This is a genomic window from Stenotrophomonas sp. SPM (assembly GCF_003105135.1).
Lineage (GTDB): Bacteria > Pseudomonadota > Gammaproteobacteria > Xanthomonadales > Xanthomonadaceae > Stenotrophomonas.
This window is the reverse complement of sequence record NZ_QETL01000015.1, coordinates 1-52970: the sequence shown is the minus strand read 5'-3', so window position 1 is coordinate 52970 and position 52970 is coordinate 1. Positions and strand designations below refer to the sequence as shown.

At 65.5% G+C, this 52970-nt stretch carries 58 protein-coding genes and 4 tRNA genes; 44 read left to right on the top strand and 18 right to left on the bottom strand.

Annotation, left to right across the window (positions count from 1 at the left end; translation table 11 throughout):
* Positions 1-258: 258 nt before the first annotated feature.
* From tpiA to DCO49_RS05890, 28 genes are all read left to right on the top strand, one after another.
* A complete protein-coding gene (gene tpiA / locus DCO49_RS06025; RefSeq protein ID WP_116863231.1) occupies positions 259-1014 on the top strand; it encodes a triose-phosphate isomerase in 756 nt (251 codons plus the stop codon).
* A gap of 33 nt (positions 1015-1047) precedes the next feature.
* Complete coding sequence (gene secG / locus DCO49_RS06020; RefSeq protein ID WP_108769459.1) at positions 1048-1485, top strand: preprotein translocase subunit SecG; 438 nt, start codon at positions 1048-1050, stop codon at positions 1483-1485.
* A gap of 51 nt (positions 1486-1536) precedes the next feature.
* A tRNA-Leu gene (locus DCO49_RS06015) sits at positions 1537-1621 on the top strand.
* A 110-nt stretch (positions 1622-1731) separates the two neighbouring features.
* On the top strand, positions 1732-2088 hold the full coding sequence (locus DCO49_RS06010; protein ID WP_079222613.1) for an NADH-quinone oxidoreductase subunit A: 357 nt from the start codon (positions 1732-1734) through the stop codon (positions 2086-2088).
* The gene (locus tag DCO49_RS06005; protein ID WP_079222612.1) at positions 2079-2633 is read left to right on the top strand and encodes an NADH-quinone oxidoreductase subunit B; all 555 of its coding nucleotides are present in this window, start codon (positions 2079-2081) and stop codon (positions 2631-2633) included. Before DCO49_RS06010 ends, DCO49_RS06005 begins: the two co-directional genes overlap by 10 nt.
* A 33-nt stretch (positions 2634-2666) precedes the next feature.
* Positions 2667-3416 carry an NADH-quinone oxidoreductase subunit C gene (locus DCO49_RS06000; protein ID WP_116863230.1) on the top strand — a complete coding sequence of 250 codons (750 nt, stop codon included), beginning with the start codon at positions 2667-2669 and terminating at the stop codon, positions 3414-3416.
* Positions 3413-4720, top strand: a complete 1308-nt coding sequence (locus tag DCO49_RS05995) for an NADH-quinone oxidoreductase subunit D (protein WP_116863229.1) — start codon at positions 3413-3415, stop codon at positions 4718-4720. Before DCO49_RS06000 ends, DCO49_RS05995 begins: the two co-directional genes overlap by 4 nt.
* A gap of 97 nt (positions 4721-4817) precedes the next feature.
* Positions 4818-5345, top strand: coding sequence for an NADH-quinone oxidoreductase subunit NuoE (gene nuoE / locus DCO49_RS05990; protein ID WP_108769456.1), 528 nt, complete (start codon positions 4818-4820; stop codon positions 5343-5345).
* Between the two features lie 4 nt (positions 5346-5349).
* Positions 5350-6690 carry an NADH-quinone oxidoreductase subunit NuoF gene (nuoF, locus tag DCO49_RS05985; protein ID WP_108750220.1) on the top strand — a complete coding sequence of 447 codons (1341 nt, stop codon included), beginning with the start codon at positions 5350-5352 and terminating at the stop codon, positions 6688-6690.
* Complete coding sequence (nuoG, locus tag DCO49_RS05980; protein WP_116863228.1) at positions 6687-8921, top strand: NADH-quinone oxidoreductase subunit NuoG; 2235 nt, start codon at positions 6687-6689, stop codon at positions 8919-8921. Before nuoF ends, nuoG begins: the two co-directional genes overlap by 4 nt.
* On the top strand, positions 8918-10012 hold the full coding sequence (gene nuoH / locus DCO49_RS05975; RefSeq protein ID WP_116863227.1) for an NADH-quinone oxidoreductase subunit NuoH: 1095 nt from the start codon (positions 8918-8920) through the stop codon (positions 10010-10012). The genes nuoG and nuoH overlap by 4 nt, the downstream gene beginning before the upstream one ends.
* 3 nt (positions 10013-10015) lie before the next feature.
* Positions 10016-10504, top strand: coding sequence for an NADH-quinone oxidoreductase subunit NuoI (gene nuoI, locus DCO49_RS05970; protein ID WP_005410456.1), 489 nt, complete (start codon positions 10016-10018; stop codon positions 10502-10504).
* A gap of 9 nt (positions 10505-10513) precedes the next feature.
* Positions 10514-11173, top strand: coding sequence for an NADH-quinone oxidoreductase subunit J (locus tag DCO49_RS05965; protein ID WP_116863226.1), 660 nt, complete (start codon positions 10514-10516; stop codon positions 11171-11173).
* Complete coding sequence (gene nuoK / locus DCO49_RS05960; RefSeq protein WP_053519917.1) at positions 11170-11475, top strand: NADH-quinone oxidoreductase subunit NuoK; 306 nt, start codon at positions 11170-11172, stop codon at positions 11473-11475. Before DCO49_RS05965 ends, nuoK begins: the two co-directional genes overlap by 4 nt.
* A gap of 7 nt (positions 11476-11482) precedes the next feature.
* Positions 11483-13654, top strand: coding sequence for an NADH-quinone oxidoreductase subunit L (nuoL, locus tag DCO49_RS05955; protein ID WP_116863225.1), 2172 nt, complete (start codon positions 11483-11485; stop codon positions 13652-13654).
* 23 nt (positions 13655-13677) lie between these two features.
* Positions 13678-15186: an NADH-quinone oxidoreductase subunit M gene (locus tag DCO49_RS05950; protein ID WP_108769450.1), complete on the top strand. Its 1509-nt coding sequence runs from the start codon at positions 13678-13680 to the stop codon at positions 15184-15186.
* 15 nt (positions 15187-15201) lie between these two features.
* On the top strand, positions 15202-16662 hold the full coding sequence (nuoN, locus tag DCO49_RS05945) for an NADH-quinone oxidoreductase subunit NuoN (protein ID WP_079222602.1): 1461 nt from the start codon (positions 15202-15204) through the stop codon (positions 16660-16662).
* A 127-nt stretch (positions 16663-16789) separates the two neighbouring features.
* A tRNA-Met gene (locus DCO49_RS05940) sits at positions 16790-16866 on the top strand.
* An 82-nt stretch (positions 16867-16948) separates the two neighbouring features.
* Positions 16949-17025, top strand: a tRNA-Met gene (locus DCO49_RS05935).
* A gap of 358 nt (positions 17026-17383) precedes the next feature.
* Positions 17384-17974, top strand: coding sequence for a ribosome maturation factor RimP (gene rimP / locus DCO49_RS05930; protein WP_108769449.1), 591 nt, complete (start codon positions 17384-17386; stop codon positions 17972-17974).
* A gap of 4 nt (positions 17975-17978) precedes the next feature.
* Positions 17979-19490 carry a transcription termination factor NusA gene (nusA, locus tag DCO49_RS05925; RefSeq protein WP_108769448.1) on the top strand — a complete coding sequence of 504 codons (1512 nt, stop codon included), beginning with the start codon at positions 17979-17981 and terminating at the stop codon, positions 19488-19490.
* Between the two features lie 92 nt (positions 19491-19582).
* A complete protein-coding gene (gene infB / locus DCO49_RS05920) occupies positions 19583-22231 on the top strand; it encodes a translation initiation factor IF-2 (RefSeq protein ID WP_108769447.1) in 2649 nt (882 codons plus the stop codon).
* A gap of 132 nt (positions 22232-22363) precedes the next feature.
* On the top strand, positions 22364-22747 hold the full coding sequence (gene rbfA / locus DCO49_RS05915; RefSeq protein WP_005410447.1) for a 30S ribosome-binding factor RbfA: 384 nt from the start codon (positions 22364-22366) through the stop codon (positions 22745-22747).
* A gap of 104 nt (positions 22748-22851) precedes the next feature.
* Positions 22852-23760 carry a tRNA pseudouridine(55) synthase TruB gene (truB, locus tag DCO49_RS05910; RefSeq protein WP_116863224.1) on the top strand — a complete coding sequence of 303 codons (909 nt, stop codon included), beginning with the start codon at positions 22852-22854 and terminating at the stop codon, positions 23758-23760.
* Between the two features lie 174 nt (positions 23761-23934).
* A complete protein-coding gene (gene rpsO / locus DCO49_RS05905) occupies positions 23935-24195 on the top strand; it encodes a 30S ribosomal protein S15 (protein ID WP_005410445.1) in 261 nt (86 codons plus the stop codon).
* Between the two features lie 150 nt (positions 24196-24345).
* Positions 24346-26454: a polyribonucleotide nucleotidyltransferase gene (pnp, locus tag DCO49_RS05900; protein ID WP_116863223.1), complete on the top strand. Its 2109-nt coding sequence runs from the start codon at positions 24346-24348 to the stop codon at positions 26452-26454.
* A 223-nt stretch (positions 26455-26677) separates the two neighbouring features.
* Complete coding sequence (locus tag DCO49_RS05895; protein ID WP_116863222.1) at positions 26678-27862, top strand: glycoside hydrolase family 18 protein; 1185 nt, start codon at positions 26678-26680, stop codon at positions 27860-27862.
* 86 nt (positions 27863-27948) lie between these two features.
* Positions 27949-28332, top strand: a complete 384-nt coding sequence (locus DCO49_RS05890; protein WP_207776465.1) for a VOC family protein — start codon at positions 27949-27951, stop codon at positions 28330-28332.
* 33 nt (positions 28333-28365) lie between these two features.
* On the opposite strand, the gene DCO49_RS05885 is transcribed toward DCO49_RS05890, so the two are convergent.
* From DCO49_RS05885 to DCO49_RS05875, 3 genes are read right to left on the bottom strand one after another with little or no spacing between them, the layout of a single operon-like run.
* A complete protein-coding gene (locus DCO49_RS05885) occupies positions 28366-29925 on the bottom strand; it encodes a PepSY-associated TM helix domain-containing protein (RefSeq protein ID WP_116863220.1) in 1560 nt (519 codons plus the stop codon).
* Between the two features lie 10 nt (positions 29926-29935).
* On the bottom strand, positions 29936-30199 hold the full coding sequence (locus DCO49_RS05880) for a hypothetical protein (protein ID WP_116863219.1): 264 nt from the start codon (positions 30197-30199) through the stop codon (positions 29936-29938).
* Complete coding sequence (locus DCO49_RS05875) at positions 30199-30510, bottom strand: hypothetical protein (protein WP_116863218.1); 312 nt, start codon at positions 30508-30510, stop codon at positions 30199-30201. Before DCO49_RS05875 ends, DCO49_RS05880 begins: the two co-directional genes overlap by 1 nt.
* A 432-nt stretch (positions 30511-30942) precedes the next feature.
* On the opposite strand from DCO49_RS05875, the gene thrS reads away from it, so the two are divergent.
* From thrS to DCO49_RS05825, 10 genes are all read left to right on the top strand, one after another.
* Positions 30943-32844, top strand: a complete 1902-nt coding sequence (thrS, locus tag DCO49_RS05870) for a threonine--tRNA ligase (RefSeq protein ID WP_116863217.1) — start codon at positions 30943-30945, stop codon at positions 32842-32844.
* Between the two features lie 63 nt (positions 32845-32907).
* Positions 32908-33435: a translation initiation factor IF-3 gene (gene infC, locus DCO49_RS05865; RefSeq protein WP_075076340.1), complete on the top strand. Its 528-nt coding sequence runs from the start codon at positions 32908-32910 to the stop codon at positions 33433-33435.
* A 253-nt stretch (positions 33436-33688) separates the two neighbouring features.
* On the top strand, positions 33689-33886 hold the full coding sequence (gene rpmI / locus DCO49_RS05860) for a 50S ribosomal protein L35 (RefSeq protein ID WP_005410436.1): 198 nt from the start codon (positions 33689-33691) through the stop codon (positions 33884-33886).
* A gap of 11 nt (positions 33887-33897) precedes the next feature.
* Positions 33898-34257, top strand: coding sequence for a 50S ribosomal protein L20 (gene rplT / locus DCO49_RS05855; RefSeq protein ID WP_005410435.1), 360 nt, complete (start codon positions 33898-33900; stop codon positions 34255-34257).
* A 197-nt stretch (positions 34258-34454) separates the two neighbouring features.
* Positions 34455-35450, top strand: a complete 996-nt coding sequence (gene pheS, locus DCO49_RS05850) for a phenylalanine--tRNA ligase subunit alpha (protein WP_116863216.1) — start codon at positions 34455-34457, stop codon at positions 35448-35450.
* 83 nt (positions 35451-35533) lie between these two features.
* Complete coding sequence (gene pheT, locus DCO49_RS05845) at positions 35534-37930, top strand: phenylalanine--tRNA ligase subunit beta (RefSeq protein ID WP_116863235.1); 2397 nt, start codon at positions 35534-35536, stop codon at positions 37928-37930.
* A gap of 27 nt (positions 37931-37957) precedes the next feature.
* Complete coding sequence (locus DCO49_RS05840; protein WP_005410432.1) at positions 37958-38257, top strand: integration host factor subunit alpha; 300 nt, start codon at positions 37958-37960, stop codon at positions 38255-38257.
* Entirely contained in the window at positions 38238-38594 is a 357-nt protein-coding gene (locus tag DCO49_RS05835) for a MerR family transcriptional regulator (RefSeq protein WP_005410431.1), read from the top strand. Before DCO49_RS05840 ends, DCO49_RS05835 begins: the two co-directional genes overlap by 20 nt.
* A 68-nt stretch (positions 38595-38662) precedes the next feature.
* Positions 38663-38739, top strand: a tRNA-Pro gene (locus DCO49_RS05830).
* A 224-nt stretch (positions 38740-38963) separates the two neighbouring features.
* Positions 38964-39356 (top strand): hypothetical protein, encoded by a 393-nt coding sequence (locus DCO49_RS05825; protein ID WP_116863215.1) that lies wholly within the window; start codon positions 38964-38966, stop codon positions 39354-39356.
* Positions 39357-39422: 66 nt separating this feature from the next.
* On the opposite strand, the gene DCO49_RS05820 is transcribed toward DCO49_RS05825, so the two are convergent.
* Positions 39423-40124 carry an aspartate/glutamate racemase family protein gene (locus DCO49_RS05820; protein WP_116863214.1) on the bottom strand — a complete coding sequence of 234 codons (702 nt, stop codon included), beginning with the start codon at positions 40122-40124 and terminating at the stop codon, positions 39423-39425.
* Between the two features lie 150 nt (positions 40125-40274).
* On the opposite strand from DCO49_RS05820, the gene DCO49_RS05815 reads away from it, so the two are divergent.
* Positions 40275-40913: a LysE family translocator gene (locus DCO49_RS05815; protein ID WP_116863213.1), complete on the top strand. Its 639-nt coding sequence runs from the start codon at positions 40275-40277 to the stop codon at positions 40911-40913.
* Between the two features lie 96 nt (positions 40914-41009).
* On the top strand, positions 41010-41183 hold the full coding sequence (locus DCO49_RS05810; RefSeq protein WP_116863212.1) for a DUF1328 domain-containing protein: 174 nt from the start codon (positions 41010-41012) through the stop codon (positions 41181-41183).
* A 32-nt stretch (positions 41184-41215) separates the two neighbouring features.
* Here DCO49_RS05810 and DCO49_RS05805 read toward each other — a convergent pair whose 3' ends face one another.
* From DCO49_RS05805 to DCO49_RS05785, 5 genes are all read right to left on the bottom strand, one after another.
* Positions 41216-41548 (bottom strand): SMR family transporter, encoded by a 333-nt coding sequence (locus DCO49_RS05805; RefSeq protein WP_116863211.1) that lies wholly within the window; start codon positions 41546-41548, stop codon positions 41216-41218.
* A gap of 13 nt (positions 41549-41561) precedes the next feature.
* Complete coding sequence (locus tag DCO49_RS05800; RefSeq protein WP_116863210.1) at positions 41562-42134, bottom strand: TetR/AcrR family transcriptional regulator; 573 nt, start codon at positions 42132-42134, stop codon at positions 41562-41564.
* A 51-nt stretch (positions 42135-42185) separates the two neighbouring features.
* Positions 42186-42953, bottom strand: coding sequence for a transporter (locus DCO49_RS05795; protein WP_116863209.1), 768 nt, complete (start codon positions 42951-42953; stop codon positions 42186-42188).
* A gap of 72 nt (positions 42954-43025) precedes the next feature.
* A complete protein-coding gene (locus DCO49_RS05790) occupies positions 43026-43259 on the bottom strand; it encodes a DUF1653 domain-containing protein (RefSeq protein WP_079222578.1) in 234 nt (77 codons plus the stop codon).
* Positions 43260-43268: 9 nt separating this feature from the next.
* A complete protein-coding gene (locus DCO49_RS05785; protein WP_116863234.1) occupies positions 43269-43556 on the bottom strand; it encodes a hypothetical protein in 288 nt (95 codons plus the stop codon).
* A 399-nt stretch (positions 43557-43955) separates the two neighbouring features.
* Between DCO49_RS05785 and DCO49_RS05780 the strand changes: the two genes are divergently transcribed.
* Positions 43956-44162: a hypothetical protein gene (locus DCO49_RS05780; RefSeq protein WP_116863208.1), complete on the top strand. Its 207-nt coding sequence runs from the start codon at positions 43956-43958 to the stop codon at positions 44160-44162.
* A gap of 27 nt (positions 44163-44189) precedes the next feature.
* Here the strand turns inward: DCO49_RS05780 and DCO49_RS20290 are convergent, their stop codons facing one another.
* From DCO49_RS20290 to DCO49_RS05745, 7 genes are all read right to left on the bottom strand, one after another.
* Positions 44190-44456: a hypothetical protein gene (locus DCO49_RS20290; RefSeq protein WP_165835682.1), complete on the bottom strand. Its 267-nt coding sequence runs from the start codon at positions 44454-44456 to the stop codon at positions 44190-44192.
* A gap of 238 nt (positions 44457-44694) precedes the next feature.
* Positions 44695-45153 carry a prepilin-type N-terminal cleavage/methylation domain-containing protein gene (locus DCO49_RS20640; RefSeq protein WP_279325639.1) on the bottom strand — a complete coding sequence of 153 codons (459 nt, stop codon included), beginning with the start codon at positions 45151-45153 and terminating at the stop codon, positions 44695-44697.
* 75 nt (positions 45154-45228) lie between these two features.
* Positions 45229-45687: a pilin gene (locus DCO49_RS20635; protein WP_116863233.1), complete on the bottom strand. Its 459-nt coding sequence runs from the start codon at positions 45685-45687 to the stop codon at positions 45229-45231.
* Between the two features lie 511 nt (positions 45688-46198).
* Positions 46199-46525, bottom strand: coding sequence for a hypothetical protein (locus DCO49_RS05760; protein WP_207776464.1), 327 nt, complete (start codon positions 46523-46525; stop codon positions 46199-46201).
* A gap of 96 nt (positions 46526-46621) precedes the next feature.
* On the bottom strand, positions 46622-46999 hold the full coding sequence (locus DCO49_RS05755; protein WP_116863204.1) for a roadblock/LC7 domain-containing protein: 378 nt from the start codon (positions 46997-46999) through the stop codon (positions 46622-46624).
* Positions 47000-47129: 130 nt separating this feature from the next.
* A complete protein-coding gene (locus DCO49_RS05750; protein WP_243402672.1) occupies positions 47130-47543 on the bottom strand; it encodes an ADP-ribosylation factor-like protein in 414 nt (137 codons plus the stop codon).
* Entirely contained in the window at positions 47540-48139 is a 600-nt protein-coding gene (locus tag DCO49_RS05745; RefSeq protein WP_243402671.1) for a hypothetical protein, read from the bottom strand. The genes DCO49_RS05750 and DCO49_RS05745 overlap by 4 nt, the downstream gene beginning before the upstream one ends.
* A 372-nt stretch (positions 48140-48511) precedes the next feature.
* On the opposite strand from DCO49_RS05745, the gene DCO49_RS05740 reads away from it, so the two are divergent.
* From DCO49_RS05740 to DCO49_RS05730, 3 genes are all read left to right on the top strand, one after another.
* On the top strand, positions 48512-49171 hold the full coding sequence (locus tag DCO49_RS05740) for a response regulator transcription factor (protein ID WP_116863203.1): 660 nt from the start codon (positions 48512-48514) through the stop codon (positions 49169-49171).
* A 131-nt stretch (positions 49172-49302) separates the two neighbouring features.
* Positions 49303-49830: a DUF3011 domain-containing protein gene (locus DCO49_RS05735; RefSeq protein WP_116863202.1), complete on the top strand. Its 528-nt coding sequence runs from the start codon at positions 49303-49305 to the stop codon at positions 49828-49830.
* 147 nt (positions 49831-49977) lie between these two features.
* Positions 49978-50181 (top strand): hypothetical protein, encoded by a 204-nt coding sequence (locus tag DCO49_RS05730; RefSeq protein ID WP_116863201.1) that lies wholly within the window; start codon positions 49978-49980, stop codon positions 50179-50181.
* 75 nt (positions 50182-50256) lie between these two features.
* Here DCO49_RS05730 and dxs read toward each other — a convergent pair whose 3' ends face one another.
* Both dxs and DCO49_RS05720 read right to left on the bottom strand, forming a co-directional pair.
* Positions 50257-52164 carry a 1-deoxy-D-xylulose-5-phosphate synthase gene (gene dxs, locus DCO49_RS05725; protein WP_116863200.1) on the bottom strand — a complete coding sequence of 636 codons (1908 nt, stop codon included), beginning with the start codon at positions 52162-52164 and terminating at the stop codon, positions 50257-50259.
* Between the two features lie 105 nt (positions 52165-52269).
* Positions 52270-52935, bottom strand: coding sequence for an HNH endonuclease (locus tag DCO49_RS05720; RefSeq protein ID WP_079222565.1), 666 nt, complete (start codon positions 52933-52935; stop codon positions 52270-52272).
* Between the last annotated feature and the right edge of the window lie 35 nt (positions 52936-52970).

Here is a 52970-nt window from a genome sequence, read left to right as displayed (position 1 = left end):
AGGGGCGTGAGCCGCATGGAAGCGGCGACCGAGCTTACAGGGACGTACTTGCAGCGTCCCCTGCGCAGCCCACCCGCCCGGCCAAGCCAACGAATCCAGCCGGGCCGTTCGCGACCAACCCAACCCCACCCAACCCAACCGACCCGCCACGAGGGGCCGCGCCGTTCGCTGAAAATCCATGTAACCGCTTACAAGCAAACGGGTTTTTGCCGTAACGGGTATCATGGGCGGCTGACTTCATACAGGAGCCACCCGCTCATGCGCCGCAAGATCGTCGCCGGAAACTGGAAGCTGCACGGCAGCCGTCAATTCGCCACTGACCTGCTGGGCCAGGTGGCTGCGGGGCTGCCCAAGGCCGGGGTCGAGGTGGTGATCCTGCCGCCGCTGCCCTACCTGGGGGAGCTGGTCGAGGACTTCGGCGAGACCGGCCTGATGTTCGGTGCCCAGGACGTCAGCAGCAACGAGAAGGGCGCCTACACCGGTGAGGTCTGCGCCGCCATGCTGCATGAGGTCGGTGCCCGCTACGGCCTGGTCGGTCACTCCGAGCGCCGCCAGTACCACAATGAAAGCAGCGAGCTGGTCGCGCGCAAGTTCGCCGCCGCCCTGCATGCCGGCCTGGTGCCGGTGCTTTGCGTCGGCGAGACCCTGGAACAACGCGAGGCCGGGCGGACCGAGGCCGTCATCGCCGGACAGCTGGCCCCGGTGCTGGCCCTGGTCGGGGGCGAGGGCTTCGCCACTGCCGTGGTCGCCTACGAGCCGGTCTGGGCCATCGGTACCGGCAAGACCGCCAGCAAGGAACAGGCGCAGCAGGTCCACGCGTTCATCCGTGGCGAAGTGGCGCGCATCGATGCTAGAATCGCTGATTCACTGCCCATTCTTTACGGCGGCAGCGTGAAGCCCGACAATGCCGGGGAACTGTTCGCGCAGCCGGATGTCGATGGTGGGCTGGTCGGCGGCGCCTCCCTGGTGGCCGCGGACTTCCTGGCCATCGCGGAGGCGGCGGTCGCGAACTAATCCTAGTAAGTATTGTCCGAGGGCGGATTCCCAATGCTGATGTTGATCCTCAATGTCGTCTACGTGCTCGTGGCCGTGGCCATGATCGCGCTCATCCTGATGCAGCGTGGTTCGGGTGCGGCGGCTGGTTCGGGCTTCGGCGCAGGCGCCTCGGGCACCGTGTTCGGCGCGCGTGGCGCGTCCAACTTCCTGTCCAAGTCGACCAAGTGGCTGGCCGTCGTGTTCTTCGGCATCAGCCTCTTCATGGCCTGGTATGCCGGCCACGGCAGCCGTCCGGCGGCCGACCAGGATCTGGGCCTGATGTCCGCTCCGGCGGCCAGCGCTCCGGCCGCTCCGGCAGGTGAACTCCCGGCCGTTCCGAAGGCCGATGCGGTCCCGGTCGCCCCGGTTCCGGCTGCGAATGTGCCGGCTCAGGCGGAATCTTCGGTTTCTGGTGAAGAAAAGCCTTCGGAAGGCTCCCAGAAAGACTGAAGACGGTTACAATATGCGGCGCATCGGGTTATCTGACTGATGTGATCGTTTGCCCAGGTGGCGGAATTGGTAGACGCACTACCTTGAGGTGGTAGCGACTTAGGTCGTAGGGGTTCGAGTCCCCTCTTGGGCACCATTTGTAAGTAAAGCGGGTTCTCCTGGCGCGCAATGCGCCAGCCGTTTCCCGTCCACTCCCCCATGCCAAAGCGCCTGCAGGCGCGGCGGCAGAGGCAAGAGAGAATCGCTGTGCTGGCCGAATATTTGCCGTCTCTGCTGTTTCTGATCGTCGCGACCGGTATCGGCATCACGCTGATGCTGATCGGTCGATTCCTCGGTCCCCGCCGCCCCGATCTGGAAAAGCTCTCGCCGTACGAGTGCGGCTTCGAGGCCTTCGAAGACGCGCGCATGAAGTTCGACGTGCGCTACTACCTGATCGCGATCCAGTTCATCGTCTTCGACCTGGAAATCATCTTCATCGTGCCGTGGACCCAGGTCTTCATGGAGCTGGGCGCCCGTTCGCTCGTCACCATGGGCCTGTTCGTCGGCATGCTGTTCCTCGGTTTCATTTACGTCTGGAAGAAGGGAGCGCTGGAATGGGAGTGATTCAGACTCTCGATGGCCTCATGAACAATCCGGTCCCGGAAGGGCGGGTTGATGACATCCTGCGGCCGGAGGGCGACAACCCGCTGCTGGAAAAGGGCTTCGTCACCACCAGCGTCGACGCACTGCTGAACTGGGCGCGCACCGGCTCGATGTGGCCGATGACCTTCGGTCTGGCCTGCTGCGCGGTCGAGATGATGCACGCCGGCGCCGCGCGCCTGGACCTTGACCGCTACGGCGTGGTGTTCCGCCCGTCGCCGCGTCAGTCCGACGTGATGATCGTGGCCGGTACCCTAGTCAACAAGATGGCCCCGGCACTGCGCAAGGTCTACGACCAGATGCCGGACCCGAAGTGGGTCATCTCGATGGGCAGCTGCGCCAACGGCGGCGGCTACTACCATTACTCCTATTCTGTCGTGCGCGGCTGTGATCGCGTGGTGCCGGTGGACGTCTACGTCCCGGGCTGCCCGCCGACCGCCGAGGCGCTGGTGTACGGGATCCTGCAGCTGCAGAAGAAGATCTGGCGTACACAGACCATCGCCCGCTGACCCTTCCACACTACAAGAGCGCGCCAAGCCCCCATGGCAGAGCAAGCATCCTTCATCGACCGACTCTCCGCACGTTTCGCTGGTGCGAAGGTCATCGTGGTCGAACCCCGCGGCGAAGTGACGCTGGAGGTGCCTGCCGCCGAGTGGCATGCCACCGCGCTGGCGCTGCGTGACGAGTTTGGTTTCGAGCAGGCCGTGGATCTCTGCGGCGTCGATTACCTCGGTTATGGCTCCGACGAATGGGACACCGTTGACGTGTCCTCGCAGGGCTTCAGCCGTGGCGTCGAAGGCAAGGCCCAGGGCCGTTTCGCGTGGGGCGAGTTCCCCACCGAGGAAAACGGTGCCTACGGCGCGAGCCCGCAGCACATGCCGACCCAGCGTTTCGCCGTAGTCGCCCAGCTGCGCTCCTACCAGCACAACCTGATGCTGCACCTGCGCTGCTTCGCCCCTGACGAAGCACTGCCGGTGGTGTCCTCGCTGACCGGCATCTGGCCGGGCCTGAACTGGTTCGAGCGCGAAGCGTTCGACCTGTACGGCGTGATCTTCGAAGGTCACCCGGACCTGCGCCGGATCCTGACCGACTACGGTTTCGTCGGCCATCCGTTCCGCAAGGACTTCCCGCTGATCGGCAACGTCGAAGTCCGCTACGACGAAGAAAAGAAGCGCGTGATCTACGAACCGGTCACCTCGGTGGAGCCGCGCGTCGGCGTGCCGCGCGTGATCCGCGACGACGCCCGTCTGCAGACCGCAGAAGGTGAGCGCGCGCAGGAGGCAGTGAAGTGAGCCACGTACACCAGGCCGGCGAAGCCTTCGCCAGCAACGCCGCCGAAAGCCGGCAGGAAATCCGCAACTACACCATGAACTTCGGCCCGCAGCATCCGGCCGCTCACGGTGTACTGCGCCTGATCCTGGAAATGGACGGCGAAACCATCATGCGCGCCGACCCGCACGTCGGCCTGCTGCACCGTGGTACCGAAAAGCTGGCCGAGTCCAAGCCTTTCAACCAGTCGATCGGCTACATGGATCGCCTGGACTACGTGTCGATGATGTGCAACGAGCACGCCTACGTGCGCTCGATCGAAACCCTGATGGGCATCGAGGCGCCGGAACGCGCGCAGTACATCCGCACGATGTACGACGAAATCACCCGCATCCTGAACCACCTGATGTGGCTGGGTTCCAACGCGCTCGATCTGGGTGCGATGGCGGTCATGCTGTATGCCTTCCGTGAGCGCGAAGAGCTGATGGACTGCTACGAAGCAGTCTCCGGCGCGCGCATGCACGCGGCCTACTACCGTCCGGGCGGCGTCTACCGCGACCTGCCGGACCACATGCCGAAGTACAAGGAATCGCGCTGGCACAAGGGCAAGGCGCTGAAGCAGCTCAATGCTTCGCGTGAAGGCTCGCTGCTGGACTTCCTGGAGAACTTCACCAACGAGTTCCCGGGTCGCGTCGACGAATACGAAACCCTGCTGACCGACAACCGTATCTGGAAGCAGCGTACGGTCGGCATCGGCGTGGTCAGCCCGGAACTGGCCCACCAGTGGGGCATGACCGGCGTGATGCTGCGCGGCTCGGGCGTTGCCTGGGACCTGCGCAAGAAGCGTCCGTACGCCAAGTACGATGCCGTCGATTTCGACATCCCGCTGGGCAAGGAAGGCGACTGCTACGATCGCTACCTGTGCCGCGTGGCGGAAATGCGTGAGTCCAACCGCATCATCAAGCAGTGCGTGGCGTGGCTGAAGGCCAACCCGGGCCCGGTGATGGTGAAGAACTTCAAGGTCGCGCCGCCCAGCCGCGAGGACATGAAGGACGACATGGAAGCGCTGATCCATCACTTCAAGCTGTTCAGCGAAGGCTACTGCGTGCCGGCCGGCGAAACCTATTCGGCGGTGGAAGCCCCGAAGGGTGAGTTCGGCTGCTACCTGGTCTCCGATGGCGCCAACAAGCCTTTCCGCGTGCACCTGCGCGCGCCGGGCTTCGCCCACCTGTCCTCGATCGATTCGATCGTGCGCGGCCACATGCTGGCCGACGTGGTGGCGATGATCGGCACCTACGATCTGGTGTTCGGCGAGGTTGACCGGTAATGACGTCTGCCAAGCCAACGCCTGCTGCAGGCAGCCGGCGCAAGCCGGCGCCGCAGTTTCTGCAATTTCACGTTATGCATTTCGCTGAGGTCGGCCGATGAAGGCGACAGGTAATTTCGAGACGGCGCGCGACGTCGACCCGATGGTGGTGTTGAGCGACAAGACGCGCGCTCACATCGATCACTGGCTGTCCAAGTTCCCGCCGGACCGCAAGCGCTCTGCCGTGCTGCAGGGCCTGCATGCGGCCCAGGAGCAGAACCAGGGCTGGCTGACCGACGAGCTGATCGCCGGCGTGGCCAAGTACCTGGATCTGCCGCCGGTGTGGGCCTATGAGGTCGCCAGCTTCTACTCGATGTTCGAGACCGAGAAGGTGGGCCGCAACAACGTGGCCATCTGCACCAACATCAGCTGCTGGCTCAATGGCGCCGAGGACATCGTGCGCCATTGCGAGAAGAAGCTGGGCATCAAGCACGGCCAGTCCACCCCGGACGGCCGCGTCTACCTCAAGCGCGAGGAGGAGTGCCTGGCAGGCTGCGGTGGTGCACCGATGATGGTCATCAACGGTCATTACCATGAGCGTCTGACCCTTGAAAAGGTCGACGAGCTGCTGGATGGGCTGGAGTAAGGGCATGGCACATCACCACGAATCCAAGGGTCCGGTCGGCCCCGCGCCGCTGCCGCACCAGGTGGTCTATACCACCCTGCATTACGACACCCCGTGGTCGTACGAAAGCTACCTGAAGACCGGTGGCTACGCCGCCCTGCGCAAGATCCTCGAAGAGAAGATCCCGCCGGAGCAGGTCATCGAGATGGTCAAGGCCTCGGGCCTGCGCGGCCGCGGTGGCGCTGGCTTCCCGACCGGCCTGAAGTGGTCCTTCATGCCCAAGGGCAACATGCAGAAGTACATCCTCTGCAACTCGGATGAATCCGAGCCGGGCACCTGCAAGGACCGCGACATCCTGCGCTACAACCCGCATTCGGTCGTGGAAGGCATGGCAATTGCCTGCTACGCCACCGGCTCGACCGTGGGCTACAACTACCTGCGCGGTGAGTTCCACCACGAGCCGTTCGAGCACTTCGAACAGGCCCTGGCCGATGCCTATGCAAATGGCTGGCTGGGCAAGAACGTGATGGGCTCGGGCGTGGACATCGACATCTACGGTGCCCTGGGCGCCGGCGCCTACATCTGCGGCGAAGAAACCGCGCTGATGGAATCGCTGGAAGGCAAGAAGGGCCAGCCGCGCTACAAGCCGCCGTTCCCGGCGAACTTCGGCCTGTACGGCAAGCCGTCGACGATCAACAACACCGAAACCTACGGTTCGGTGCCGGCGATCATCCGCAACGGTCCGGAGTGGTTCAAGGGCCTGAGCCTGACCGGCAACGGTGGCCCGAAGTGCTTCTCGGTCTCCGGCTGCGTGCAGAACGGCGGCAACTTCGAAGTGCCGCTGGGCACCACCTTCGACGACCTGCTGGAAATGGCCGGTGGCCTGCGTCCGGGCCGCACCCTGAAGGGCGCGATCCCGGGCGGCGTGTCGATGCCGGTGCTGACCGCGGCCGAGCTGAAGGGCCTGCCGATGGACTACGACACCATCCGTGCGCTGGGCTCCGGCCTGGGTTCGGGCGCCGTCGTGGTGCTGGATGACAGCGTCTGCTGCGTCAAGTTCGCCTGCCGCATCAGTCAGTTCTTCCACAAGGAATCCTGCGGTCAGTGCACCCCGTGCCGTGAAGGCACCGGCTGGATGCACCGCGTGCTGGAGCGCATCGTCGCCGGCAAGGCCACGATGGAAGACCTGCACCAGCTGAAGGCGGTGGCCGGCCAGATCGAAGGCCACACCATCTGTGCGTTCGGCGAAGCGGCTGCATGGCCCATCCAGGGCTTCCTGCGCCAGTTCTGGGACGAGTTCGAGTACTACATCGTCAACGGTCATTCGATGGTTGACGGCAAGAAGGTGGAGGCAGCCGCTGCATGAGCGCGCAACCCGTAAATCCGAGTGTCCCACCCGATCACGTCACCATCGAGATCGATGGCAAGTCGCTGGTCGTGCCCAAGGGCTCGATGATCATCCAGGCCGCCGACAAGGCCGGCATCTCCATTCCGCGCTTCTGCTACCACGAGAAGCTGCCGATCGCCGCCAACTGCCGCATGTGCCTGGTGGACGTGGAGAAGTCGCCGAAGCCGGCGCCGGCCTGCGCCACCCCGGTGATGGACGGCATGAAGGTCGCCACCCGCAGTGAGAAGGCGCTCAAGTTCCAGCGTTCGGTGATGGAGTTCCTGCTCATCAACCACCCGCTGGATTGCCCGATCTGCGACCAGGGCGGTGAGTGCGAGCTGCAGGACGTCTCGCTGGGCTATGGCCGTTCGGTCAGCCGCTTCAACGAGCGCAAGCGCGTGGTGCCGGACGAGGACATGGGTCCGCTGGTCGCCACCGAGATGACCCGCTGCATCCAGTGCACCCGCTGTGTGCGCTTCACCGCCGACGTGGCAGGCACCTATGAACTGGGTGGCATGTACCGCGGCGAGAACCTGCAGATCGGTACCTACGACGGCAAGCCGCTGACCACCGAGCTGTCCGGCAACGTCGTCGACGTCTGCCCGGTCGGCGCGCTGACCAACAAGGTGTTCCAGTTCCGCGCCCGTCCGTGGGAACTGACCGCGCGCGAATCGCTGGGCTACCACGACGCCATGGGTTCGAACCTGTTCCTGCACGTGCGTCGCGGCGAAGTGCTGCGTACCGTGCCGCGCGACAACGAAGCCGTGAACGAGTGCTGGCTGTCCGACCGTGACCGCTACTCGCACCAGGGCCTGTACAGCGAAGACCGTGCGGTCAAGCCGCTGCGCAAGGTCAACGGCGAGTGGCAGGAAGTGAGCTGGGCCGAAGGCCTGGCCGCGGCTGCCGAGATCCTGAAGGCCCACCAGGGTGACCACCTGGGCGTGCTGGTGCACCCCTCGACCTCCAACGAGGAAGGCGCGCTGCTGGCCCGCCTGGCCAAGGGCCTGGGCTCGAACAACATCGACCACCGCATCAACAACCGCGACTTCTCCGACGCTGCAACCGCCGAAGTGTTCGGCCTGCCGCTGGCCGAGATCGAAGGCGCCGACCGCATCGTGGTTCTGGGCAGCAACATCCGCCACGAACTGCCGCTGCTGCACGCCCGCCTGCGCAAGGCGCAGACCACCAAGGGCGCGAAGATCCACGTCGTCAACCCGGTGGACTTCGACTTCGCCTTCAGCATCGCCGGCAAGCAGATCGTCGCCCCGTCGAAGTTCGTCGACGCGCTGGCCAGCGAAGAGCTGCGTTCGGCAGTGCAGGGCGGTACCAACACCGTGCTGATCGTCGGTGGCATCGCCGAGAACCACCCGCAGGCCGCCGCGATCCGCGCCGCTGCGCGTGACTTCGCTGCCGCCACCGGCGCCAAGCTGTGCCGCATCCCGCAGGGCGCCAATGCCGTGGGCCTGACCCGCGCCGGCGTGCTGCCGGCCGGCAAGGACGTGGCCACCATGCTGGCGCAGCCGCGCCAGGCCTACGTGGTGTACGGCCTCGAGCCGGGCCTGGACTTCGCCGATGCCCCGGCCGCGCGCAAGGCGCTGGTCGGTGCCAAGGTGGTGGCCTTCAGCCAGTTCGCCTGCGTCTCCACCCGCGACGTTGCCGACGTCATCCTGCCGATCGGCGCGCTGCCGGAAATCGACGCCACCCTGACCAACCTCGATGGTCGCGAGCAGTCGGCCCGTGCCGGCGGCAAGCTGCCGGGCGAGGCCCGCGAGGGCTGGCGCGTGCTGCGCGCACTGGGCGGCGAGATGGCGCTGGCCGGTTTCGACTTCACCGACCTGGCCGGCCTGCGTGCCAGCCTGGCGCCGGTGTCGGTTCCCGTGGCGGCCTCGGCCCAGCCGGCCGTTGAAGGCGAAGGCCTGGAAGTGGCTTCGACCGCTGCGATCTACCGCACCGATGCGGTGGTCCGTCGCGCGCCGGCGCTGCAGTCGCATCCGCTCAACAACGCCCCGCGCATCGTGCTGAACGCTGACGATGCCGCGCGCCTGCAGCTGCAGGAAGGGCAGATGGCCAAGGTCGGCACCGATGCCGGCAAGGCCACCCTGCCGGTGGTGGTCGACGCCCGCGTCGCTGCGGGTTCGGTCTGGATTGAATCGGGCCACGGCGCGACCGCGCCGCTGGGTGCCGCTCGCGTATCGGTGGTGGCTGCATGAACGAATTGCTGTTGAACGCGGTCGACCCGCTGCACCAGTGGCTGCTTGCCCTCGGTGATATCGGCGCGCTGATCTGGATCATCCTGAAGATCCTGGTGATCACCGTGCCGGTGATCGTCTCGGTGGCCTTCTACGTGGTCTGGGAACGCAAGCTGATCGGCTGGATGCACGTCCGCCACGGCCCGATGTACGTGGGCATGGGCGTCTTCCAGGCCTTCGCCGACGTCTTCAAGCTGCTGTTCAAGGAAGTGGTCCAGCCCAGCAGCGCCAACAAGGCGATCTACCTGCTGGCCCCGCTGATCACCCTGGCCCCGGCGTTTGCCGCCTGGTCGGTGGTGCCCTTCGACTCGCAGATCGTGCTGTCCAACGCCAACGCTGGCCTGCTGTACCTGCTGGCGATGACCTCGCTGGGCATCTACGGCATCATCCTGGCCGGTTGGGCATCCAACTCGAAGTACGCATTCCTGGGCGCCATGCGCGCCTCGGCGCAGATGATCAGCTACGAAATCGCGATGGGCTTCGCCCTCGTCGGCGTGATGATCGCTTCGGGCAGCCTGAACCTGAGCAGCATCGTCATGGCACAGGCCGGCAGCTCCGGTTTCTTCGACTGGTTCCTGCTGCCGCTGTTCCCGCTGTTTGTCATCTACTGGGTGTCGGGCGTGGCTGAAACCAACCGCGCCCCGTTCGACGTGGTGGAAGGCGAATCGGAAATCGTCGCCGGCCACATGGTCGAATACTCCGGCGGTGCCTTCGCCCTGTTCTTCCTGGCCGAGTACGCGAACATGATCCTGATCAGCTTCCTGATCTCGATCTTCTTCCTCGGTGGCTGGCTGAGCCCGATCCAGGGCTGGGTGAACTTCGGCGATGTCTCGCCGTTGGTCGACTGGATCTGGAAGGGCGGTGCACCGTGGCTGTTCGTCAAGGTGTTCTTCTTCGCCAGTGCCTACATCTGGTTCCGTGCCAGCTTCCCGCGCTTCCGCTATGACCAGATCATGCGCCTGGGCTGGAAGGTCTTCATCCCGCTGGCCATTCTGTGGATCGCGGTTACCGCCGTCATGGTGTTCTTCGGCGTGATTCAAAAGGGCGTCTAAGTGATGAACAGGATTACCCATTACTTCAAGAGCCTGCTGCTGCTCGAACTGCTGGCCGGTCTCTGGCTGACGCTGAAGTACAGCTTCAAGCCGAAGTACACGATGATGTACCCGATGGAGAAGTTCCCGCAGTCGCCGCGCTTCCGTGGCCTGCACGCCCTGCGCCGTTACCCCAACGGTGAAGAGCGCTGCATCGCCTGCAAGCTGTGCGAAGCGGTGTGCCCGGCACTGGCCATCACCATCGACTCGGCCAAGCGCGAGGACGGCACCCGCCGTACCACCCGCTACGACATCGATCTGTTCAAGTGCATCTTCTGCGGCTTCTGCGAAGAAAGCTGCCCGGTGGACTCGATCGTCGAAACCCACATCCTCGAGTACCACTTCGAGAACCGTGGCGAAAACATCGTTACCAAGCCGCAGCTGCTGGCCCTTGGCGATCGTCTCGAAAACGAGATCGCCGAGCGTCGTGCCGCCGATGCCGCTTACCGCTGAGGTCGAGAGATGGATTGGGTAAATTTCGCTTTCTGGGTGTTCGCCATCGCGGCAACGGTTTCGGCCGGTGCGGTGATCAGCGTGCGCAACCCGGTTCACGCCGTGCTCTGCCTGGTGCTGACCTTCTTCTCCATCGCCTGCGTGTGGCTGCTGGTCGGTGCCGAGTTCCTCGGTGTCGCCCTGGTGCTGGTCTACGTCGGCGCGGTGATGGTGCTGTTCCTGTTCGTGGTGATGATGCTCGACATCGATCCCACGAACCTGCGTGAGGGCTGGGTGCGCTACCTTCCGGTCGGCCTGATCGTGGCCGTGGCGATGCTGGTGCAGATGCTGATCCTGATCGGGGTGAAGGGCAGGGCGGTCAACGCCTTCCCGGCGGACAACGCTGCGGCCCTGGCCGCGGACACGTCCAACATCACCTGGCTGGCACGCAGCCTGTTCACCGAGTTCCTGCTGCCGTTCGAGTTCGCCGCCGTGATCCTGACCGTGGCCGTGGTTGCCGCCGTCATGCTGACCCTGCGTCGCCGTACCGGCGTGAAGAGCCAGAACCCGGGTGACCAGACCATGGTCAAGGCCTCGCAGCGTCTGCGCGTGGTCAAGATGGACGCCGAACAGCCGCTGGTCCACACCAACACCAAGCCGGTCGCGGGCGACGAGGAGACCCAGGCATGATCACTCTCGGCCACATCCTGGCGCTGGGCGCGGTGCTGTTCTGCATCAGCCTTGCCGGCATCTTCCTCAACCGCAAGAACATCATCGTCCTGCTGATGTCCATCGAGTTGATGCTGCTGTCGGTGAACATCAACTTTGTCGGGTTCTCGCGCCAGCTCGGCGATCCGTCCGGCCAGCTGTTCGTGTTCTTCATCCTGACCGTCGCCGCAGCCGAGGCCGCCATCGGCCTGGCGATCCTGGTGACCCTGTTCCGTACACGCCGCACAATCAATGTCGGCGAAGTCGATTCGCTGAAGGGCTGATCCACAGATGGAAATCACTCTCTCCAAGAGTCTGTTGATCGCAGTGGTGCTTGCACCGCTGTTCGGCAGCATCATCGCCGGCCTGTTCGGTCGCCAGGTCAAGCGCTTCGGCGCCCAGACCGTCACCATCCTCGGCGTGGCCATCAGCTGCGCCCTGTCGATGTACACGCTGTACCAGCTGGTCTGGGGCGGTGCACAGCCGTTCAACCAGAACCTGTACACCTTCTTCGAAGTCGGCCAGTACTCGGCCCATGTCGGCTTCATGGTCGACAAGCTGACCGCGATGATGATGGTGGTGGTGACCTTCGTGTCGCTGCTGGTCCACATCTACACCATCGGCTACATGGAAGAAGACCCGGGCTACCAGCGCTTCTTCAGCTACATCTCGCTGTTCACCTTCTCGATGCTCACCCTGGTGATGAGCAACAACTTCCTGCAGCTGTTCTTCGGCTGGGAAGCGGTGGGCCTGGTGTCGTACCTGCTGATCGGCTTCTGGTTCAAGCGCCCGACCGCGATCTTCGCCAACATGAAGGCGTTCCTGGTCAACCGCGTCGGTGACTTCGGCTTCCTGCTGGGCATCGCCGGCGTGCTGTGGGTGTTCGGCACCCTGGACTACTCGCAGGTCTTCTCGCAGGCAGGCGCCCTGGCCAGCCCCGAAGCCAAGATGCAGATCTGGGACGGCACCGTGTTCGGCATGCAGCTGCTGAGCGACCCGGTGGTCTGGTCGATCGCGACCGTCATCTGCATCTGCCTGTTCATCGGCGCCATGGGCAAGTCGGCCCAGGTCCCGCTGCACGTGTGGCTGCCGGATTCGATGGAAGGCCCGACCCCGATCTCGGCACTGATCCACGCCGCGACGATGGTGACCGCAGGCATCTTCATGGTCACCCGCATGTCGCCGCTGTTCGAGCTGTCGCAGACCGCGCTGAACTTCATCCTCTTCATCGGTGCCACCACCGCGTTCTTCACCGGCCTGATCGGCATCGTGCAGAACGACATCAAGCGCGTGGTTGCGTACTCGACGCTGTCCCAGCTCGGCTACATGACCGTGGCGCTGGGCGTCTCGGCCTACTCGGCCGCCGTGTTCCACCTGATGACCCACGCCTTCTTCAAGGCGCTGCTGTTCCTGGGTGCCGGCTCGGTCATCATCGCGATGCACCACGAGCAGGACATGCGCAAGATGGGCGGCCTGCGCAAGTACATGCCGATCACCTTCATCACCATGTGGATCGGTACCCTGGCCCTGGTCGGTACGCCGTTCTTCTCCGGCTTCTATTCCAAGGACACCATCATCGAGGCGGCCGAGATCCACGCCCACATGCAGAACACCTGGGTGGCCACCTACGGCTACTGGGCAGTGCTGGGTGGCGTGCTGGTGACCAGCTTCTACAGCTTCCGCCTGCTGTTCCTGACCTTCCATGGTCCGGAGCGCTTCCGTGACGCGCACCACGATGACCACGGCCATGACGACCATCATGCCGCCGATGCCCATCACGCCGATGCGCACCACGGCGATGCACATGACGACCACGGCCATGGCCATGGTCCGCATGAGCCGCACGAAACCCCGTGGGTGGTGACCCTGCCGCTGATCCTGCTGGCCATCCCCTCGATCGCCATCGGTTTCTTCAGCATCGGTCCGATGCTGCACGGCACCGACTGGGCCGGCCACCACGCCCACGAGGCGATCAAGGGCCAGGCGACCACGTTCTTCACCGGCATCGTCGATTTCTACGATCCGGCCAAGAACACCGTGGCCTTCCTCGGCGAGGAGTTCCATGGCCCGGTGGCGTTCGCGCTGCACGGCATGATGCTGCCGCCGTTCTTCCTGACCGTCGCAGGCTTCCTGCTGGCCGCGCTGTTCTACCTGTGGAAGCCGGACCTGTCGGGCAAGGCCCGCAGGACCTTTGCTCCGCTGGTCTCGGTGCTGGAAAACAAGTACGGCTTCGACAAGCTGTGGATCGACGGTTTTGCCGGTGGCAGCGTCAAGCTCGGCAAGGTCGCTCGCTGGATCGACAGCAACATCGTCGACGGCGTGGTCAATCTCTCGGCACGTGTTGTGGACGTCGCAGCCGGCGTGCTGCGTCGTACCCAATCCGGTTTCCTCTATCACTACGCCTTCGCGATGATCATCGGCCTGATTGCCCTCCTGGGCGTGCTGATGCATTACCTGCGTTGATGACCTGTACGGAATAAGAAGACGTGTCGAACTGGCCCCTACTCAGTGTCCTCATCTGGCTGCCGATCCTCGGCGGTGCCCTGATCCTTGCGATCCGTGATGCGCAGACCGCCCGCTGGGCGTCGATCGGCGTGGCGCTGCTGACCTTCGTTGCGAGTCTCTCGCTGCTCGGCGGCTACAACCCGGCTGCCGATGGCATGCAGTTCGTCGAGACCCATGCGTGGATCCCGGCGTACAAGATCGGCTACAACCTGGGCGTGGATGGCATCGCCATCGCGCTGATCCTGCTGACCACCCTGGTCGGCGTGCTGGCCCTGCTGGGTGCCTGGAGCGCGATCGACAAGCGCGTGAACCAGTACGTGGCGGCCTTCCTGATCCTGGAAGGCGTCACCGTCGGCATCTTCTCGGCCACGGACGCGATGCTGTTCTACGTGTTCTTCGAGGCGATGCTGATCCCGATGTTCCTCATCATCGGTGTCTGGGGCGGCCCGCGCCGCATCTACGCCGCGATGAAGTTCTTCCTGTACACCTTCCTCGGCTCGGTGCTGATGCTGGTGGCGCTGATCTACCTGTACATGAAGGGTGGCAGCTTCCAGCTGGCCGACCTGTACGCGCTGCCGCTGAGCGCCAAGGAACAGACCTGGATCTTCTTCGCCTTCCTGATCGCCTTCGCGGTCAAGGTGCCGATGTTCCCGGTGCACACCTGGCTGCCGGACGCCCACGTGGAAGCGCCGACCGCCGGTTCGGTGATCCTGGCCGCCATCGCCCTGAAGATCGGTGGCTACGGCTTCCTGCGCTTCAACCTGCCGATCGTTCCGGATGCGTCCAACGAGTGGGCCTGGCTGGTGATCGCGCTGTCGCTGATCGCGGTGATCTACGTCGGTCTGGTCGCCCTGGTGCAGGACGACATGAAGAAGCTGATCGCCTATTCGTCGATCGCGCACATGGGCTTCGTCACCCTGGGCACCTTCATCGCCCTGTGGCTGGTGCGTGAAGCCGGCAACGCCGATGCCGCCCGCCTGGGCCTGCAGGGCGCCATGGTGCAGATGATCTCGCACGGCTTCGTGTCCGGTGCGATGTTCTCCTGCGTCGGCGTGCTGTACGACCGCATGCACAGCCGCCGCATCGCCGATTACGGCGGCGTGGTCAACGTGATGCCGTGGTTCGCCACCTTCGCCATGCTGTTCTTCATGGCCAATGCCGGCCTGCCGGGCACCAGTGGTTTTGCCGGTGAGTTCATGGTCATCCTGGCTGCGTTCCAGCGCAATCCGTGGATCGCCCTGGGCGCCGCCACCACCCTGATCATCGGTGCGGCCTACACCCTGTGGCTGTACAAGCGCATCTTCTTCGGCGAAGTGGCCAACAGCCACGTAGCCGAACTGAAGGACATCAACGGCCGCGAATGGGCGCTGCTGAGCGTGTTCGCCATCGGCGTGCTGGCGCTGGGCATCTACCCCAAGCCGCTGACCGACCTGATGGAGCCCTCGATCGCGAAGCTGGCGATGCAGATCGCATCCAGCAAGCTGCTGTAATTCCAGGATTTGATGATGACCACCTCGCCGCTGCTGCCATTGACCGCCGCTGACCTGCCACCGCTCGCTCCCGAGCTGGTGCTGATCGGCAGCGCCTTCGCCCTGATGATCCTCGATCTGTTCGTCAGCAACCGGAACAAGATCGTCACCCACCTGTTCTCGGTCGCTGCACTGGCCGTGGTGCTGTTCATGCTCGCCACCGGCGTGGGCGGGCAGGGTGAGGTCTTCCACGGCATGTTCGTGCGCGATACCGCCGCGGACGTGATGAAGACCGGGATCGTGCTGCTCAGCGGCCTGACCCTGGTCTACGGCTGGCGCTACCTGCGCGACCGCAACCTGTTCCAGGGCGAGATCCCGGTGCTGATCCTGTTCGGCACCGCCGGCATGATGATCCTGGTCTCGGCCGGCAGCCTGCTGATGGTCTACCTGGGCCTGGAACTGCTGGCCCTGTGCTCCTACGCACTGGTCGCCAGCAACCGCGACAGCGGCCTGGCCTCGGAAGCGGCGATGAAGTACATCGTGCTCGGTTCGCTGGCGTCGGGCCTGCTGCTGTACGGCATGTCGCTGATCTACGGCGCCACCGGCAGCCTGCACCTGGATGCCATCCAGGCCGCCATCCCGCATTCGGATGAGCGCGTGCTGCTGATCACCGGTGCGGTCTTCATGATCGCCGGCGTGGCCTTCAAGCTGGGTGCCGCTCCGTTCCACATGTGGCTGCCCGACGTCTACCAGGGTGCCCCGGCGCCGATCGCGCTGTTCATCAGCTCGGCACCGAAGCTGGCCGCCTTCGGCATGGCCTACCGCCTGCTGGAAATGGGCGTGGGCCCGCTGTCGACCGAACTGCAGCTGCTGATCGCCGGCTTGGCCGCCGTGTCGCTGGTCATCGGCAACCTGATGGCGATCGCGCAGAGCAACCTCAAGCGCATGCTGGCGTTCTCCACCGTGTCGCACATCGGCTTCCTGCTGATGGGCATCGCCGGTGGCGGCGCGCAGGGCTATGCCGCCGCGCTGTTCTACGCACTGGCCTACGCCATCATGTCCACCGCCGCCTTCGGTGCGATCATCGCCCTGTCGCGCGCCGGCTTTGAAGCCGAGAACATCGAGGACTTCAAGGGCCTGAACGCCCGCAACCCGTGGATGGCCGGCCTGGTGCTGTGCATCATGGCGTCGCTGGCCGGCATCCCGCCGTTCCTGGGCTTCTGGACCAAGCTGGCCGTGCTCGGCGCTGCCGTCAACGGCGGCCTGCTGTGGCTGGCCATCCTCGGCGTGCTGTGCGCCGTGGTCGGCTGCTTCTACTACCTGCGCGTCATCAAGGTCATGTACTTCGATGAGCCGGTGGGCGAGGCCATGCCGCGCAACAACGACCGCGTGCTGGGCGTGGTGCTGGGCGTGAATGCCCTGGCGCTGCTGGCCCTGGGCCTGGCCTGGAACCCGATCATGGTCTGGTGCCAGCAGGCATTTGCGCATCTTGCATAAAAGTTGACACAAAGCTGCGCGTTTCGTGTAATATGCGCAGCCTGAGTTGTCACTGCAGCGGTTCAGCCAGAACATCGTTGCGGTAGCCCTCCTCGAAAGAGCAGGGCAGCAGTTCAAACACTTCCGGTGCGGGGTGGAGCAGTCTGGCAGCTCGTCGGGCTCATAACCCGAAGGTCGCAGGTTCAAATCCTGCCCCCGCTACCAACTTCAGATCGGCGCCAACCGGTTTGATGAATGAGGAAAAGCTTGCATGTTTTGAAGCCATCCCTCATAATTCCGCTTCTGATGCGGGGTGGAGCAGTCTGGCAGCTCGTCGGGCTCATAACCCGAAGGTCGCAGGTTCAAATCCTGCCCCCGCTACCAAGTAAAGAGATCGCCTTCGAAGTCCTGCTTCGAAGGCGTTTTTCTTTGGGGTTCCGCCTGTTTGTAGAGTCGAGCCATGCTCGACTGCCGGTGCAGCAAGCCGGTCCAAGCCTTGCACCAGCGAGGTGCAGCCGCTATCATCAGCGGCCTAGGCAGTACCCCTGAAGGCGGCCTCCCCCACGGGAGACCCGGTCCGGAAGGAGGGCTCGCAACACGCTTACGCAGCGCGTTGCAACCGGAATCCAGTCACCGGAGTCTTTCCGGAAAAAGGGGCCCAGCGGGCCCTTTGTCGTTTCCGGGGCGTCATGTTTTCCCCGCCGGCCGTGGCCGGCACCCAACCAAGAGATCAAGGCAGGCTGTGAGCGACAAGGCAACCGACATCGCGAATCTGCTCGGCCCGACCGTTGTGTCGCTGGGCCTGGAGCTGCTGGGCGTTGAGTATCTGCCGGCCCCCGGCGGTGCGACCCTGCGCCTTTACATCGACGTGCCGCTGGCTGAACAGCCCGAGCGCATCATCAACGTGGACGACTGCGAGCGCGTGAGCCGCGAAGTGTCCGCGCAGATGGACGTCGAAGACCCGATCAGCGGCAACTACACGCTGGAAGTGTCTTCGCCGGGCGTCGACCGTCCGCTGTTCAACCTGGAGCAGTTCGGCCGTCACCTGGGCGAAATGGCCAAGGTCACGCTGAAGCTGCCGCAGGACAACCGTCGTCGCCTGCAGGGCCGCATCGAAGCGACCGACGAGGCTGCGGACACCATCACCTTCATCGTCGACAAGACCGAAGTGGTCGTGTCGGCCGACAACATCGACAAGGCCCGGATCATGCCGGACTGGGTTGCCCTGGGCCTGGCCCCGAGCAAGCCGACCGGCCCGGCGCCGAAGCGTCCGAAGCCGGACAAGAATTCTTCTTCCAACGAGCCGGCGGCAAAGAAGCCGCGCGCGGAGTGAGCCAATGAGCAAGGAACTGTTGCTGGTAGTGGACGCGGTCGCCAACGAGAAGGGCGTGCCGCGTGAAGTGATCTTCGATGCGATCGAGGCCGCCCTGGCGTCCGCAGCGAAGAAGCGCTATGCCGACGAGGAAGTGCTGACCCGCGTGGTCATCGACCACAAGGATGGCAGCTACGAAACCTACCGCCGCTGGGAAGTGGTGGCCGATGACGTGGTCATGGAATCGCCGGACCGCCAGATCCGCCTGATGGACGCCGTCGACGAAGCCGAAGGCGTGGACGTCGGCGACTACATCGAAGAACAGATCGAAAACCCCGATTTCGGCCGCATCGCCGCCCAGGCTGCCAAGCAGGTCATCGTGCAGCGCGTGCGCGAAGCCGAGCGCCAGCAGGTCGTCGATGCGTGGAAGGATCGCGTCGGTGAGCTGATCACCGGTGTGGTCAAGCGTGCCGAGCGCGGCAACATCTACGTGGACCTGGGCGGCAACGCCGAAGGTTTCATCCCGAAGGACAAGGGCATCCCGCGCGACGTGCTGCGCGCTGGTGACCGCGTGCGCGGCTACCTGGCCGAAGTGCGTTCGGAACCGCGTGGCCCGCAGCTGTTCATCAGCCGCGCCGCCCCGGAATTCATGATCGAGCTGTTCAAGCTCGAAGTGCCGGAAGTCGGCCAGGGCCTGGTGGAAATCAAGGCCTGTGCCCGCGACCCGGGCGACCGCGCCAAGATCGCCGTGCTGGCCCACGATACCCGTACCGATCCGATCGGTGCCTGCATCGGCATGCGCGGTTCGCGCGTGCAGGCCGTGTCCAACGAGCTCAATGGCGAGCGCGTGGACATCGTGCTGTGGAACGACAGCCCTGCCAACTTCGTCATCAACGCGATGGCGCCGGCCGAAGTGCAGTCGATCATCGTCGATGAAGACAAGCACTCGATGGATCTGGCCGTGGCCGAAGACCGCCTGGCCCAGGCCATCGGCAAGGGCGGCCAGAACGTGCGCCTGGCCAGCCGCCTGACCGGTTGGCAGCTGAACGTGATGACCCAGGACCAGGTCACCGCCAAGTCGGAAGCCGAGCAGTCGTCGGCCCGCCAGCTGTTCATGGACAAGCTGGAAGTCGACGAGGAAATCGCCGGCATCCTGGTCAGCGAAGGCTTCGGTACGGTTGAAGAAATTGCTTATGTCCCGGTCGGCGAACTGCTGGCCGTGGAAGGTTTCGACGAGGACATCGTCGAAGAGCTGCGCGCTCGTGCCCGCGATGCGCTGCTCAATGAGGCCCTGGCAGTCGAGGAAGGCCTTGAAGACGGCCAGCCGGCGCAGGACCTGCTGTCCCTTGAGGGCATGGACGAAGCCACCGCATACGCGTTGGCCGGCCACGGCGTGCGCACCAGCGAGGAGCTTTCCGACCTGGCCGCCGACGAGGTCATGGACTTCGGCATCGAAGGGCTGGACCAGGAGCGCGCCGCGGCGCTGATCCTGGCCGCGCGTGCCGAGGAGATCGCCCGACTGGAACGCGGCGAATGAGCCGGCAATGAACAGGGCCCTGAGCCGATCAGGGCGTAGAATCCGCGCCACCTCCAACTGCGGGGGGGCGCCCACAAGATCATAGGATCCGAATGTCGCAGCAAACCACCATCCGCAAGCTTGCCGAACTGGTCAACACGCCGGTCGAGAAACTGCTGGAACAGCTGGCCGGTGCCGGCATGAAGTTCAGCGGCCCCGACCAGGTCGTGACCAGCACCGAGAAGGTGAAGCTCCTGGGCTTCCTCCGTCGTTCGCACGGCAAGCCCGAGCAGGCCCCGGAAGAGACGGATCAGTCTGCAAAGAAGATCACGCTCAACCGCCGGAAACAGCAGGAAGTGACGGTCAATTCCGGTCGCAGCAAGACGACCGTGAATGTCGAGGTGCGCCAGAAGCGTACCTACGTCAAGGATGGTGCGCGTGCCATGACGCCGGACGAAGAGCGCGCCGATATCCTGCGCAAGCTGGAAGAGTCGCGCGCCCGCAACCTTGCCGAACAGCAGGCCCTGGCCGAGAAGGATCGTCTGCGCGACGAAGCCATCGTCCGTGCCCGTGAGGAAGAAGTTGCCGCCAAGGAACGTGCCGAGGCCGAGAAGAAGGCTGCCGAGGAAGCTGCAGCTGCCGCCAAGGCCGCCGAGGCCCTGGCTGCCACCAAGCCCAAGCGCGCTCCGATCGACGAAACCGCGCCGCGCCCGCCGCGTACCCCGGCTGCCGCTCCGGCCGCACCGCGTGGTGCACCGCCGGCACCGCCGCGCAACGACGACCGCAACAACCGCAGCGCGCCGCGCAGCGAGCGTGGCCCGGGCGATCGTTTCGCCGGCCAGATGCACCTGTCGGCTGCCGACCGCGCGCGTCGTGGCAACAGCAACAACAGCAACAACCGCGGTCGTCCGGGTGGTCGCAACCAGAGTGGCGGCCGTCGCGACATGTCGCGTGGTGGCAACAACGCTGGCCCGCACGCGTTCGAGCGTCCGACCGCACCGGTCGTGCGTGAAGTGGCGATCGGCGAAACCATCACCGTGGCCGACCTGGCGCAGAAGCTCGCGCTGAAGGGCGGCGAGGTGGTGAAGGCGCTGTTCAAGATGGGCGTGATGGCCACCATCACCCAGTCCATCGACCACGACACCGCCGCGCTGGTGACCGAAGAACTCGGCCACAAGGCGATCCGTGCCAATGACAACGACGCCGAAGACGCACTGCTGGCCTCGACCGGTGAAAACCAGGGCGAAGCCGTGCAGCGTCCGCCGGTGGTCACCATCATGGGCCACGTCGACCACGGCAAGACCTCGCTGCTGGATTACATCCGCCGCACCAAGGTTGCCCACGGCGAAGCCGGTGGCATCACCCAGCACATCGGTGCGTACCACGTTGATACGCCGAAGGGCGTCATCAGCTTCCTGGATACCCCGGGCCACGCCGCGTTCACCTCGATGCGTGCCCGCGGTGCCAAGCTGACCGACATCGTGGTGCTGGTGGTTGCCGCCGACGACGGCGTCATGCCGCAGACCAAGGAAGCGATCCAGCACGCCCGTTCGGCGGGTGTGCCGCTGATCGTGGCCATCAACAAGATCGACAAGTCCGGCGCCGACCCGATGCGGGTCAAGAACGAACTGCTCTCCGAGCAGGTCGTGGCCGAAGACTTCGGTGGTGACATCCAGATGGTGGAGATCTCGGCCAAGACCGGCCTGGGCATCGACGACCTGCTGGACGCCGTCTCGGTCCAGGCCGAACTGCTGGAACTGAAGGCCGTCGACGAAGGCCGCGCCGCAGGCGTGGTCATCGAATCCTCGCTGGACAAGGGCCGTGGCCCGGTCGCCACCGTGCTGGTGCAGCAGGGCCGCCTGAAGAAGGGCGACTACCTGGTGTGCGGCATCCAGTACGGCCGCGTGCGTGCGCTGTTCGACGAAACCGGCAAGCAGCCGGAGTTCGCCGGTCCGTCCATCCCGGTGCAGGTCCTGGGCCTGTCCGGCGTGCCGGAAGCCGGTGACGACTTCGTGGTCGTCGAGGACGAGCGACTGGCCAAGGACGTTGCCCAGCAGCGTGAGACCAAGCGCCGCGAATCGCGCCTGGTCGCCACCGCTGGCAGCCGCATGGAAGACATCATGGCGACCCTCGGCAAGGGCGAGGGCCAGCAGGTCCTCAACCTGGTCATCAAGGCCGACGTGCAGGGTTCGGTGCAGGCCCTGAGCCAGGCACTGGTCGCGCTGTCCAACGAAGACATCCGCATCAACGTGATCCACTCCGGCGTGGGCGGCATCACCGAGTCGGACGCCAATTCGGCCGCCGCTTCGAAGGCCACCGTCATCGGCTTCAACGTGCGTGCGGACGCTTCGGCCCGTCGCATCATCGAATCCAACGGCGTGGACCTGCGTTACTTCTCGATCATCTATGACGTGATCGACCAGGTGAAGCAGGTGGCATCCGGTCTGCTGGGCGTGGAGATCCGCGAAGAGATCATCGGTATCGCCGAGGTCCGCGACGTCTTCCGCAGCTCCAAGCTGGGTGCGGTTGCCGGCTCGATGGTCATCGAGGGCGTGGTCAAGCGCAACAAGCCGATCCGCGTGCTGCGCGACAGCGTGGTGATCTTCGAGGGCGAGCTGGAATCGCTGCGCCGCTTCAAGGAGAACGTCGAGGAAGTCCGCAACGGTACCGAATGCGGTATCGCGGTGAAGGCCTACAACGACGTCAAGCCGGGTGACCAGATCGAGTGCTTCGAGCGTATCGAAGTGCCGCGCACCCTGTAATGCTGCAAGGTGGCCCGACCAACGGTCGGGCCGCACCACGCACATGTAGCGCCCGACCGTTGGTCGGGCGACAATCGAATCAAAGGTAGCGCCCGACCGTTGGTCGGGCGACAACTGAACCAAGAGCATCTCGTGCCCAAGACTTTCCATCGAACCGACCGTGTCTCCGCCCAGCTGCGCCGTGAACTCGGCACCCTGGTGCACAACGCCGTGCGCGAGCACGGGTTGCCCTCGGTGAGCGTGTCCGACGTGGAAATCACCCGCGACATGGCCCATGCCAAGGTGTTCGTCACCGCGCTGATGCCGGAACGTTCGGCCGAAGCCGTGGCCGGCCTGAAGGAGCTGGGCTACCGCCTGCGCATGGACCTGGCCCGCGCGATGAAGCTGCGACATGTGCCGGAGCTGCATTTCCACTACGACGACTCGGTCGACCGTGGTGAGCACATCGACAACATCCTGCGCGACCTGCCCGATACGCTGGCCGCGGAGAAGCGTCGCGAGAGCGACGAAGAATAAGCTTGCGCCGGGTGATGCCCGGCGTTTTCCATTCTGCTCGTGCGAGGCCGGACGCTGGCCGCGCTTCGGCAGTCGAGCATGGCTCGACTCTACAAAATCCCGTCATGACCCGAATTCAGTTCCGTCGCCTGGATGGCATCCTGCTGCTCGACAAGTCGACCGGCATGAGCTCCAACGCCGCCCTGCAGGTGGCCCGCCGCCTGTTCCGTGCCGAGAAGGGTGGCCATACCGGCAGCCTCGACCCGCTGGCCACCGGCCTGCTGCCGCTGTGCTTCGGCGAGGCGACCAAGATCGCCGGCCTTCTGCTGGGCTCGGCCAAGGCCTATGACGCCGAGATCCAGCTCGGACAGACCACCGATACCGATGATTCCGAAGGCCAGGTGCTGCTGCAGCGCCCGGTCCCGGCGGTCAGCGCCGAGGCCCTGCAGGCCGCACTGGCGCCGCTGACCGGCAGCATCCTTCAGCGCGCCCCGATCTATTCGGCGCTGAAGCAGGGCGGTGAGCCACTGTATGTGAAGGCCCGCCGTGGTGACGTCATCGAGGCGCCCGAGCGCGAGGTGCAGGTGCATGCCATCGAGGTGGTCGAGCAGCAGGCCGAGCGCCTGCGGCTGCGGGTGACCTGCGGTTCGGGCACCTACATCCGCAGCCTGGCCCGCGACCTCGGCGAGGCGCTGGGCTGTGGCGCCCATATCAGCGCGCTGCGCCGACTGTGGGTCGAGCCGTTCCACGCTCCGGCCATGGTCACCCTGGACCAGCTGCGGGCGATGGTCGAGTCCGGCGACGAGGCCGGCATGGACGCGCTGCTGCTGCCGCTGGCCGCCGGCCTGGCCGAATACCCGCGGGTCGACCTCGACGCTGAACAGGCGCACCGCTTCTGTGTCGGCCAGCGCCAGCGCGATGCCTCCTGGCCGCGCGGCCTGGTGGCCGTGTACGGGCCGGACGATGCTGTCCAGGGCCTGGGGCAGGTCGACGACAGTGGCCTGCTGGCCCCGCAGCGCCGCTTCAACCTCTGACCGGGGCAGGGCGGTTCAGCCCCGGTCCTTGTTCCTGGAGCCCCTGACCGTTACAATTTCGCGGCCGTTTTCCGGCAACCTGCCTCGCGCAGGTTTCACCCTCGTAGTTCACGGCGAGCCTGGCGGTGCGCGAAGCGCGTTCCTGCCGGCCACGCATCACAGAGAAAAAAGAAAATGTCGATCGACACCCAGAAGGTCATTGAAGACAACAAGCGCAGCTCGGCTGACACCGGCTCCCCGGAAGTCCAGGTTGCCCTGCTGACCGCCCGCATCGAACTGCTGACCGGCCACTTCAAGACCCACAAGAAGGACCACCACAGCCGCCGCGGCCTGCTGCAGATGGTCAACCGCCGTCGCAGCCTGCTCGACTACCTGAAGAAGAAGGACGTCGAGCGTTACAAGGCCCTGATCGAAAAGCTTGGCCTGCGTCGCTAAGCAAAGAATCCCCCGCGGCGCAGCGATGCGCCGCGGTTTTGTTTTGTAGCACCGGAATACCGATTCAGACCGGAACGATCCGGTCACCCGCTGGCGGCAAGGGTCGCCGACGGTCCAAATTCGCAGACAGCATCCCCAAGGACACCCTCCGTGGCAAAAATCACCAAAACCTTCCAGTACGGCAAGCACACCGTCACGCTTGAAACCGGCGAAATCGCCCGTCAGGCCGGTGGCGCCGTCATCGTCAAGTTCGACGACACCGTGCTGCTGGTCTCCGCCGTTGCCGCCAAGAGCGCGCGCGAAGGCCAGGATTTCTTCCCCCTGACCTGTGACTATCAGGAGAAGTTCTACGCAGGTGGCCGTATCCCGGGTGGCTTCTTCAAGCGCGAGGGCCGCGCGACCGAGAAGGAAACCCTGATCTCGCGTCTGATCGACCGTCCGATCCGTCCGCTGTTCCCGGAAGACTACAAGAACGAAGTCCAGATCATCGCCACGGTGATGTCGCTGAACCCGGAAATCGACGGTGACATCCCGGCCCTGATCGGTGCCTCGGCTGCCCTGTCGCTGGCCGGTACCCCGTTCAAGGGTCCGATCGCCGCCGCCAAGGTCGGTTACAAGAACGGCGAATACATCCTCAACCCGACCGTGTCGGAGCTGAAGGAATCGGAGCTGGAACTGGTCGTTGCCGGTACCGCCAACGCCGTGCTGATGGTTGAATCCGAAGCCGCGCTGCTGTCCGAAGACGTGATGCTGGGCGCCGTGACCTTCGGTCACCGCGAAATGCAGAAGGTCATCAACGCGATCAACGAGCTGACCGTGGAAGCCGGCACCAAGCCGTCGACCTGGGTGGCCCCGGCCAAGAACGACGCGCTGATCAGCGCCCTGCAGGAAGCCATCGGCCCGCGCCTGGGCGAAGCCTTCCAGGTGCGCGACAAGCTGCAGCGCCGTGACGCCATCTCGGCGATCAAGAAGGACGTGGTCGAAAGCCTGGCTGGCCGCGTGGCCGCTGAAGGCTGGAACCCGGCCGAGCTGTCGAAGGAATTCGGCGAGCTGGAATACAGCACCATGCGCAACTCGGTGCTGGACACCAAGGTCCGCATCGACGGCCGTCAGCTGGACACCGTCCGCCCGATCGCCGTGCAGACCGGCATCCTGCCGCGTACCCACGGTTCCTCGCTGTTCACCCGCGGTGAAACGCAGGCCATCGTGACCATCACCCTGGGCACCGCCCGTGATGGCCAGGTCATCGATGCCGTCTCCGGTGAGTACAAGGAAAACTTCCTGTTCCACTACAACTTCCCCCCATACTCGGTGGGTGAGACCGGCCGCATGATGGGCCCGAAGCGCCGCGAAATCGGCCACGGTCGCCTCGCCAAGCGCGGCGTGCTGGCTGTGATGCCGTCGCTGGAATCCTTCCCGTACACCATCCGCGTCGTCTCGGAAATCACCGAGTCGAACGGTTCCTCGTCGATGGCCTCGGTCTGCGGTTCGTCGCTGGCCCTGATGGACGCCGGCGTGCCGGTGAAGGCACCGGTTGCCGGTATCGCCATGGGCCTGGTCAAGGAAGGCGATCGCTTCGTCGTCCTGTCCGACATCCTGGGTGACGAAGATCACCTGGGCGACATGGACTTCAAGGTTGCCGGTACCGCTGAGGGCATCTCCGCCCTGCAGATGGACATCAAGATCGAAGGCATCACCGAAGAGATCATGAAGCAGGCTCTGCAGCAGGCCAAGGCTGGCCGTCTGCACATCCTGGGCGAAATGGCCCACGGCCTGACCGCTCCGCGTGAAGAGCTGTCGGACTACGCGCCGCGCCTTCTGACCATCAAGATCCACCCGGACAAGATCCGCGAAGTGATCGGCAAGGGTGGCTCGACCATCCAGGCCATCACCAAGGAAACCGGCACCCAGATCGACATCCAGGATGACGGCACCATCGTCATCGCTTCGGTCAACGCCATCGCTGCCCAGGCCGCCAAGGCCCGCATCGAGCAGATCACCTCGGACGTCGAGCCGGGCCGCATCTACGAAGGCAAGGTCGCCAAGATCATGGACTTCGGTGCGTTCGTCACGATCCTGCCGGGCAAGGACGGTCTGGTCCACGTGTCGCAGATCTCCAGCGACCGCGTCGAGAAGGTCGGCGACGTGCTGAAGGAAGGCGATGTGGTCAAGGTCAAGGTCCTGGAAGTCGACAAGCAGGGCCGTATCCGCCTGTCGATGAAGGCCGTCGAAGAAGGCGAAGGCGCCAGCGCCGAGTAATCGACCTCCGGTCGATGACGGTAGGTGAGGACCGTTGGTCCTCACCCCTTCGAAAATGAAAAAGCGGGCTTCGGCCCGCTTTTTCTTTGCCTGCGATTCCGCGCCTTTCGTAGCGTCGAGCTTGCTCGACTGCTTGGTTGCAGCGCAGTCGAGCAAGCTCGACTCTACGGGCTCCCCGCCGTGTAGAGTCGATCACGCTCGACTCTACCAACCGGGAGTTTTCATGTTGCGCCAGACCATCGCCGGGCTTGCCCTGCTGACCGCCGCCGCCGTTCCTGCCGCCAGCCACGCGGCGCAGCCGCCGATCTACGGTGCCTACTATCCCGGCGGTTCGGCCGAGCGCTACCCGGTGTCGCACATTCCGGCCGATCGCCTCACCCACCTGTTCTACGCGTTCTCCACCCTCGAGGCGGGGCGCTGCACGGTGGGTGCCGAAGCGCCGAACAACTTCGCCGCGCTGGCCGAACTGAGGAAGGCGCACCCGCACCTGCGCACGCTGATCTCCATCGGCGGCTGGGGCGCAGGCGGCTTCTCCGATGCCGCGCTGACCGAGGCCAGCCGCAAGCGCCTGGTTGATTCCTGCATGGCGCTGTTCTTCGAGAAGTACGCAGGCAGCTTCGACGGCGTGGACATCGACTGGGAATTCCCGGTCAGTGGTGGCCCAAAGGAGCTCGCCCATCGCCCGCAGGACCGCGCAAACATGACCCGACTCGCTCAGGCCTTCCGCGTGGCGCTGGATGCGCGTGGCCGCAAGCGCGGCCAACCGATGCTGCTGACCGCCGCGCTCGCGGCCGGCCGCCTGCAGACCGATGGCCCCTATGACCCGGCCGCCAGCTACGACCTGCCGGCGCTGGCCAAGGTGTTCGATTTCATCAACCTGATGAGCTATGACATGGGCACCGGCTTCTCGGCGGTGTCGACCTTCAATGCGCCGCTGCATGAAGTGCCGGCCGACCCGCTGGCGCCGGAACTGCGGCGCTGGAACAACGTCGCCGGCGCCGTGCAGTACTACCGCGAACACGGGGTGCCGGCCGACAAGCTGGTGCTGGGCGTGCCTTTCTACGGGCGCGGGTTCAAGGTCACCGGTGACGCGCCCGATGGCCTGTACCAGGCCTACAGCGCACCGGCCGATGCCGGTGACTGGCGGGTGATCAAGTCGCGCTATCTGGACCAGCCGGGCTGGACGAAGCACTGGCAGCCACAGGCGCAGAGCCCGTGGCTGTACAACGCGGCCCAGAAGATCTTCATCAGCTACGAAGACCCGCGCTCGATCGGCCTGCGCGCGCAGTTCGCCCGCGAGCAGGGCCTGGCCGGCGTGTTCATGTGGGAACTGACCGGCGATGACGAGCAGGCCAGCCTGCTCAACGCCATGCTCGCACCGTGGCACAAGGTCCGCGTCGGCGATTGAGCCCGCCGCACGGGCGCAATGCCGCAACACCGGCCGCCCGACCGCGCACATCGACACCACGCCCGCAGCGCTAAGCTGCGGGCATGATCCTCATCGAACGCCTCGACCACCTGGTCCTTACCGTCGCCGACATCGACCGCAGCTGTGATTTCTACCAACGCGTGCTCGGCATGCAGGTCGTGGGCTTCGGCGCCGGCCGCACCGCGCTGCAGTTCGGCCGGCAGAAGATCAACCTGCACCCAGCCAGTGCGCCGCTGCAGCCGCATGCCGTGCGGCCAACCCCGGGCAGCGCCGATCTGTGCCTGGTCACGCGTGCGGCCACGGCCGATGTACTGGCCCACCTGCAGGCGCAGGGCGTCGCGGTGGAAGAGGGTCCGGTGCCGCGCACCGGTGCCTTGGGGCCGATCGAGTCGGTGTACTTCCGCGATCCGGACGGGAACCTGATCGAAGTCAGCCGTTACCCGCAGTAACGCGTTGGCGCCGGGCCATGCCCGGCGGTGTCCTCAATTGGCCCACACGCTGTTGGGGTCGCCATCACGGGCGCGGCGCTGGCTGGCCACTGCCAGCCGGGCGAAGCCGAAGGCCATCGCCAGGGCCACCACGTCGATCCAGAACAGCGGCCACAGCCCGCGCGCGGCGGCCAGCCACGGCCAGTCGCCGTTGAGCGAGCCATGCATCACGGGTACCAGCGCAGTGCTGATGGCCGCGGCCCACAGCAGCTCGCGCGCGGCCTGCGCCGGCCGACGCACGGCGGCCCACAGCGCACACGCGGCCCAGGTGCCGAAGCAGGCCCAGCGGATGCCGTGGTCCACCGCCGCCGGGGAGATGCATTCAAGCACCAGCGCGGTGACAAAGGCTACCGAGATCGCCACGCACAGGCCGATGCACACGCCCACCGTGGCCCGCGCCATGTTCACCCCCGCGCGCGGCTGCTGCGGCTGCCGGCGCTTGCGCCGTGATTCGATCCACAGCAGGTTGCCCGAGTAGAACAGGAAGGCACCGCCTAGCCCCAGCAGGAAGTACAGCCAGACCACCACGCCGTTGCCGAACTCGCCGAAGTGCAGGGCATAGGCGGCGCTGAGCGTGGCGTGGTTGGCATCGCGGTGGCCGGGCAGCTGGCTGGCCAGTACGCGGCCGCTGGCCACGTCCAGCGCCACCGAGCCCAGCGGCCCAAGCGTGCCGCTGGATTCGCCGATGATCTCGATGGTGGCGTTGGCATCGCCGCTGTTGGCCAGCTTCAGGTAGGCCGGTTCGAAATCGGTCACGCCCTGTGCGCGGGCCACCTCGAGCGCGCGCGCATGCAGCTCGCGCAGGCTGCCCGGCGCGGCTGGCACGCCCGAGGCTTCGCGCACCGGCGCGGTATCCATCGCCGCCGGCACCACCTGCATCGCCTTGCCTTCGAAGATGAGCGGGTTGAGCAGGGCGATCTGGATGAAGACCAAGCAGAGCAGGGCACCGGTCACCGCGAACATCAGGTGGAACGGCAGGCTGAGCACGCCGATCACGTTGTGCGCGTCCTGCCACATCTGCTTGAGGTTGCGGCCCGGGCGCAGCGCGAACAGGTCGCCCAGCAGCTTGGGCAGGTGGATGACCAGGCCGCTGAGCAAGGCCATGCCGTACAGCAGGCTGACGATGCCCATCACGTAGATGCCGGCGACCGGCAGGCCAAGGCTGTAGTGCAGTTCGTTGACCAGCTCGGCCAGGCCCGCCTGCGGTGGCGTGGCGCTGCCGCCGGTGTTGCCGGGCCAGGCATAGCGCCAGCCGCCGTCGGCGCCCTGCCAGTAGGCCAGCGGCTGCGGGTGCTCGGCACCGGGGAAGGTCATGCCGACATGGCGGCGTGCTTCCGGGTGCTTGGCCAGCACGTCGTCCAGCAGGTACTGCGCGTCGTCCAGCCCGGCCGGCAGCACGCTGGCCGCGCCCGGCGTCTGCCACACCGGCAGATCGTGGTGGAACAGGGTGAGGGCGCCGGCATAGAACGCCACGAACAGGCCGAAGCCGGCCACCAGGCCGACCCAGGTGTGCAGGGTGGTGAAGGTACGCAGGGTCTGCGAACTGAATTTCATGCGCTCGTTCTCATTGCACCGCGCCGCTCAGGCGCAGCAGCCACAACACGGCGAAGCCGGCGGCGGCGCAGCCGGCAGGCACCAGCCAGGCGCGCGCCACGGTGCGGAAACTGAAGGCCCACAGCGCCGCCAGCATCCACAGCGGGACGAAGGCGATCAGGGCCGGCACCACCGCGCTCGGCCACGGCCCCGGCGGCAGCCAGGTCAGCAGGCCGGTGGCAGCGGCGGCAAGGAAAAACCCGACGAAGAGGCCCGACAGGGCGCGCATCCACATCAGCGCGGCTCCCGTGCGCTGCCATCCACCGCCGGGCGGTGCCAGGCCGCCAGCGCCGGCAGCAGCAGGGCCACCAACATCCAGGTGCACACCATCGCCACCAGACCGGCGGCGACGCCCAGTTCGGCCATCCACAGCCACAGCGAGGCGACCGTGGCGACCAGGCCGATCTGCCGTCCCAAGCGGCCGGCACGGCGCACGCGCGGCCAGCGGCAGTGCGGCGAGGCGGCGTAAAACGCGAGCGCGGAGAACATCGCCGACAGCACGGCCAGGCTGCAGAAGCCCAGCGACGGCAGGCCCACGGTGATCATTGCCGGGCACCTGGCGGTACAAGTGTCTGGATGGGGGCCACGTGCGCAGGGGCTGCGCAGGCCGGAAGGTACGCGGGGCGCATGGCGGAGGGGTCCTGGAGGAATCGGTCAAGCTGCCAACGGAGATGGCTGCGCGCACATGGTAATCATTGCGATTTCCCGCTGCCAGCGATCCCGGTTCAGGGGTGGCCGGAGCTGCACCTTGGGCTTTCCTGCGCGCTGGTTTAAGATCGTCGCAGAACCCTGACTGGAACAAGGTGGCCCGCGCCCAGCGCCGGCCGAGCGTGCGACATGAGCACTACCACCGCCCACCGCTGACCTGCCCCCGAAGGCCCTGTTCCGCAGGCGCCCTCGCGGCGCTTTTTTATTGCCCGGGCACCGCCCGGACCGCTTTCCAGCCCGCCCGAGCGGGCCCCGCACGAAGCCATTGCGATGATCAATATCACCCTTCCCGACGGCAGCCGCCGCGAATTCGAAAATCCCGTCAGCGTCATGGACGTCGCCCAGTCGATCGGCGCCGGCCTGGCCAAGGCCACCATCGCCGGCGCCGTTGATGGCGTGCTGGTCGATGCCAGCGACGTCATCGACCACGATGCCAGCCTGCGCATCATCACCGCCAAGGACGAGGAGGGCGTGGAAATCATCCGCCACTCCTGCGCCCACCTGGTCGGCCACGCCGTCAAGCAGCTGTACCCGGACGTGAAGATGGTGATCGGCCCGGTCATCGCCGAGGGCTTCTACTACGACATCTATTCCGAGCGCCCTTTCACGCCGGAAGACATGGCCGCCATCGAGAAGCGCATGGGCGAGCTGATCGCCCAGGATTACGACGTCATCAAGAAGGTGACGCCGCGCGCTGAAGTGGTCGAGATCTTCAAGGCCCGTGGCGAGGACTACAAGCTGCGCCTGATCGAGGACATGTCCGACGATATCCAGGCGATGGGCATGTATTACCACCAGGAATATGTGGACATGTGCCGCGGCCCGCACGTGCCGAACACGCGCTTCCTGAAGGCCTTCAAGCTGACCCGCATTTCCGGTGCCTACTGGCGTGGCGATGCGCAGAACGAACAGCTGCAGCGCATCTACGGCACCGCCTGGGCCGACAAGAAGCAGCTTGAGGCGTACATCAAGCGCATCGAAGAAGCCGAAATGCGCGACCACCGCCGCATCGGCAAGCAGCAGGACCTGTTCCACCTGCAGGAAGAGGCCCCGGGTCTGGTGTTCTGGCACCCCAAGGGCTGGGCGCTGTGGCAGGTGGTCGAGCAGTACATGCGCAAGGTCTACCGCAGCAGCGGCTACGGCGAAGTGCGCTGCCCGCAGATCCTCGACGTGAGCCTGTGGAAGAAGTCCGGCCACTGGGACAACTACCAGGACAACATGTTCTTCACCGAATCGGAGAAGCGCACCTACGCGGTCAAGCCGATGAACTGCCCGGGCCATGTCCAGGTGTTCAACCAGGGCCTGCACAGCTACCGCGACCTGCCGATCCGCTACGGTGAGTTCGGTTCCTGCCACCGCAACGAGCCGTCCGGCGCGCTGCACGGCATCCTGCGCGTGCGTGGTTTCACCCAGGACGACGGCCATGTGTTCTGCACCGAGAACCAGATCGAATCGGAAGTGACCGCGTTCCACCAGCAGGCGCTGGCGGTCTATCAGCACTTCGGTTTCGACGAGATCCAGATCAAGATCGCCCTGCGCCCGGAATCGCGCCTGGGTGACGACGCCACCTGGGACAAGGCCGAAGGTGCGCTGCGCTCGGCGCTGACCGCCTGTGGCGTGGAATGGCAGGAGCTGCCGGGCGAGGGTGCCTTCTACGGCCCGAAGATCGAGTACCACCTGAAGGACGCGATCGGCCGTACCTGGCAGCTGGGCACCATGCAGGTCGACTTCATGATGCCGGGCCGCCTGGGCGCCGAGTACGTGGACGAAAACAGCCAGAAGAAGCACCCGGTCATGCTGCACCGTGCCATCGTCGGCTCGATGGAGCGTTTCCTGGGCATCCTGATCGAGCACCACGCCGGCCAGTTCCCGGCCTGGCTGGCGCCGACCCAGGTGGTGGTGGCCAACATCACCGATGCCCAGGCTGAATACGTCGCGGGCGTGACCAAAACCCTTGCGGAGCAAGGCTTCCGCGTCAGCTCCGATTTGCGTAACGAGAAGATCGGTTATAAAATCCGCGAGCATACGTTGCAGCGCGTGCCTTATCTGCTGGTCATCGGTGACCGCGAGAAGGAAAATGGAGCTGTGGCGGTGCGTACGCGTTCTGGCGAAGACCTTGGCAGCATGAGCCTGCAGGCCTTCATCGAGCGGCTCCACGCCGAGGGCGCGTAAGCAAAGGTCCGGTCCGGGTGAATAAACGCCCGGACCGGTTCGATACCCTTGGGAGAACGTAATATCAGCACACCTGACAACAAACAGAACCGCAAGAATCAGGAAATCCGTGTGCCGCGCGTCCGCGTGATCGGCAGTGACGGAGAAATGATCGGCGTGTTGTCGCGCGACGAAGCGCTGTCCATGGCCGAAGATGAAGGCCTGGACCTGGTTGAAATCCAGCCGCAGGCCGATCCGCCGGTCTGCAAGATCATGGATTTCGGCAAGTTCAAGTTCGAAGCGCAGAAGAAGGCCAGCGAGGCCAAGAAGAAGACCAAGCAGGTCGAGATCAAGGAAGTGAAGTTCCGTCCGGTCACGGACGAGGGCGACTACCAGATCAAGCTGCGCAAGATGCGCGGTTTCCTTGAGGAAGGCGACAAGATCAAGGTCAACATCCGCTTCCGTGGCCGTGAAATGAGCCACCAGGAACTGGGTCGCGAGATGGCCAACCGGATCGAGACCGATCTGGGCGAGGACATCGTCATCGAATCCCGTCCACGCCTGGAAGGGCGTCAGATGGTCATGATGATCGCGCCGAAGAAGAAGACCTGAGGCCTGCGGGGCTGCCTTTCGGGGCGCTTGGCTGAATGGTTCAGGGTGAAGGGGCGCCATTGGCGTCCCTTTGCTTTTGCTGCAGGAAGTTTGAGGGTTGCAGGGGCTGGTGGCAGGGCGGTTTTGCCTGTATCATGCCCGGCTCGACCCACCCAGGACGGGTCGTACGCCGATCATGGCAGGACGGAAAGAGTGGCCCAGGCCACCGCCAGATCAGTCAGAAACCAGGGTCACCCCCATCAAGGACATTGCAATGCCCAAGATCAAGACCAACCGGGCAGCGGCCAAGCGTTTCCGCAAGACCGCCTCGGGCAAGTACAAGTGCGGCCACGCCAACCGTAGCCACATCCTCACGAAGAAAGCGACCAAGCGTAAGCGTAATCTGCGTCAGACGGGCCATGTCCGTGCAGAAGACGCAGGCCGTCTGGACCGCATGCTCCCTTACCTCTGAGGAACTGAAAAATGGCACGAGTTAAGCGTGGCGTACAGGCGCGTCGCCGCCACAAGAAAATCCTTGATCTGGCGAAGGGCTACTACAACGCTCGTCGCAAGGTCTTCCGCGTCGCCAAGCAGGCGGTCATCAAGGCACAGCAGTACGCCTACATCGGCCGTAAGCAGAAGAAGCGCAACTTCCGTTCGCTGTGGATCACCCGTATCAATGCGGCTGCCCGCATCAACGGCCTGAGCTACAGCCGCTTCATGAACGGCCTGCTGAAGGCCGGCATCACCCTCGACCGTAAGGTCCTGGCTGATATCGCCGTGCACGACGCAGCTGGTTTTGCTGCACTGGCCGAAAAGGCCAAGGGCGCACTGGCGGCATAAGTCCTTCCCGATGCCGTTGCCGTTCAACGGGAACGGTGTCAGGTAGAGGCAATGCATGGGGAAGGGCGCAAGTCCTTCCCCATTCTTTTTTGGGTCCCGGCAACGCCGCAGGCGCGCGGTGCGGGGACCGGCGGTGGCGACAGGGGTCGGCCCTTCGCGCATCGCGATGGCAGACCGACTGGAGTTCCGGCCCCCCCATGAGCGACATCCAATCCCTCACCACCCAGGCGCTGGCCGATGTGGCCGCCGCACAGAGCCCCGACACGCTGGAACAGCTGCGCGTGGCCCTGCTCGGCAAGAGCGGCAGCATCACCGCCCAGCTCAAGCAGCTCGGCACCCTGCCGGCTGACGAGCGCAAGGCCGCCGGTGAAGCCATCAACCAGGCCCGTGACGCGCTGTCCAGCGCGCTGGGCGAGCGCAAGGCCGTGCTGGAAAACGCCGCACTGGATGCGCGACTGGCCGCCGAAGCGATCGACATCACCCTGCCGGGCCGCAACGGCGACCGCGCCGGCCTGCACCCGATCACCCGCACCCTGGAACGCATCACCGGCATCTTCGGCCGGCTGGGCTACGAGCTGTCCGAGGGTCCGGAAATCGAAGACGACTGGCACAACTTCGAGGCGCTGAACTTCCCGCCGCACCACCCGGCGCGCGCCATGCACGACACCTTCTACTTCGGCGATGGCCGCCTGCTGCGCACGCATACCTCCGGTGTGCAGGTGCGTTACATGGGTGAACACCAGCCGCCGCTGCGCATGATCGCCGCCGGTAAGGTGTACCGCAGCGACAGCGACCAGACCCATTCGCCGATGTTCCATCAGGTCGAAGGCCTGCTGGTGGATGAGCACTCCACCTTCGCCGACCTGAAGGGCACGCTGGCCGAGTTCGTGCGCGCCTTCTTCGAGCGCGATTTCGAAATGCGCTTCCGCCCCAGCTACTTCCCGTTCGTTGAACCCGGCGCGGAAGTGGACATCGCCTGGCAGCAGCCCGACGGCAGCACCCGCTGGCTGGAAGTGCTGGGCTGCGGCATGGTCCACCCGAACGTGCTGCGTAACGTCGGCATCGATCCGGAGCGCTACACCGGCTTCGCCTTCGGCCTGGGCGTGGAGCGCTTTGCGATGCTGCGCTACGGCGTCAACGACCTGCGCGCGTTCTTCGAGAACGACGTGCGGTTCCTGAAACAGTTCGTGTAACGCATCAGGTAGCGCCGGGCCACGCCCGGCGGACTCAACAACGCAGGCCCAGGCGCATGCGCCGGGCCCACCAGGGTGACACCATGAAATTCTCCGAAAACTGGCTGCGCAGCCACGTCCCGACCTCTGCCTCGCGCGATGAACTGAGCGCGGTGCTGACCGCCATCGGCCTGGAAGTGGAAGAAGTGACCGCGCTCGGCAACGGCCTGCAGCACGTGGTCGTGGCACGCATCGTCGAAGCCGTGCGCCATCCCGAAGCTGACCGCCTGCAGGTGTGCAAGGTCGACGCAGGGCAGGGCGAACTGCTGCAGATCGTCTGCGGTGCGCCGAACGCGCGCCCGGGCCTGGTTGCACCGCTGGCCATGGTTGGCGCGCAGATCGGCGAGCTGGCAATCAAGCCGGCCAAGCTGCGCGGCGTCGAATCCAACGGCATGCTGTGCTCCGCCAAGGAACTGGGCTTGGACACCGATGCCTCGGGCCTGCTGGAACTGCCTGATGACGCGCCGGTCGGCCAGACCCTGGTCGAGTACCTGGGCCTGCCGGACGCCAGCATCGAGATCAAGCTGACCCCCAACCGCGCCGACTGTTTCAGCGTGCGTGGCATCGCCTTTGATGTGGCCGCCGCCACCCGCAGCGAGGTGCTGGATTTCGCCGCCGACGCCATTGCCGCGGTCGGCAGCCGTGAGCTGTCCATCCAGCTCGACGCCGGCGCTGAAGCGCCGCGTTACCTGGGGCGTGTCATCGAAGGCGTCAATGCCGCCGCCAAGACCCCGCTGTGGATGGCCGAGCGCCTGCGCCGCAGCGGCGTGCGTCCGGTCTCGCTGCTGGTCGACATCACCCAGTACGTGATGCTGGAACTGGGCCAGCCGATGCACGCCTACGACCTGGGCACCCTGCAGGGCAGCATCGGTGTGCGCCGTTCGCGCGCCGGCGAAGCCATCAAGCTGCTTGACGGCCGCGATGCAGTGCTGGACGAGAGCTTCCTGGTGGTCACCGACGCCGACCGTGCGGTCGGCCTGGCTGGCCTGATGGGCGGCTTCGATACCCGCGTCACCGACGACACCACCGCCGTGTTCCTGGAGGCCGCGCACTTCGCGCCGGCCGCCATCATGGGCCGTGGCCGCAAGCTGGGCCTGCACACCGATGCCGGCCACCGCTTCGAGCGTGGCGTCGACCCGGCGCTGCCGCGCGCCGCCATCGAATACGCCACCCGCCTGGTGCTGGACCTGGCTGGCGGTACCCCGGCGCCGGTCACCGAGGCCGTGCGCGAGGCCGATCTGCCGCAGGCGGCGACGATCACCCTGCGCCGCGCCCGCATCACTCGCGTGCTCGGCATCACCATTGAAGACGCCGAAGTCGAGCGCATCCTGCGCGTGCTGGGGATGGGCGTGACCGCGGCCGGCGAAGGCTGGCAGGTGACCGCGCCGAGCCGTCGCTTCGACATCGCCATCGAAGAAGACCTGATCGAGGAACTGGCCCGCATCCGCGGCTACGAGCAGATCCCGACCACCTTGCCGGGTGGCGCGGCGCGCGTGGCGATGCCGACCGAGACCCAGCTGGACGTGCTCAGCGTGCGTCGCCAGCTGGTCGCCCGCGACCTGCAGGAAACCCTGAACTTCGCCTTCGTCGACGATGCCCTGCTGACCCAGTGGCAGCTGCGCGACAACCTGGTGCCGCTGGCCAACCCGCTGTCGGCCGAGCTGGCGGTGATGCGCCCGGCGCTGCTGCCGGGCCTGGTCGCCACCCTGGGCCGCAACGCCGCCCGCCAGCTGGGTCGCGTGCGCCTGTTCGAGGTTGGCCGGGTGTTCGCCCAGCAGGCTGGCGAGACGTCACCCGGCGAAAGCCCGCCGGCACCGCTGGAAACCCCGCGCGTGGCCGCCGCCGTCTGTGGCGATGCGCAGGCCGTGCAGTGGGGCCTGCCGACCCGCAAGGTCGACTTCCATGACCTGAAGGGCGACCTGGAATCGCTGGCCGCTGCCAGCGGTGCCGTGCTCGAATTCCGCCCCTCGACCCGAGTCTTCGGCCACCCGGCCCGCTCGGCCGAGGTGTACCGCGATGGCGTGGTGATCGGCTGGATCGGCCAGATCCACCCGCGCCTGGCCAAGGCCATGGACATCGATGCCGACGTCTATGCCTTCGAGCTGGACCTGGAGGCGCTGTCGGCCCGTGCGCTGCCGCGTGCCGGCGAGCTGTCGCGCTTCCCGGCCGTGCGTCGTGACCTCGCGTTCCTGGTGCCTGAACAGGTGGCCTGGAGCGACCTGGCCGCGACCATCCGCCAGGCGGCCGGCCCGCTGCTGCGCGAGCTGAACCTGTTCGACCGCTACGTCGGCCAGGGGGTCGAGCCGGGATTCAAGAGTCTCGCTATGGGCTTGATTTTGCAGGACAAGTCGCGCACTCTGACGGACCGCGACGTGGAAGCGGTGGTGGCCGAGGCGGTCACTGCGATCGAACGTGAACACCACGCACGGATCCGCGGCTGAGCGGGAAGCACTCAGGGGTAGCAGGCAATGGCATTGACCAAGGCGGAGATGGCGGAAAAGCTGTTCGACGAAGTCGGTCTGAACAAGCGGGAAGCCAAGGAATTCGTCGACGCGTTCTTCGATGTGCTGCGTGAAGCGTTGGAACAGGGACGTCAGGTGAAGCTGTCCGGCTTCGGTAATTTCGATCTGCGGCGCAAGAACCAGCGCCCGGGTCGCAACCCCAAGACCGGCGAGGAAATTCCGATTTCCGCTCGTACGGTGGTCACCTTCCGTCCGGGCCAGAAGCTCAAGGAGAGGGTGGAAGCTTATGCTGGATCCGGGCAGTAACCGCGAACTACCGCCGATCCCGGCCAAGCGCTACTTCACCATTGGTGAAGTAAGCGAGCTGTGCGACGTCAAGCCGCACGTGCTGCGCTACTGGGAAACCGAATTTCCCAGCCTTGAGCCGGCCAAGCGCCGTGGCAACCGTCGCTACTACCAGCGCCATGACGTGCTGATGGTGCGGCAGATCCGCAGCCTGCTGTACGAACAGGGTTACACCATCGGTGGCGCGCGCCTGCGCCTGGATGGTCCGGATGCGCGCGAGGAATCCGCGTTGAGCAACCAGATCATCAAGCAGGTGCGCATGGAGCTGGAAGAAGTGCTGCAATTGCTTCGCCGGTGATCCAAAACCCAGCGTAATCCGCTATACTTCACGGCCCGCCGCACTGGCGGGTACATCGCAGCATCAGTCGGGGCGTAGCGCAGCCTGGTAGCGCATCTGCCTGGGGGGCAGAGGGTCGTCGGTTCGAATCCGGCCGTCCCGACCACTGTGATGAAACAGAAAGCCTGCGCAGCGATGCGTGGGCTTTTTTGTTGGCTCTCGGCGTGGCGCGCGATACCGGGCGTTCAGGCCCGCAGCCCATGCAGCCGGGCAGTTCCCTTATCATCAGCGGACATCCGATCGCATCGGTTTTCTTCCAGTAGCCACCGTCGCGCCAGCAGGCGGAGCCCCGGCTCCGGCCACCGGCGGCAACGGCGCGCGTGCTGGACGATGCGCGGACCACGACGACCACAGGGGGTTGCGTTGATCAGCAGTATCGTCATTCATCGCTCGGCTGGCCCAGGCACGGCCGGCGTCCATGTCCTGGACACCACGTTCAAGGACAAGCGTGTCTTTGTCTCATGGGGCCTGCGCGGCGAGGACCTCAGCCGTGAAGCCGAACCGGCCGAAACCGTTGCCGCGCGCCAGGCGCTGCAGCGCGAATCGCGGCAGCTCGAAGGGCCTCGCAGCACCGAAGTCTTCATTGCCAACCAGGCGGCCACGGCCATCAGCGTGTACCGCATGCTGAGCGAAGCACGCAGCGGCGATGCCGTGTTCTTCCTGTGCGATTCGCCCGCAGTGGTTGAGTGGCTGGTGACCGCGCTGGAGATCCAGGCGGGTTGAAGCGCCCTCTGTAGAGTCGAGCCATGCTCGACTGCTTATGTTAACGGTAGTCGAGCAAGCTCGACTCTACAAAGGGCTTGCCAGCGCGGCATCCACGGCGGCGCGCGCGTGCAGGGTGGTGGTGTCGAACAACGGCACCGGGCTGTCCTGCTCGCGGACCAGCAGCATGATCTCGGTGCAGCCTAGGATGATCGCTTCGGCGCCGCGCGCGACCAGGCGCTGGATCACCTCCACATACACCTGTCGCGAGGCCTCGCTGACTACGCCGGCAACCAGCTCGCGGTAGATGATGTCGTGCACGTGGCGGCGGTCGTCGGCGTCCGGCACCAGCACCTTCAGCCCGAAGCGTTCGCTCAGCCGGCCGCGGTAGAAGTCCTCTTCCATGGTGAACGCCGTGCCGAGCAGACCGACCGTGTGCACGCCCGTGCGCAGGATGGCCTCGGCGGTGGGATCTGCGATGTGCAGCAGCGGCAGCGGGCAGGCGGCTTCCAGCTGTGGCGCCAGCTTGTGCATGGTGTTGGTGCAGACCACCAGCAGCTCGGCGCCACCCGCCTGCAGCCGGCGGGCGGCATCGATCATCTCCGCGCCCAGCGCGTCCCAGTCGCCGTCGTGCTGCAGCTGCTTGATGCGGGCGAAATCCACCGACCACAGCAGCAGCTGCGCCGAGTGCGCACCGCCCAGCCGCTGGCGGACATCCTCGTTGATGAGGCGGTAGTACTGCGCTGAGCTTTCCCAGCTCATGCCGCCGATCAGTCCCAGGGTCTTCATGCGTGTCTCCGTGCTGGAAGCCGCATTGCAGCACAGACCGGCCGCCGCATGCTGGCCGCCTTCTGTAACCGTCGATCGCGCACCGGGCTGTACGTACCGCCGCGTGGCGCCAAGCCGTAAGCTGGCGGGCTTCCCGCGTCGAGAACAGCAATGGCCCTGCAAACCTGGTGGTGGTTCCTCGCCACGGTCTTTGTGCTGTGTGGCACGCCGGGCCCGAACATGCTGCATATCCTCGGCCGCAGCGTCGGCCTGGGCTTCCGCCGCAGCGTGCCGGCCATGGCGGGCTGCCTGCTGGCCATGCTGCTGGTGCTTGCTGCCTCCGCTGCCGGACTGAGCGCGCTGCTGCGTTCCTCGCCGATGCTGTTCGAGGTGCTGCGCTATCTCGGCGTGGCCTACCTGGCCTGGCTGGGCATCAAGGCGTGGCGCGACAGTTGTCGGCCGGCCCCGGCGGCCAGCGCAGGCGAGCCGCTGCTGGAGCCGGTCCACGGTGCAGGGGCGGTCTTCCGCGGTGGTTTGCTGGTGGGCCTGAGCAACCCGAAGCTGCTGCTGTTCGCCGCCGCGTTCCTGCCGCAGTTCGTCGATCCCGCGCGTGCGCAGGGCCTGCAGTACACCGTGCTGGTGGCCACCTTCGCCAGCTGCGAACTGTTCTGGTACGTGATGTATGCCGCCGGCGGCCACAGCCTGCGTCGCTGGCTGGCCAGACCCTTCGCGCAGCGCTGGTTCGAGCGCCTGGTGGGCAGCGTGTTCCTGGCCTTCGCGGTCGCGCTGCTGCGTTTCCGTCCGCGCTGAATGTTCACGCCGCGCGCGCGGCGCGCTCACGGGGCGGGCATCGGAGGCTGCTTAACCTGTTCATACCGTCAGCATTCCCCAGGGGAAAGGATCGATATGATCAAGTGGGCCATCATTTTCGCCGTCATCGGCCTCATCGCCGGCGTGCTCGGCTTCGGCGGCATCGCCGGTGCCGCGGTCGGCATCGCCAAGTTCCTGTTCTGGGCCGGCATCATCATCGCGGTGATCCTGTTCCTGATCGGGATGAGCGTCGCCAAGAAGGTCGCCTGACCCAGCGCCGAAGGCAGCCTCAAGCAGCGCGCTCAGTGCGCGCTGCTTTTCGAGAACAGATTGATCACCAGCACGCCCGCGCAGATCAGGCCGATGCCGATCAGTGCCGGCGTATCCAGGCGCTGCTTGAACACCAGCAGGCCGATGACCGAGATCAGCACGATGCCCACCCCTGACCAGATCGCATAGACGATGCCGGTGGGGATGGATTTCATGGTGAGCGCCAGCAGGTAGAAGCACACGCCGTAGCAGGCCAGCGCGCCCAGCGTGGGAGCGAGGCGGCTCATGCCCTCGGAAGCTTTCAGCAGCGAGGTGGCGATCACCTCCAGCGCGATCGCAGCGGCCAGGCAGGCATAGGGATTCATCAAGGTCTCCAGGTCAGCCGGGCGTGCACAGTTTCATCGCCTCGGCCGCCATGGCCAACGCGTTGCGGCGCTCTTCCTCGTCCAGCGGCCGGCCATAGGCCGTGGCCCAGTAGCCGTCGGCGGCGCAGCGTGCCGTATACAGGCGCGGGTCGTCCGCTTCGCCGGGGAACTGCGCCAGCATTGCGCGCATCCACTCGCGCCAGCGCACCAGCATCGCCGGTTCCAGCAGGTTGGCCATGGTCAGACCGATGTCGCTGTCGCGGGTCTGCTGCAGCAGATGATCGAAGGTGACTTCAACATAGGCGCGGGTGAAACAGCCGTGGCTGGCAGGCGCCTGCTGCATGTGCGCGCGCAGATCCTGCTCGAAATCATCGAGCATCGCGCCCAGCGTTGCATCCAGCAGCGCCTGCTTGCTGCTGAAGTGGTGGAACAGGGCGCCCTTGCTGACCCCGGCGACGTCAGCGACATCCTGCACCGTCAACGCGGCCAGCCCTTCCTGCCTGATCACGCGGGCAGTGGCGTCCAGCAGGGCCTGGCGCACGAGATCGGGCGCCTTGCGGCGCGCGAGGGCGGGGGATGGGGACATGGGAGAAGGAAACCGACCGGACGGTATGATTGTAGCCCAGCGCTGCCCGGCTCAGTCCAGGTAGACCGACAGCCCTGTGGCGAACTGGAGATCCGGGCTTTCATCGTCCAGGCCCACATCGAATGAAACATCGAGCTGGACGCTGGGCCGCATCCGCCAGCTCAGTCCCGCGCCGGCAATGGACTGGTCGGGGCCATCGCTGGCGTCGAAAAAACCGGCTTCCAGGTAGGTGGACACCGTCTGCGTGGCCTGCAGCGAAATGCTGGGCGCCCAGGTGGTGGTGCGTTGGCCGGCACCGCGTTGCTGCTGCGCGAACAGCGCCAGCTGCCATTGATCGTTGAGTGACTGTTCGATGCTGACCGCCAGCGCGTATTGGCGGCCGTCGCTGAAGGCCGCATCGCCGCGCGCCACCACGGCCGAGGCCAGTACTGCCCAGGCGGTGCGGTCATTGCTGCCCGGGCCTGCCCATTTCAGGCCCGCGCTGCTGTCGCTGGCCCCGCGCAGGCGGCTCTGTGCGCCATCCGGCGCGCGCAGGCGCTGGCGGTTCCAAGGGGTGCCGGAGAGCTGCAGTTCCAGGCCGGGCGCCAGTCCGGTGCGCAGCAGGACATCGCCTGACCACGTCGTGCTGCGGACACCCTCGGCGCCGGATTCGCGCAGGTAAGCAGGCAGCCCGAACTCGAGCGCGGCGGCCCCGCGAGGCACCGTGTCGGTGCCAGCGCCAAGGCCGGGCCGGTCAAAGTCGGGAGGACTGGAGGGTGGCTCCGCCCGTGCGGACAGGCAGGCCACGGAAAGGCCGAACAGAACGATGCACTGGCGCATGCTGGCCGACGAGCCCGGGAGGTGTTGCCAAGCATGCGCGGCCGGCGCGTCGGGGCGCCGTGAACGCCGGGCTCAGTCGTCGATGCGGGCGAAACGCGGCTGCGGGCCGTGCTCGCCCGGTACCTGTTCGACGAACATGGCGTACGGGCGCACCCACAGGCCGCCTTCGCCGTACAGGGCGCGGTACAGCACCTGCGGCTGCAGGGTCTCGCTGCTGCGCACGATATCGATTACTTCATACAGACCGCCCTTGAAATGGCGGTAACGACCCGGCTCGAGGCGGGGCAGGGGGCTGAGGTCGGACATGCGGGAAGTTTACTTCCGCGCGGGCGTGGGCGGCAGCGCACACCACGCGTCGATGGCCTCGGCGGTGTTCGCCAGGTCCTGTGCCTGGGCCAGCTCCCACGGTCGCTCGCAGCGTCCGCTGCGCTGGCACCACTGGTAGCCGGCCGAACCGATGCAGCCGTGTGCGTCGCGATCACCGCCGACAACGGGCGCGGCGGTGGCGGGATCGCGGGCAGGCGTCGGCGCGGGCACGGGTTCGGGCTGGGCGCAGCCGCCCATGGCTAGCATCAGCAGCACCGGCAGGAACGCGGTCTTCATCGGCGTGGCCTCGCGTGCGGGGGCCTCAGTATCGGCCGCATCCGCCCCGGTCGACAAGCGCTCAGCTGATGCTGGCGCGCACCACTTCTTCAAGCAGGACCAGGTAGCTGGCCACGAAGTAGAACTTGAGCAAGGTCGAACGCTGCAGCGGAAGCGAGGTGCGCATGTGGAAGGGGCCCCTGTTAGTGAGCGTAGTGTGAAGCCCTGCTGACTTCGTGACAAGAGTCACGAAAAACTTTCACTAAACCGACTCAGGGATGTGATGGGGGTGGTGTTCTGACGTCCCGATCCGGATTTTTCGTACTAATCCGATAGGAACTCCCCGAGCAGGGGCCTAGGGTGGGCAGCAACCGCGGGCGGCCCTGCAGTTGTCGCGCGCCCCATTGCAAGGAGCCCGTCATGGTCTTTACCGTCAAATGCATTGCCGCCCATTGGTCCGTACTGGATCCGGCCGCCGGCGCGACCGAACCCTTCTCCAGCGGTGCCGCCGCCTTCGATGCCGCCGTCGCGCGGGCCAGCGACCACCATCGTCGTACCGGCCAGGACAGCACCGTGCGCGTGGAGGCACTGGGCAGTACGGTGGATGCGGTGCACTTCAACCACTGAAACGCCAGTCCAGCCGGTGAGCGCGGCCTAGGCCGCTTCGCCTTCTGCCAGCGCCCGTTCGATGAGCAGGCACAGCCACGTGACATGGATGCTCTTGCCGTGTACATGTGCGATCTGCCTCGGGAACGCCTTGTCCCGCAACAGCAGCTGCGGCTGCTGCGCGAGCACGAGTATGTGCAGGTCGCGGCGCAGGCTGCAGATACGCCGAAGCAGCGGCACCCCGTCGGTCTGGCCGAGGGTCGGCATGCAGGGATCGATCACGAGCATCCTGCAGTTGGGATCGGCGACCCGCATCAGAACTTCGGAAGGCGAGCGTGCGTCCTGCACGGCGTGAGGGGCCAGCAGGGGCCGGATATGCGCCCCCAGTTCCTGGCGTACCCATGGATTGGCATCGGCGATGATGAGGCTGGGCGGAGTGAGCCTGGACTTAGGCGCAGGCCCTGCTGGCCTGGCGCTTGGGTGAGGCGCGGCATCGGTTTGTTTGAGGAAGTACTGCAGGGGAATGGCCCTCTGTTCAAGGACTGCCGGAGCGTCAGTAGCGGCACTGCTGCGGAATCAGTTGCTGATCCCCGTTTCCAGTGCCGGCATGGCAACGCCACTTGCCGTTATGGCTGTCGCGCAGAAAGCCGATGGTCGGGTTGGGTCCCAGCACCGAATCAGGTTTCAGTACGCACCAGAATTCAGACGCGTTCAGGTAGCGCTGGACGCAGTAATTACTTGTGGATGGTAATCCGATTTCCTCCGGGGTTATGACCCGCTGCACGGTCCCTTCTTCTATGTAAATGAGGTCGAGGCCTCCAGTGCCGATCGAAATCTCCTGCAGTGCGGCAGCCATTTTCGCCTTGGCGGCGAATTTCTGATACTTGGGCAGCGCGATCATGCCAAGTATCGCGAGAATCGCCACGACGACCATCAGTTCAATCAGCGAGAAGCCCTGCTGTCGCCCGCCCGCTGCGCGGCGTGCCCCGGCGCGGGGTATGGTTCTGTTCAAGAGGATGCTCTCCTGTAGGCGTATCGATCCCTGCGGGCAGGAGCACGCAGCTCCTGCCCACCGGGCATCTGCTGATCAGGCGCGACATGCCTCGGGCAACAGGTTCTGGTCGTCCACATCGCTGTTGCAGGTCCACGTTCCATCTGGGGAACGGACCAGGTTCAGCGAGCTGCCGCCGTAAGCCTCGTCAGGCTTCAGGTTGCATACCAGGTTGCCGGTGCCGTCGCCGGCCAGCGACGCGTCGAACGAGGCGCAGCGCGATCCCGAATACGGCAGGCCGACCATTGCAGGACTGATTGTGCTCAAATCGGCGCCCTCAGCCAGCAGCGTTTCCATGCCTACCTTTCCGGGTGTCACCTCTGCCAGCGCCGCGCCGAGCTTGGCCTTTGCTGCAAACTTCTGGTATTGCGGCAACGCAATCATCGCCAGGATGCCGATGATGGCCACTACCACCATCAGCTCGATGAGCGAAAAGCCCTTCTGTCGGGAGTTGTGTGGCGGCATAAACTTTGCGCGTGCAGGTTTGGTATTCATCATGAGATCCTCCTTGGGGTTATCCATTGAATGGGTGGCTGTGGAATGAATGTTCCAGAGCGTGCCAATAGATAATCACCGGTGCGTTCGGATCGATATTCAAAAACTGGTAAAAGTGCCGTTCATGCCGGGTTTTGCGATTATTCGGATGATTGCGTGCTGCATGCCGCGGGCAGCAGTTACGGGTCACTGACATCGGCCAGTCGCTGCCACGCACCGTGCGGGCTGCGTAGCAGCGCCAAGGTGCCGTGCATGCGAGCGGCGGGGTGTAGTTCGCAGGAGGTGTGCGCAGAAGGCCGCGCTAACCGGTAATCCATGCTGCGGCAACGACAGCACCACCCAGGGACGTGCCCGCGGCGGCTGCATGTAGCTGACCGATGGTGCGCAAGCTTGCCGCATGGTGCAGCTTCACGTGCAGGAAATGCTGCAGGACTGTGTCCACAGGCCGGGGCCGCTCTCCCCAGCGGCCCCGGCGTTCCCATCCCCTTCCCTCTACGTCGTAGGCTGGGCGTTACAGCGCCAGCGAGCTTTCCACGTCCAGCACCATACGGCGGGCGAGGGCGAGGTTGGCTTTCTGCCGGTCCAACACGACGTAGAAGAACAGGCCCTTCTTGGCCGAGACCGGGCGCAGCACGTGGTAGGCGCGGCCCAACGTGATGAGGATGTCCTCGATGCTGTCGTTGAGGTTCAGCGCTTCGGCCGTCTTCATCTTTGCGCGGAGCACCTCGGTGTTGCCGGCTGCGGCCAGTTCCATGTCCACGCCCGAACCGGCTTCACCGAGCAGCATGCCACTGTCGTAGTCGACCAGTGCGACGGCTTGGGCGCCGTTGATCTGCATGAGGGTGTCCAGGCATTTTTTGATGGCGATATTCATTTCAGTCGTCCGTTGCGGGTGTTTGGAAGTAAAGAGTCGTTTGAACAGTGAGAGAGACATTCATCGGTACGTGTTGTCGGCCAGCGTGCGTACGCATTGCTTGGCATGCCAAAGCGCATTGCCGATGACGCAGCTGTGATCGCAGGCCGTCATCAGCAGGCGCTGCTGTGCGCCGGGAATGGCCAGCATCAGCACTTTGCCGCCGGCCGCATCGAGGATCAGCGTGTCCAGCTCGCCAAAGCGCAGCTCGTGGCCTAGCGCGCCTGCCAGGCCCAGCATCGAGCTGGTCATCGCCGCCAGCCGGTCGGCAACGCTGCCTTTCGGGCCGGCCTGTGCCAACGCGAAGCCATCGGCGCTGGCGACGACGATGGCCTGTATGCCGGAGACGTCGCGCGCCAGTGTTTTCAGTGCCGACGTGGTGCAGGCAGTGTCATTCATGTGCGGCCGCCATGGCGTTGCATTCGATCTGGCTCATCAGCAGGTCCATGGCGGTGATCGCCTGTTTCATGTCACGCGGGTCCAATGGCAGCGCGGGCAGGTGCGGCGCGTGCTCGCCCAGCCAGGCCTGCTAGTGCGGCAGCAGCGGGTCGTCGGTGCGGCCACATTTGGTGATGCCGATGACCACCGGCAGCGTGGGTGCGGTGTCGGCGATCGCCTTCAGGTGCTGGCCGGCGAGTGTGGTGTCCACGTCGGTGCTGCCATCGACCAGCACGATGGCGCCTTCGGCACCGGCCAGCAGGATCGGCCAGATGTAGGAGAACCGTTCCTGGCCTGGCGAGCCGTACAGGCGCAGGCGGTCACCGCCGGGCAGGTCGATGTCGCCGTAATCCATCGCGACGGTTGTGTATTCCTTGCCCACGGTGGGGTCGGTGTTGCGGGCCTCGGTCACCACGGCTTTTCCGTGGGTGAGGGTCTGCACCAGGGTGGATTTTCCGGCGCCAAGAGGCCCCATTACTACGATCTTGTGCTCACGCACGGTCATGCACTCCAGCGGATACGAAGTTGGCGCCACAGCTTGACGAGTCCGTCAGTGGGCGAGGGACGGGCGGGCAGGTCCTCGCCCATGACCGGAAAGGCGTAGGCGGTGAGGAAAGCGGCATTGAAAAACGACTGCACTTGGCGCGGCGGCAGATCCAGGATCTCGCAGCAGGCCTGCACCGACGCTCCCTGCTTGATCAGCAGCGCGCACAGGCGGAAGTGATCGTGACGGTGGGCGAGGATGCGGAAATCAGGCCAGCGGCGCAGGCGCAGCTTCACATCCATGGTCAGCGGCTGCATCGGTCGGTCCAGCCGTGTGGCGGCCAGGCCGACATTCCACAGCGTCGGGCGCAGCGGCAGATTGCTGGACACCGTCGCGCGCTGCATGAACATTTCGTGCGTCACCGGGGCCAGGCGCAATGGCGGGTGCTCGTCTGCCAGCAGTTTATGCAGCAGCGCCAGTGCGATGGGGGCGGGTGCGGTGGTCATCATCCGGTCGTCCTTCGCGTCCAGCCAGCAGACGATGGCGTCGTCGTGGATGACAGCGGCATGGGCCGGTCTGCGTGCTGCCGAAGTGTCACCCGCCAGGAACACGCGCATCTGCTGCACGAACGGCAGCGCAGCGCTGGGCAGCGTGGCCTGCGTGATCGGTGTCCACGAGGAGAGCGACGATGCGGATGGCGCCCTGGAATCCTCGAACGAGGTGCGGCGGAATCGGACCATGGATGTGGCGCGGTGAATGATTGGGGGGGCCTATATGACCGGATTGGTGGATCCTGATCCATGAAACTTTTGGGAAAGTTGAATGCCATTCCGATGTATTTTTCAGGGTATGCAAATAATTGAATTCTCAAGAGCTCTTAAGATTTTGAGGATTGTTGAAAAATCCCCGTTGTTAAGTTGACGGCGGCCTTGATGATTATTTAGTTTGGTGGTCGCGCTCTGCGGCGTTTTCAGTTGGGAATATCAAGCATGCTTACTCGAATCGCCATTGCGGACGATCACCCGATCGTGCTGCTGGGTACGCGCGTGGTGATCGAGGCTGGCGATCGGCACCGTGTAGTGGCGGAGGCACACTGCGCCGAACAGCTGCTCTCGATCCTGGCCAGCGAGCCTGTTGATCTGGTCATAACCGATTTTTCGATGCCCGGCAGCAACCGCTCAGATGGGCAGGCGATGCTGCAGGCACTGCGTCGCAATCACCCCGATGTCCCGGTGATCCTGTCCACGATGATCACCAATGCCACCTCGCTGCAGATGGCACTGCGTGCCGGGGTGCGCGGGTTGGCACACAAGGCCAGCGGCGTGGGCAGTGTGCGTGACGCGGTAGATACCGTGCTTGCCGGGCGTCTCTATCTCGACCCCGCACTGGCGTCGTGTCTGCTGGAGACCGGGCGCGAGCGATCACTGTCGGTCTTGTCGCCCAAGGAACTGGAAGTGCTGCGCCTCTACGTATCCGGTCCATCGATCACGGAGATCGCCGCGCAGCTGCGGCGGACGGTCAGTACCATCAGCCGGCAGCGGCTCTCGGCGATGAAGAAGCTTGGGTTCAACAACGATGCCGAGCTGTTTGCCTTTGCGTTCGAGCAGAAACTTGGCACGCCGCTTGGCGCGGGCCTTGCCGATTCCTGACGGCGGCGCCGGTGCTGGTCAGGCGCGGTTGAGCTGCTTGAACGAATGGGTAACCGTGCCGGTAGCCCCTCTGTGCGGCGGGCGCGGAATCTTGGATGCTTGCCCCCATCGTATTCATCGGGAGATGGGGAATGGGCAAGGGATTCAACTGGCGCAGCGTGATGTGCGTCGTGCTGCCGATGCTGGCATCTGCCGGTGCTGCACAGGCTCAGAGCTATGGCTACGACGACCGCTACGACAACCGTGGCAGTGGCATCGTGCGCTGCGAGTCGGTCAAGAACCGCAGCAACGAATGCCGCTTGGACGGGCGCGCGCGCCTGATCCGCCAGTTGTCCGGCTCGCCCTGCGTGGAGGGCCGCACCTGGGGCCAGTCGCGCGGTGGTGTGTGGGTGACCCAAGGCTGCCGCGCCGAGTTCGTGGGTGAATCCCGCGGCGGCGGCTGGGGCCATGGCGGCGGTTGGGGCGGCAACGGTGGCCAGGTGATCGCCTGCCATTCCAACGACCGCCGGCAGAAGTATTGCGACGCGCGCATCCGCCGCGACGTGCGCCTGGTCAAGCAGGATTCGCGCAGCCCCTGCGTGGAAGGCCGCACCTGGGGCTGGGACCGCCGGGGTGTGTGGGTCAGTGATGGCTGCCGGGCCCAGTTCCAGATCAACTGATCGGACGACGTTGGCGTTTTCGTCATTCAGATTCAGATTAATCTGATGGCGATCACAGTTCATTCCTCGTATCGTCGGCAGCCGGGGGCAGTGCGCCTCCCGGTGTGCCCACCGTCATCGATACGCTGTTCAAGGAGTGAGCAACGCATGTTGATCCGTCTGCAATGTGAGCAGCGCCAGTGGCGCGTGCTGCACCCGGACAAGCCGGAGCCGATCGAGTTCCGCGACGGTGTCCGCGCCTTCGATTTCGCCGAAACCCTCGCGCGCCTGCACTTCACCGACACCGGGCAGCGTGCCGCGGTGCGCGTGGAAGCCAGTGGCGCGTATGTCGAGGCGGTCAGCTACGGCTGAGCGTCGAAGTTGGGGTCGGATCCCTTTCCGCAGGAAAGGGCTCTGACCCCTCATCCACGGATGGCGTGGATCTACTCAGCTCGCCGCGCTCAGTGGCGGCGTACCGCTGGCCAGCTTCGGCCAGCGCTTCAGCACTGCGGCGCGGATGCCGGTAGCATCGATGCCGGCTTCGGCCAGCAGGTCCTCGCGGCTGGCGTGGTGCTGGAAGCTGTCGGGGAGGCCCAGGTGCAGGATCGGGCGCAGCACCTCTTCGGCATTCAGCAGCTCGGCCACGGCCGAACCGGCGCCGCCGGCCACGACGTTGTCCTCGATCGTCACCAGGCCGTCGTGGCTGTTGGCCATGGCCAGCACCAGCTCCCGGTCCAGCGGCTTGATGAAGCGCATGTTGACCACGCTCAGGCCCAGCTCACGGCCGACCTGTTCGGCGGCGGCCACGCTGCTGCCGAAGGCCAGCAGTGCGATGCGGCTGCCCTGCACGCGCAGTTCGCCCTTGCCGATCGGCAGGGTCGACAGGTCGCTGCCGGCATCCACACCGGTGCCGGTGCCACGCGGATAGCGCACGGCGGCCGGGCCCGGGTGCTGCAGGCCGGTGCTGAGCATCTGCCGGCATTCGGCTTCGTTGGACGGCGCCATCACCACCATGTTCGGCACGCAGCGCAGGAAGCTCAGGTCCAGATTGCCGGCATGGGTCGCACCGTCCGGGCCGACCACGCCGGCACGGTCGATCGCAAACAGCACGTCCAGATCCTGGATCGCCACGTCGTGCACCAGCTGGTCATAGGCGCGCTGCAGGAAGGTCGAGTAGATCGCCACCACCGGCTTGCCGCCCTGGGTGGCCATGCCGGCGGCCAGGGTGACCGCATGCTGTTCGGCAATGGCCACATCGAAATAGCGCTGCGGGTATTCCCTGCTGAAGCGCACCAGGCCCGAGCCTTCGCGCATTGCCGGGGTGATGCCGTACAGGCGCGGCTCGGCGGCGGCGGCATCGCACAGCCAGTCGCTGAACACATCGGTATAGGTCGGCTTCTTCGCGCCGGCCTTGGCCACCAGGCCCTTGTCCGGATCGAACGGGCCCACGGCGTGGTAGCCGATCTGGTCACCCTCGGCCGGCTCGTAGCCCTTGCCCTTGGTGGTCATCACGTGCAGCAGCTTGGGGCCCTTGGAGGCGCGCAGCGTCTTCAGCGTGGACAGCAGGGCGGGCATGTCGTGGCCATCGATGGGGCCGGTGTAGTGGAAGCCCATTTCCTCGAACATGGTGGACGGCACGAACATGCCCTTCCAGTGTTCTTCCCAGCGTTTGACGAAGCGCGCGGGGTTGTTTTTCTTGTCGCCGAGAATCTTCTTGCCGCCCTCGCGCAGCGCATTGAGCGTGCGGCTGCCGGTGGCGCGGCCGAGCATCTTGGTCAGCCCGCCGACGGCCTCGGAGATCGACATGTTGTTGTCGTTGAGGATCACCAGCAGGTTCGGTTCCGGGTCCATGCCGCCGGCATGCATCAGCGCCTCGAAGGCCATGCCAGCGGTCATCGCGCCGTCGCCGATGACGGCCACGACCTTGCGGTCATCGCCCTGCGACTGGCGCGCGATGGCCATGCCCAGCGCCGCCGAGATCGAGGTGGAGGAGTGGCCGACCCCGAAGGTGTCGTACTCGCTTTCCTCGCGCTTGGGGAACGGCGCCACGCCGTCTTTCTGCTTGACGGTGTGGATCTCGTCGCGGCGGCCGGTGAGGATCTTGTGCGGGTACGTCTGGTGGCCGACGTCCCAGACCAGCTGGTCGTGCGGGGTCTGGTACAGGTAGTGCAGGGCCACGGTGAGTTCGATCACGCCCAGGCCGGCGGCGAAATGGCCACCGCTCTTGCCCACCGATTCGATCAGGTAGGCGCGCAGTTCATCGGCGACCGCGCGCATTTCGGATTCGTCGAACGTACGCAGGTCATCGGGCGTCTGGATGCGCGCGAGGCGGGGATAGCGGGCAGAGTCGATCATCGTGTTCGCACTTGTTCTGAACGCCCATTTTCGCCCTCAATCGGGGGTGGGGCAAGCAAACGCCGCCGTCCGTGACAGGACGGTGAGGGTTGCCGGTGCCGATGTTCAGGTGCTGAGCTTGGATCGCTTGGGCAGCTGCGCCTTCAGGAAGGCCATCTGGTCGGCCAGGATGTTGCGGTTGGAGAGGATCAGGTGCTCGATCCAGCTGGGCCGGTAGGGGATGGCCAGCAGGGGCATGTTGGCCTGCTGCGGGGTGCGGTTGCTCTTGCGCGAGTTGCACTGGAAGCAGGCGGTGACCACGTTTTCCCAGCAGTCCAGGCCACCCTTGGACAGCGGCATGACGTGGTCGCGGGTCAGGGTGGGACGGTTGAACTGCTGGCCGCAGTACAGGCACAGGTGGGCGTCGCGGGCGAACAGGGCCGGGTTGGTCAGGTTCGGCGTGGGGTCCGGGGCGCGCGAGCGGGCGTGGCCGCGGGCGGCGATGATCGGATGCAGGTCCATGCCGCTCTGCAGGCCGCTGAGCCGGTTGGTGCCGCCGTGGATGTGCAGGCACGGGTCGCCCAGTGTCCAGGACACCGCATTGCGGGCGTAGAGACAGGCGGCATCCTGCCAGGTGATCCAATCCAGGACGCGTCCGTGGGCATCAAGCGAGAGCAGGCGGACGGTGCCGGGGCGATGCAGCGGGCTGGCATTGGGCGATGACGCGGCGCCCGGAGCAGAAATTGAGGCTCCGGCTTCGATCAGACCCAAGCGTGTAGTGTCTGTCTCCATCGGGAAAACAGCTTATACCCGAATCATTGCGATTT

What these genes read in the sequence shown, in the direction of transcription:
- DCO49_RS05740 (WP_116863203.1), top strand. Translation starts at nt 48,512, where the DNA reads ATGCTTACTCGAATCGCCATTGCGGACGATCACCCGATCGTGCTGCTG.
- DCO49_RS05800 (WP_116863210.1), bottom strand. Translation starts at nt 42,134, where the DNA reads ATGTCCCCATCCCCCGCCCTCGCGCGCCGCAAGGCGCCCGATCTCGTG.
- DCO49_RS05825 (WP_116863215.1), top strand. Translation starts at nt 38,964, where the DNA reads ATGCGCGGACCACGACGACCACAGGGGGTTGCGTTGATCAGCAGTATC.
- nuoN (WP_079222602.1), top strand. Translation starts at nt 15,202, where the DNA reads ATGACCACCTCGCCGCTGCTGCCATTGACCGCCGCTGACCTGCCACCG.
- nuoF (WP_108750220.1), top strand. Translation starts at nt 5,350, where the DNA reads ATGGCACATCACCACGAATCCAAGGGTCCGGTCGGCCCCGCGCCGCTG.
- DCO49_RS05815 (WP_116863213.1), top strand. Translation starts at nt 40,275, where the DNA reads ATGGCCCTGCAAACCTGGTGGTGGTTCCTCGCCACGGTCTTTGTGCTG.
- nuoH (WP_116863227.1), top strand. Translation starts at nt 8,918, where the DNA reads ATGAACGAATTGCTGTTGAACGCGGTCGACCCGCTGCACCAGTGGCTG.
- pheS (WP_116863216.1), top strand. Translation starts at nt 34,455, where the DNA reads ATGAGCGACATCCAATCCCTCACCACCCAGGCGCTGGCCGATGTGGCC.
- DCO49_RS05795 (WP_116863209.1), bottom strand. Translation starts at nt 42,953, where the DNA reads ATGCGCCAGTGCATCGTTCTGTTCGGCCTTTCCGTGGCCTGCCTGTCC.
- dxs (WP_116863200.1), bottom strand. Translation starts at nt 52,164, where the DNA reads ATGATCGACTCTGCCCGCTATCCCCGCCTCGCGCGCATCCAGACGCCC.
- secG (WP_108769459.1), top strand. Translation starts at nt 1,048, where the DNA reads ATGCTGATGTTGATCCTCAATGTCGTCTACGTGCTCGTGGCCGTGGCC.
- DCO49_RS20635 (WP_116863233.1), bottom strand. Translation starts at nt 45,687, where the DNA reads ATGAATACCAAACCTGCACGCGCAAAGTTTATGCCGCCACACAACTCC.
- DCO49_RS05745 (WP_243402671.1), bottom strand. Translation starts at nt 48,139, where the DNA reads ATGCGCGTGTTCCTGGCGGGTGACACTTCGGCAGCACGCAGACCGGCC.
- DCO49_RS05755 (WP_116863204.1), bottom strand. Translation starts at nt 46,999, where the DNA reads ATGAATGACACTGCCTGCACCACGTCGGCACTGAAAACACTGGCGCGC.
- truB (WP_116863224.1), top strand. Translation starts at nt 22,852, where the DNA reads ATGACCCGAATTCAGTTCCGTCGCCTGGATGGCATCCTGCTGCTCGAC.
- DCO49_RS05780 (WP_116863208.1), top strand. Translation starts at nt 43,956, where the DNA reads ATGGTCTTTACCGTCAAATGCATTGCCGCCCATTGGTCCGTACTGGAT.
- DCO49_RS05735 (WP_116863202.1), top strand. Translation starts at nt 49,303, where the DNA reads ATGGGCAAGGGATTCAACTGGCGCAGCGTGATGTGCGTCGTGCTGCCG.
- nuoE (WP_108769456.1), top strand. Translation starts at nt 4,818, where the DNA reads ATGAAGGCGACAGGTAATTTCGAGACGGCGCGCGACGTCGACCCGATG.
- DCO49_RS05760 (WP_207776464.1), bottom strand. Translation starts at nt 46,525, where the DNA reads ATGCAGATCAACGGCGCCCAAGCCGTCGCACTGGTCGACTACGACAGT.
- DCO49_RS05805 (WP_116863211.1), bottom strand. Translation starts at nt 41,548, where the DNA reads ATGAATCCCTATGCCTGCCTGGCCGCTGCGATCGCGCTGGAGGTGATC.
- nusA (WP_108769448.1), top strand. Translation starts at nt 17,979, where the DNA reads ATGAGCAAGGAACTGTTGCTGGTAGTGGACGCGGTCGCCAACGAGAAG.
- DCO49_RS05880 (WP_116863219.1), bottom strand. Translation starts at nt 30,199, where the DNA reads ATGTGGATGCGCGCCCTGTCGGGCCTCTTCGTCGGGTTTTTCCTTGCC.
- DCO49_RS05885 (WP_116863220.1), bottom strand. Translation starts at nt 29,925, where the DNA reads ATGAAATTCAGTTCGCAGACCCTGCGTACCTTCACCACCCTGCACACC.
- tpiA (WP_116863231.1), top strand. Translation starts at nt 259, where the DNA reads ATGCGCCGCAAGATCGTCGCCGGAAACTGGAAGCTGCACGGCAGCCGT.
- DCO49_RS05835 (WP_005410431.1), top strand. Translation starts at nt 38,238, where the DNA reads ATGCTGGATCCGGGCAGTAACCGCGAACTACCGCCGATCCCGGCCAAG.
- DCO49_RS05720 (WP_079222565.1), bottom strand. Translation starts at nt 52,935, where the DNA reads ATGGAGACAGACACTACACGCTTGGGTCTGATCGAAGCCGGAGCCTCA.
- DCO49_RS05820 (WP_116863214.1), bottom strand. Translation starts at nt 40,124, where the DNA reads ATGAAGACCCTGGGACTGATCGGCGGCATGAGCTGGGAAAGCTCAGCG.
- nuoK (WP_053519917.1), top strand. Translation starts at nt 11,170, where the DNA reads ATGATCACTCTCGGCCACATCCTGGCGCTGGGCGCGGTGCTGTTCTGC.
- rplT (WP_005410435.1), top strand. Translation starts at nt 33,898, where the DNA reads ATGGCACGAGTTAAGCGTGGCGTACAGGCGCGTCGCCGCCACAAGAAA.
- DCO49_RS05875 (WP_116863218.1), bottom strand. Translation starts at nt 30,510, where the DNA reads ATGATCACCGTGGGCCTGCCGTCGCTGGGCTTCTGCAGCCTGGCCGTG.
- DCO49_RS05785 (WP_116863234.1), bottom strand. Translation starts at nt 43,556, where the DNA reads ATGAAGACCGCGTTCCTGCCGGTGCTGCTGATGCTAGCCATGGGCGGC.
- rpsO (WP_005410445.1), top strand. Translation starts at nt 23,935, where the DNA reads ATGTCGATCGACACCCAGAAGGTCATTGAAGACAACAAGCGCAGCTCG.
- DCO49_RS05750 (WP_243402672.1), bottom strand. Translation starts at nt 47,543, where the DNA reads ATGACCGTGCGTGAGCACAAGATCGTAGTAATGGGGCCTCTTGGCGCC.
- DCO49_RS05790 (WP_079222578.1), bottom strand. Translation starts at nt 43,259, where the DNA reads ATGTCCGACCTCAGCCCCCTGCCCCGCCTCGAGCCGGGTCGTTACCGC.
- DCO49_RS20290 (WP_165835682.1), bottom strand. Translation starts at nt 44,456, where the DNA reads ATGCGGGTCGCCGATCCCAACTGCAGGATGCTCGTGATCGATCCCTGC.
- nuoL (WP_116863225.1), top strand. Translation starts at nt 11,483, where the DNA reads ATGGAAATCACTCTCTCCAAGAGTCTGTTGATCGCAGTGGTGCTTGCA.
- DCO49_RS05895 (WP_116863222.1), top strand. Translation starts at nt 26,678, where the DNA reads ATGTTGCGCCAGACCATCGCCGGGCTTGCCCTGCTGACCGCCGCCGCC.
- thrS (WP_116863217.1), top strand. Translation starts at nt 30,943, where the DNA reads ATGATCAATATCACCCTTCCCGACGGCAGCCGCCGCGAATTCGAAAAT.
- pheT (WP_116863235.1), top strand. Translation starts at nt 35,534, where the DNA reads ATGAAATTCTCCGAAAACTGGCTGCGCAGCCACGTCCCGACCTCTGCC.
- DCO49_RS05840 (WP_005410432.1), top strand. Translation starts at nt 37,958, where the DNA reads ATGGCATTGACCAAGGCGGAGATGGCGGAAAAGCTGTTCGACGAAGTC.
- DCO49_RS05810 (WP_116863212.1), top strand. Translation starts at nt 41,010, where the DNA reads ATGATCAAGTGGGCCATCATTTTCGCCGTCATCGGCCTCATCGCCGGC.
- DCO49_RS05730 (WP_116863201.1), top strand. Translation starts at nt 49,978, where the DNA reads ATGTTGATCCGTCTGCAATGTGAGCAGCGCCAGTGGCGCGTGCTGCAC.
- DCO49_RS06005 (WP_079222612.1), top strand. Translation starts at nt 2,079, where the DNA reads ATGGGAGTGATTCAGACTCTCGATGGCCTCATGAACAATCCGGTCCCG.
- nuoG (WP_116863228.1), top strand. Translation starts at nt 6,687, where the DNA reads ATGAGCGCGCAACCCGTAAATCCGAGTGTCCCACCCGATCACGTCACC.
- infB (WP_108769447.1), top strand. Translation starts at nt 19,583, where the DNA reads ATGTCGCAGCAAACCACCATCCGCAAGCTTGCCGAACTGGTCAACACG.
- nuoI (WP_005410456.1), top strand. Translation starts at nt 10,016, where the DNA reads ATGAACAGGATTACCCATTACTTCAAGAGCCTGCTGCTGCTCGAACTG.
- DCO49_RS05965 (WP_116863226.1), top strand. Translation starts at nt 10,514, where the DNA reads ATGGATTGGGTAAATTTCGCTTTCTGGGTGTTCGCCATCGCGGCAACG.
- DCO49_RS06000 (WP_116863230.1), top strand. Translation starts at nt 2,667, where the DNA reads ATGGCAGAGCAAGCATCCTTCATCGACCGACTCTCCGCACGTTTCGCT.
- rpmI (WP_005410436.1), top strand. Translation starts at nt 33,689, where the DNA reads ATGCCCAAGATCAAGACCAACCGGGCAGCGGCCAAGCGTTTCCGCAAG.